Origin of the sequence: Asaia bogorensis NBRC 16594 (assembly GCF_001547995.1) — a bacterium.
In the GTDB taxonomy this organism is placed as follows: domain Bacteria; phylum Pseudomonadota; class Alphaproteobacteria; order Acetobacterales; family Acetobacteraceae; genus Asaia; species Asaia bogorensis.
Genome location: NZ_AP014690.1, coordinates 1,852,672 through 1,908,579, shown reverse-complemented (window position 1 = coordinate 1,908,579; position 55,908 = coordinate 1,852,672). Strand labels below are relative to the sequence as shown.

Here is a 55,908-nt window from a genome sequence, read left to right as displayed (position 1 = left end):
GCGACGATGCGCTCCAGATCGTCAGCCAGTTCCGCGCCATGTTCCGGCAAGCCGCGCGAGAAGGCGTTGCGACGCAGATCGAGCGTATGGGGCAGATGGTCCACTCCGGTCAGCAGCGAACCATAGAGCTTGCGATTGCCCGAAATGCCGCCGACCGAAATGCCGCCAAACCCGACGCCATGATAGGCGCGTTCACGTCCGATCAGACGGGTGCGTGTGCCTTCGCCGCGCAGGCGATGATAGGCGATGGCGATCTTGAGCGCCGTATCGCCGGCTTCAGAGCCGGAATTGCAGAAGAAAACGTGGTTGAGCGGGTTCGGGGCCAGGCGCGCGACACGGTCTGCGGCCTCGAAAGCCAGGGGGTGGCCCATCTGGAAAGCGGGGGCAAAATCGAGGGTCGCGACCGTCTTTTGCACGGCTTCCACGATACGTGGTGCCCCGTGGCCTGCATTGACGCACCAGAGACCGGCGCAACCATCCAGGACTTCGCGGCCTTTATCATCCCGGTAATACATACCTTTTGCCGAAACGAGCATGCGCGGGGCATCGCGAAACTGGCGATTGGCCGTGAAGGGCAGCCAGAGGGCGTCGTGATTGCTGTCGGCAAATGGTGTGGTCATTGTCTCGATCCGGCTCCTTGTGGAAACATCAGGAGAAAATCGTGGCACGGGGCGCAGGATCTGGAAAGTAAGAAGAACTTGCGCAAGCTTTAATTCGGCAGGGGGTAAGATGGGTTCGGCTCGAGGGGCGCTGCTCGCGCTGGCAGTGGGGGCTTTTGCCATAGGCACGACCGAGTTCACCCCGATGGGGTTGTTACCGGTCATCGCCCAGGATCTTCACATCAGCGTGCCCAAGGCCGGGTCGCTCGTGAGTGCCTATGCCTTCGGTGTCATGTTGGGGGCGCCCATCATGACGCTGCTGCTGGGGGCCGTATCGCGCAAGGCCGCCCTGGTCGGGCTGATGGGGCTTTACATTATCGGCAACCTTGGTGCCGGGCTCAGTCATAGCTATGCCGTTCTGATGATCTGGCGAGTGATCACCAGCCTGTCACACGGGGCGTTTTTCGGCCTCGGGGCTGTCGAGGCGTCGAGTGTCGTGGCACCCGAGCGTCGTGCCTCGGCGGTGGCGTCGATGTTCATGGGGCTGACCATCGCGAATATCTTCGGGGTGCCTGCGGCAACCTGGCTGGGCGACACCATGGGGTGGCGTAGCGCCTTTCTGGTGACGGCGCTGCTCGGCGCCCTGGCCGTGCTGGCCCTCAGCATGGCCCTGCCACCACGGGGCAGCAATCCACGCCCGGACATCCTTGGCGAATTGCGCGTTCTGGCAGGCGGTGAGGTGTTGCTGGCCCTTGCCGTCACCACGCTCGGTGCGGGGATCATGTTTGTTCTCTACACCTATATCGCCCCCTTCCTGCACAGCATCACCCATGCCAGTGAGGGACTCGTTACCCTCGCGCTCATGACGATCGGCGTCGGTTTCAGCATCGGCGCAGCGCTTGGCGGTCGTCTGGCCGATCGCTCCACGCGTTTTGCCCTGTTGCTGATGCTGCCTGTCCTGGGTGGCATCATGCTGATCTACCCGTTCATTGCGGTCACGCCGATCGGTGCGATACTCGGTATTCTGGTCTGGAGTGCGGCCTCTTTCGCCATCATGCCAGCGTTGCAGATGCGCACGATGCAGGCGGCGCAACGTGCCCCGGCTTTGGCGTCGTCAGTCAATATCGGCGCGTTCAACCTTGGTAACGCGCTTGGTGCCTGGCTGGGCGGCGCGGTTCTGTATCAGGGGCTGGGCTATGGAGCTGTTTCGATGAGCGGCGCCGCACTCGCCGCGCTCGCTATCCTGATCGTTCTGCTCGTTCGTGTCCCCTCAGCGGCCCGAGGATGAACAGCCAATCGGGCCTTCTCCGCAGCGAAGGCCTCAGGCCGTTATGTCCTTCCGGGCGAGAACGAGGGCCAGAATTGTTTCCGCCGCAGCATGGAAATCGCTTTCTTCAAGCGTTTCCTTGCCAAGCAGGGCGGTTACCTGAGGCTGCATATCTGCATACCACTGGGTCATGGCCCACAGACAGAAGAGGAAATGCGTCGGATCGACCTGCGGAATCTCGCCCCGCTCCATCCAGACCCTGAATGTCTCACCGAACGGCGTTATCGCCTCACGCAGGGTTGTCGAGAGATAATCATGCAGATAGCGCGCCCCTCCAATGATTTCGTGCGCGAATAGGCGTGACGCATGGGGATTGGCGCGTGAGAAGGCGAGCTTGGAGCCGATATAGGCGCGTAGGGCTGTAGAGGCTTTATTTTCGGGGCGAAGCCATATTTCACATTCCCGAAGCCATTCCTGCACGGTGCGCCGAAGCACTTCCTGATACAGGGTCTCTTTTGTTGAGAAATAATAATGAATATTGGCTTTGGGAATACCAGCTTCCCGGGCCACGGCAGCAATGCTCGCACCGCTGAATCCATGTTCGGAGAAGATCTTTTCCGCGGCTTCCAGAATGGTCACGACCGCAATTTCCCGAGGCGCGCCCAAAATCATCTCCCGACTGCTTCGTTGTATACGACCGTGTCTAGGCGGATATTAGGGTAATTGCAAGTAGTTGCAACGCTATTCGGGTTATCTGAACCAGAATTTACAAAATAGGCTTTCCGTGCGTTTGTGCACAAGAGGGATAGACGAAGAGGAGATGTTCTGTTTCACTTGGGGAACGAGATATCAATACAGGACGGGGCAGGTATGAAAAACGATTGTTTGAGGCAAGGACATGCTCCGGCGCACCGGTCTTGTGAGCCGTCTCTACAGCTGTGAAGATAACGCAATTGTATCTCGGCTTTACAGGAGCGCCGCCTGCCATGAACTATTCGTCTATCGTCCATGCCGTTTTTCGCTGGCGCGCAAATCATTTCGGGCGCGCATTAGCGCTTGCCGCTTTGTTTGGGGTAACGGCAGCGGGTGCTGCTCACGCGGCACCGGCTAATGTGGGCGATGCAGAGATTGCCGCTACCGCCTACCATGATAGCGGGGCCTATGATCGTGAGTTCGCCGCCGTGATCGAGGAGGCATCGGAGTGGGTTCGTCTGCGTGCTGCGCATGTGAGCAAGCCGGCCATTGTCCTGGATATCGACGAGACATCGCTCTCCAACTGGCCTGAGATACAGGCCAATCATTTTGCCTATTTCCATGATGGTCAGTGCGATGTCCTGCCCAAGGGACCGTGCGGCGTGATGGCCTGGGAAATGAGCGCCAAGGCGCAGGCCTTTCCCTCCACGCTTGCCCTTTATCGTATGGCCCAGCAGCACGATGTGTCGGTGTTTTTCGTGACCGGACGCAGTGAGAACGAGCGAGCCGATACGGCGCATAACCTTGAGACTGCGGGTTATAAGGGCTGGTCGGGCCTCGTGCTCAGGCCTGAGGGCAGCCATACGCCGTCGGCCTCGGATTACAAGGCGGCGGCCCGAAGCGAAATCGAACAGAAGGGCTATCACATCATTGCCAATATCGGTGATCAGCCGTCCGATCTCGCAGGTGGTCACGCCGATCGCGGCTTCCTTCTTCCCAATCCATTTTACCGGGTGCCCTGACATGCAGAACAAAGCGCTCCGTGACCTCGCCGACCGGGTTCATGAGGATCTTCAGAAAATCGCCTATGCGTCGGGTCCCTGGGTCTCGTCCACGCTGACCCATCATGGTGAGCCGGTGCTCGATGTTGCGGTGATCGGTGGCGGGCAGGGAGGTCTCTCGACCTCTTTCGCTCTGCGTCGCATTGGCGTGCATAACGTCCGGGTATTCGAGCGCGCAAAAAAGGGGCAGGCGGGACCCTGGGTTACTTTTGCCCGTATGATCACGCTGCGTACGCCCAAGCATGTGACTGGCCCCGATCTCGGCATCCCCTCACTGACGCCGCGAAGCTGGTTTGAGGCGCGTTATGGCAAGGATGCATGGGAGTCGCTGGGCAAGATCGACCGACGCGACTGGCAGGCCTATCTCGACTGGTATGAGGAGACACTTGCCCTGCCTGTAGAGCATGACCGTGAACTGGTTGATGTTGTCTGGCAGGATGGCCTGCTGCATCTTCAGTTCCGCTCGCAGGAGGGAGATATCTCTTACGTCTGGGCTCGCCGCCTCGTGCTGGCGACCGGCATTGAGGGCAGCGGGTCATGGCATGTGCCGGAATTCATACGCGAGGCGGTGCCCAGCCATCTCTACGCCCACACGCATCAGCCGATCGATTTCGAGGCGTTGCGTGGCAAGCGTGTCGGTGTGCTCGGCGGTGGCGCCTCGGCCTTCGATAATGCGGCGACCGCGCTGGAAGCTGGTGCCAGTTCGGTTGCCGTCTGCATACGCCGCAAGACCCTGCCGCGCATCAACCCGTATCGCTGGATGGAAAATGCGGGGTTCCTGGCCCATTTCCCGGCGCTGCCCGATCTGACACGCTGGCGCTTCATGCGTCGCATCTTCGACCTCAATCAGCCGCCGCCGCAGGATACGTTCTGGCGTTGCAGCCGTCATGACGGGTTCAGCTTCCATGGCGATACCCCTTGGCTGGGCGCGCGCTGTGAGGGTGAGACCATCACCGTCGATACGCCTCACGGGACGATGGAATTTGACTTCCTGATTATCGGCACCGGCTTCGTGATCGATTTCAGCAAGCGGCCGGAAACAGCCTCGTTTGCCGGAAACGTTGCGCTGTGGCGCGATCGGTTCGAGGCCCCAGAGGGCGAGGAAAGCGCTGTTCTGGACTCCTATCCCTATCTTGGCCCGCAGAGCCAGTTCCTGCCGCGCGACCCGGCTCATCCGGATGCCGCCATGCTGGGGGCGATCTATAACTTCACCTTTGCAGCGACGCCGAGCATGGGGCTTTCGGGTGCCTCGATCAGCGGCATGCGCTATGGCGTGGACCGTCTGGCCCGCTCGATCGCCTGCGATCTGTTCGTCCAGGACGGTGAAAAGCACCTTGAGAGCCTGCTCGCCTATGACGCGGAGGAACTCGTCAGTCTCGGTCGGGAGGGTGAGGAGCAGGCATGATTGATGAGGCTACGCTCAATGCGCGTGCGGCTGCGCTCGATCTGACGATTCCGATCGATTGCCAACCCGGCGTGCTGGAGAATCTCGCCCTGCTCGCCCGGTACCAGAATCTCGTCCTGTCGCTCGATCTGCCGGAGCGCTTTGAGCCCGCTTTCGAGTATCATCCATGAACGCCACCGAGATTGCGCGCGCTGTCAGATCGGGCGAACGCAGCGCCTTTGACCTGATCGAGAGCTGCCTCGACCGTGTCACCCAGCGCGATGGCACCATCAATGCTGTCACGCGCCTGCTGTCGGAGCGGGCGCTCAATCAGGCGCGCCGCATCGATGCTCTTGTGGCCGAGGGGATCGACCCCGGACCGCTGGCGGGTGTGCCTTTTGGCATCAAGGACCTGTTTGATGTGCAAGGTCTGGTCACTACGGCGGGGTCGAAGGTGCTGGCCAGCGAAGCGCCGGCCGATTGCGATGCGCTGCTGGTCAGCAGGCTGATCGAGGCTGGTGCCATACCGCTCGCCACGACCAATATGGATGAATTTGCCTACGGTTTTGCGACAGACAATGCCCATTATGGCATGACGAAAAACCCGCATGACAGTGCGCGTCTCGCCGGTGGGTCTTCCGGCGGGTCTGCGGCAGGCGTCGCTGCGGGATATTTCCCGCTCTCCCTGGGCTCCGACACGAACGGCTCGATTCGTGTGCCGGCATCGCTTTGTGGCGTGTGGGGGCTGCGTGCCACACAGGGCCTGCTGCCTGTGTCGGGGTCTTATCCTTTTGTCGCCAGTCTCGATACGGTCGGGCCTTTCACGGCAAGCGCTGCCGATATGCGGGTGATGGTGGAGGTGCTGAGCGCGTCATCTCTGGCGCGGGTGGATGTTGCAGGGCTGAAAATGGCGCGGCTTGGTGGCTGGTTTACCCAGGAGATATCGCCGGAGATGGAAGCCGCTTTCGCAGCTTTCTGCACGGCCCTGTCGATACGCAGAGAGATCGTTCTGCCAGAGGTTGCAACGGCGCGTGCCGCGGCATTTGTCATCAGCGCATCCGAAGGGGCAGGGCTGCATCTCGATCGCCTGCGTCACAGCCCGGAGCAGTATGACCCTGCGGTGCGTGATCGCCTGCTCGCAGGGGCTCTTGTCCCGGCGCCGCATGTTTTCAGGGCGCACAAGATCCGTCACTGGTTTCGTGAGCGCATGCATGAGGCCTTTCTTGAGGCGGATATTCTGGTTGCACCCGCCGTGGTCGGCCCGGCTCCGCGGATCGATACACCCGTCATCGAAATTGGTGGTCAACCGGTTTCCGCGCGTGCCAATCTCGGCCTTTACACCCAGCCCCTGACTCTGGCCGGTTTCCCTGTCCTGACAGTGCCTCTGGCCATTGACGCTAATACCGGTAGCGGGATGCCGCTTGGCGTCCAACTCGTGGCGCAGCCGGGGCGGGAAGATCGTCTTGTCGCGCTCGGTGAGGCGCTGGAACGCGCTGGCGTCGCTCGCGCCCGTATTCTGGAGGATTGATGCTTTTCAGCGCACGCTCCCGCAAGGGAATGGTTACCGCCCCGCATCATCTTGCGGCACAGGCGGGGCGGGATATTCTCAAGGCAGGAGGCAACGCGGTCGAGGCAGCTGTGGCCGTGGCGGCAACCCTGTCGGTGGTTTATCCGCATATGACCGGCCTTGGGGGAGATGGCTTCTGGCTCATTCGCCGCCCTGATGGCGAAACCGTGGCCATTGATGCGTGCGGCAGGCTCGCCCAGAACGCGACTCCCGAACTCTATGCGGAATGTGACAGTGTGCCCTGGCGTGGCGGGCTGGCAGCCAACACAGTTGCGGGTACGGTTGCGGGCTGGTCGCGAGCGCTCGCCTATGCAGGAGGGGCGTTGCCTCTCTCGACATTGCTGGCCGACGCCATCGATCACGCCGAGAGCGGCATGGTGGTTACGGAAAGCATGGCCGGGCTTATGGCGGCCCATCTGGACGTGTTGAGCTACATGCCCAATTTCAGTGGCCTGTTCCTGCCACAAGGCGATATGCCGATTGCGGGCGCCGTGCACAGCAATCCGGCGCTGGCGCGCACATTGCGACGTCTCGCCAATGCCGGTCTTGGCGATTTTTATCATGGCAAGCTGGCCGATCAGATCGCGGCTGATCTTGCGTCTTGCGGTTCGCCGGTTAGCCGCGACGACCTCAACCACCATGAAGCGCTCCTGACGAAACCGCTCGAGACCACACTGCATCATGGTCGTTTCTTCAACATGGTCGCACCCACGCAGGGCGCGGCTTCCCTGCTGATTCTGGCTCTGGCCGAACGGCTGGGCGTGACCGGGGCTGATACGGTTGACGACATTCATCGCTGGGTTGAAGCGACAAAGGCCGCCTTCATCTGGCGTGATCGCGTGATTGCCGATCCTGCTATCATGGAAACCTCTCCACAGGCGCTTTTGTCCGATCAGGCTGCTCTGGATGATATGGCGGCCTCCATTGATCTGACCCGAGCGGCACCCTGGCCCCATCAGACCCAGCAGGGCGATACCACGTGGTTTGGCGTGATGGACTCGCAGGGCTGGGCCGTCAGCATGATCCAGAGCCTTTATTTCGAATTCGGCTCGGGCATCGTGCTGCCGGAGAGCGGCCTGGTATGGCAGAACCGCGGAGCCAGTTTCGACCTCGTGCCCGGGCGTCTGCGCAGCCTCGTGCCTGGGCGCAAGCCTTTCCACACGCTCAACCCCGCCATGGCCGCGCTCAATGATGGGAGCTTGCTCGCCTATGGCACGATGGGCGGCGAGGGGCAGCCGCAGACCCAGGCAGCCATCGCGGCGCGCAACGTCATTGCCGGGCTGAGCCTTCAGGAATCGATCACGGCACCGCGCTGGCTTCTGGGGCGCACCTGGGGTGAAACCACCACAACGCTCAAGATGGAAACGCGCTTTGGTCCGGAAATCCTAGAGGGGCTGAGCGCGCTTGGTCACGACGTCGAGAGTCTGACGCCATTTGCCACGGCAATGGGTCATGCCGGGGCCATTCGGCGCTATGAGGATGGCACAATGGAAGGGGCCACCGACCCGCGCAGCGATGGCGGCGTGGCGGCGCTTTGAATGGGAGAGAACGAACAGGCATGACACAGGCATATCCACGCGACCTGCTGGGCTATGGTGCCAATCCCCCCGAGGCTGCATGGCCGGGCGGCGCCCGCATCGCCGTCCAGTTCGTTCTGAATTACGAGGAAGGCGCCGAAAACAACGTTCTGCATGGCGATGCCGGTTCCGAGGCCTTTCTGTCGGAAATGGTCGGTACCCGTTCGATCACCGGTGCGCGCTGCATGCAGATGGAAAGCCTGTACGAATACGGCTCTCGCGCAGGCTTCTGGCGTCTCCACCGGCTTTTCACCGAGGCAGGTTTACCCCTCACGGTTTTCGGTGTGGCAATGGCTCTTGCCCGCAATCCCGATGCTGTAGCGGCCATGAAGCAGGCAGGCTGGGAGATTGCGTCCCACGGCTACCGATGGATCGATTATCAGGACATCCCTGAAGCAATGGAGCGTGAGCATATCCGGGAAGCCATCAGGCTGCATGAAGAGGTCACGGGAGAGGCCCCGCTGGGCTGGTATCAGGGTCGTACCAGCCCGAACACTGCCCGGATTGTCGCCGAGGAAGGCTACTTCGTTTACGATGCCGATTCCTATGCCGATGATCTGCCCTATTACGACCGTCGTTATGGCCGGGCGCAGCTGATCGTGCCTTACACGCTCGATGTGAACGACATGAAGCTCGTGGCGCTCAATGGTTTTACCGAAGGCGAGCAGTTCTTCCGTTATCTGCGTGATACGTTCGACATGCTGTATCAGGAGGGCGGGCGTATGATGTCTGTCGGCCTGCATTGTCGCCTTGCAGGCAGGCCCGCCCGTGCGCTGGCGCTCAAACGTTTCATCGCCCATGTTCAGGCCCATCAGGATGCATGGGTTGCGACACGGCTCGATATCGCCCGTCACTGGCAGGAGCATCACCCCGCATGATCACCGCGAACACTCGGGAAGAATTCGTATCGGCCTATGGCGATATTTACGAGCACACGCCCTGGATCGTGGCCGAGGCGTGGCCTCAGGCGCCTTTTTCAGGCCCGGAGGACATGATTGCCGCAACATCGCAGATCATACTTGATGCCGATCACGACAGGCAGAAAGCGCTGGTCAAGGCCCATCCGGAGCTCGCACGTAAGTTTGGTGTGGACCCCGATCTGGGCAGACTCTCGGCGGCCGAGCAGGAGGGGGCGGGTCTCGACAGGTTGAGCGAGGCTGAATTCATCGCCTTCCGCGCTTTGAACGAAGCCTATCAGGCACGTTTCGACATGCCTTTCGTCATCTGTGTCCGACAGGCCACCAAGGAGCGTATGCGTCAGGAGATAGAACGTCGGCTGGCGCAGTCACCGCAGGAGGAACTGGCTGAGGCTCTCGGTCAGATCGACCAGATTGCATTGCTCAGACTGAAGGACAGGACAGCATCATGACCAGCCTTTCCACCCATGTTCTCGATACGGCAGGGGGCGTGCCCGCACAGGGTATGACGATCACCCTGCTTCATGATGATCGCGTGCTCTTTTCGGGTGTGACAAATGAGGATGGCCGCTGTCCCGGCCTGAAGGATATTGCGGTCGGGGCAGGTGCTTATGTGCTTCGCTTCAACGTGGCGACCTATTTCAGGGGGCGTGGGCATGATCTGCCCGAGCCGCCTTTTCTGGATGTGGTGCAGATCGATTTCGGCATGACAAAAACCGGGCATTACCATGTGCCGCTACTGGTCTCGCCCTTCGGCTATTCCACCTATCGCGGAAGTTGATACGCGTCATTCTGTATGGCGCGGGATACGCATGAAAAAAGGGAGAAAGGCGCAGGCCCTTCTCCCTTTTTTAGTCGTCTTTCTTCCATGACGCGGAGCAGGGCTCCGCGCCCGGCGCGATCAGAAGTTCAGACCAGCCTGCAGGAAGATGTAACGGCCCAGATAGAAGCCGTTGTAGGTGGTATCAGCCGAGTTCGAGGCTGCGTTGAGAACGAAAGGAGGGTTCTTGCCAGCAATGTTCTGCACGCCACCCTCAAAGTTCCAGCGCTTCCAAGCATAACCGATAGAGATATCCTGCTGGACCATCGCAGGTGTCTTGATACGGGCATTGGCAGCAGGGTTTTCCTCACTGAGGAAAGCTGATCCGTCATTCCAGTTCATGCCGCCGATATACTGGAACATGTAGGAAATCCGGAACGCATCGTGCTGCCATGTAAGAGTGGCGTAGTCGCGCACACGTGGCTGACCGACACCACTCTGATAGAACAGGGCGCCTGTCTGGTTCAGATACGCGCCGCCAGGCTGCTGCTGCTGCTTGTACTTGACCAACTGCTGGAAATTGTTGTCGACGATGAAAGAGTCGTGCCGGGTCACTCTCCAGCGATAATTCAGGTCGAAGTCGATACCGCTGGTGAGCAGGTCGCCAAGGTTCTGGTCGAGCGCCGAAACCGTGTTGATCTGCCCATTCGAAAGGCGATCGATCGAGTTGCAGTACGATTGTACGCCGCCCTCGTAGCACTGATTGAGGATGTACTGTGTTGGCAGCGAGTTGATCAGACCACCGATCGTGTAGTGCCAGTATGTAACCGAGGCTGCGAGACCAGGAATCCAGCGCGGCGTGAGCACGGTACCAAATGTATAGGTACGACCCGTCTCAGGACGCAAGGCCACGTTGCCGCCCTGCAAGGTTGGAACCTGGCCCGAATTGGCTGAATTGAAGTTCTGGGGGTTGGCCACGCCGCCCTTGATGCAGTTGGCAATAAGGCCAGGGCTGGTTGCACCGGCGCAGGGGTCGGAAGCCGAGACATAACTGAGGCCCACACCGCCATAGAGTTCATACACATTTGGCTGACGGAAGGAAGTGCCGATCGTGCCACGGAAACGGATATCACGCGTGGGCGCCCAATCGATGCCTGCCTTCCAGTTCTTGGCTCCACCGAAGGTGTTGTACGACGAGTAACGGCCCTGACCGTCGATCGACAGGTCCTTGGCGAAGGCAACGTCCTTGAGGAGCTGCGCATGTCCCTGGATATAGCCTTCCGTCACGTTAAAGCCACCTGAGGTAGGCTCTACCGTATTGGTCAGGGAGTAGCCGCTTACAACGAGCGGGTCAGGGTTATTGCTCAGCTGTTCGCCACGGTGCTCCATACCCAGCGCAACACCAAAGTCGCCACCGCCCTTCCAGGGCATATGAACGAGATGGTTATTGTGGATGCGCAGGTTCAGGTCACGGAGTTGATACATGGTGTGCTGATACGTCGTATAATTGGCGTATTGCACAGCGCCCGGCGAGAGGCGCGTGAAGGCGTTGGACTGTACGCAGCCCGGTGAACCTGCGCAGGAATTCGGATTATAGACCAGAGCGCCGTTCGGGTCGTTCGGGTCAGCATAGGGCTCCAGTCCCCATTCCTGGAGAAGCTTGGAGTAGTCTCCGACGCCCTGCAGTTCGTTCGTCACCTGGCTGGCACCGTAGGTGTAAGACAGATCGTACTTCCAGTCGTGGACGATATCGCCACGCATGCCGACCATGCCGGTGACAGTATCATTCGCATTATTATTGGTGCGCGGTCCGAACTCGTTCAGACGACGGTACAGTTGAAGATCCTCTCCCGCCGTATTGCCGGGATAACCCGACGGCAGAATGATGCCGTTTGGTAGAGGCGAGGGGGGAACGCTGCCAATTGCCGGTTCAGGGGCGAGCTGGGTTTTCGATGTACGGTGCGCGTAGAGGACGTTGGAATAAACGTCGAAGTGGCGATTGAACTCGTAATGCAGATCTCCTGAAAGGGTGGAGTCCTGCAGAGCATTCACAAGCCACTGGTTTTGAGCATAGTTATAACGCTTGCTTTTGCTATAGGGGCTTAGCGATCCATTATCGAGATTACCAACATAGGTGTTCTCACTGCCGAAATACGTACCGCCGGGTGTGATGATTGAACCGACCTGCAGGTTCGAGTTGGTCGGATAAGCCCCTACCGCCCCAAGAGGTACCCTGGACCAGGAGCGATCGCGCTGTGTCACGCCGCCCTGCGTCATATAGCTTCCACCAAGCGTCAGGTTGCCCTTGTCATGATCGAAGTTCCAGCCCTTCATGGCGGAGATCATGCCGGTGCGGTTGTCACCATGACCGGTGATACCGCCGCGAATTGTGACGGACCCTGTGTTCAGATCATGACGTAACTTGATGTTGAGGACGCCCGATACGGCATCTGCACCGTAGAGCTCTGAGCCACCATCTTTCAGGATTTCGATCGACTGCACCATCTGTACCGGGATGGTGTTGAGGTCGATACAGTTGCTATTGCCGTTCGGCGTCGTGCGCTTGCCGTCGACAAGAACGAGGACGCGGTTTTGGCCCAGGTTGCGCAAATCGACGCAGGACGCCCCGTTGCCGCCATTGGTATTGCTATTGCTCGTTCCGCTGGCGCCGATTGAAGGCAGACGCGACAGGAAGTCGTTAAGGTTCGTCGCACCTGTTTGCTGGATCTGCTTGGACGTGACGATCTGTACCGGATTGGCACTGGTATTATTGGCCGTGGTGAGTGCCGAACCGACGACAATCAACTCCTCAGACTTGCCACCCTGTGAGAACGATACAGCACTTGCCGGCGCAACATTGCGCAGTGCGTTCTGCGAGCGTGTGGGGACCATCGTGGCTGCGGGCGCTGTCTGGGCGCCGAGCTGCGGTCCGTTGACCGGACGAGCGGTGGTCTTGCGAGCCGTGCTGTGCCTGGCCGCCTTGCGATGATGGGTGGTCGCTGCAGCCGTCTGCGCATGGGCTGCGACATTCGTTACGACAGGGGAAAGGATGATGGCCGCGCCCAGCAGCAATCGTCCTCGTCTCTGCAAATTAACGATTTTCATAAAAGTTTGCCCTCGGAATAACTTGGTTTCACAAGGCTGCGGTTTCTATCTTTTTATTGCAAGGTCGTTATCGTTCTGTGACGTTACGTTGCTGCAAACCACTTGGGCGATGTTGCAAAATTGCATCGTTTTGTTGCCACAACGGCGAGCTACCCCCAGTTCCTCGCGCGAAGGGTGAGGTAGCCGATAAGGTTTGGTTGGGTGCTCTGCGCAGGCGGGCTGGTGTACAAGCCCGGGAGAGAGACGGTCGGCAGCACCATCACGCGATTCGGCGACGGCGTTCCTTAACCTTCAGATTTCATTAAGGACCCGCCGGGATAGCGCTGGCCGGCGCATCCCTTTACCGCGCCCGGTGAGGCGTGCATTCGGGAGATGCTGGTCGTGTGGCTCAGTAGGATTTCAGCAGCTTGTCCAGATAGTCGAGCTCGCTCTGGGGGCGTGTCCGATCTGCATCACGTCGGCGAAGCTCGCGCTCGATTTCCCTGGCTTTTTCGCGGCTGTCTGCTTCCGGCACTGTGCCGTCCGTGTCAGCGCCGGAATGGCCCTTACCGGTTTTACGGCCGAGGGGATCGCGGTCGCTCTTGTTCCCGGACTGGCCGTCTCCGTCGTCGTCATCGTCGCTATCAGCCTGGCTCTGGCCTTTTTTGTCCTTGCCACCCTGGGCGTGGCCCGAGCTTCCCATTGTGGGCAGCAAGGCGAGCGGTCCACCGCCATGGTTCTTGCCTTTCTGTGCCTCGCTCATCTGCTGGCCAGTTTCGGCGAGATCCTTCAGCACCTTGCGTATGGCAATTTCAGCGGGTCCGTCCTGTGCTGAGGCCAAGGCTGCACGCGCTGCCTTCATGTCCTGATAGGCCTTGGTCAGGCCCGGCATCGTCTTGCCGGTCAAGCCCTTGATGTCGTCATTGAGCAGACGGGCCACCATTTGCAGGGCACGCTGGACAGCATGATCGTCGCGCCTCTCCTCGTGCTGCAGCGCGATTTCTTCTGGTGAAAGAGAGGGAGGCTGGGCGGGGGGCGCTGCCTCATCCATATCTGGTGGCGGGGCCATCCCGAGGCGCTTGAGTAACTCAGCGGTGGACATGGCACTGACATCCTGCCCCGGGGCATTCTGGTTCAGCATGGCCTCGTGCGCGGCGCGCTGGCCAGGGTTCAGGCGGGACTGGGCATGGTCGAGCAGGGTGGTTTCACGTTTGACGAGATCATGCAGGGTCGCTTTCTGGGCTCGCGCCCGTGCCTGCGCCTGAAGCTGCTGGGCGATCTGCGCCAGGTCCTCTGGGGTAGCCGTGCGCATACGCTCGGCCATTCGCGAAAGGTCGTCCAGCCTTTTGATCGCCTGATCGGCATTGCCATTGGCCGCATCCGATTGGAGGCGGCGCATGAGCCTCGATACCGGGTCCGATCCATCATCGGGTGAGTCACCGATGTCGGGAATAACCGTACCAAGCTGCATGCTGCGTTGCATCAGGGCCTGCATGCGTCGGCTCAGAGCCTCGCGCAGGGTTTTCATGCGCGAGGCGAGTTCCTGCTGCTCGGCCTCGCTATGCCCGGCAGGGCCCAGCGCACGCATATGAGCGATCTGGTCCTGCACGGCCTTCTGCGCCGCGCGAATCTCCAGATTGGCCTGCGCCGTGTCGCGGTCCGAGTTGCGCAGGTCTTCCAGATACAGCGCGACAGCCCAGGTGAGCCCGATCGTGTTCTCTCGGGCTCCGTCTGAATCCTGATCCTCAAGCTGGGCGGCGGCATAGAGGAGCGCGAGGATGCTGCCTTTCTCCTGCATCGGCAATGCGCTCGCAATCGCTCTCAGCTCATCGGCGGTCTGTGCGGGAGTTTCGCGGTCGAGCCCAAAACGATGCCTCAGGCTCACCAAGGCGCGGGCTGCAGGATCATGAAACACCCTGACAGGAAGCGTCACCGTCTCGGATTTGCTGTAGGCTGTCCTTCCACTGCGGCTCGTGGCCTTGAGCCGAAGCGCAACTGCCTCTCCCGCCCATAGCGAAGCGGTGAGGTCGCTCTGGAACGTGCCGTCTGCCTTGTTGGGCACCCCTTTGAGCGGAATGGGTACGTTCAGCGCAGGCTTGTCCGGATTGGCCTCGAGTGTGATTTCTGCCTGTAGCCCCGCCACGCCATGTGCCTGGGCAACCCGCCAGGGCATGGCAAGATCGGTGCCGTCTTTTACGGGCGCTGGTGGTGACGTCCACGCAACCTCGGGGGCGAGGTCGGGGTCGATCTCGAATTGCCATTCGCCAACCGTCCGGCCACGTGAACGGACAGAAATCCTGCCGCTATGAGCGAGTTTGGCCGTGAAGCTCCAGCTTCCGGAATCGAGTTGCTTCGTGGCGACATCGCTCGTTTCGATACCCAGAAGATGGGGGCCGGAGCGTGCGCCGGTGACATGAATGGTGAGTTTCGCGTCCTGCGGAAGGCGTGGCGGCGTGGTGGTGTTCGTCAGGAATACGGGCGCGCCGGGGGCATAATCCGGCATGTCGACCCAGGCCTCGATCTGCGGCAACGGGACATCGATATCATCCACGCCCGGTAGGAAGGCGGCCTCGAGCCGCGAGGGTGCCGCCGGACCCGACAGGGCGAGTGTCGCGATCAGGCAGATCCCGAATCCCGCCCAGCCGAATTTTAGGCCGGTGGTCCAGATCAGTCGTGGCCAGCCCGTGCGCAACCGCCCAACGCTGTCGCGCAGACGGGCCATATGCACGCGCCACAGGGCGGTTTCCTCGCCATCAGCCGGATAGTCATCAAGTGCGGCGAGAGGCTGATGCGATAACCCGGAAGCCCGCTCGATGCGCCTGTCTATGAGGGCGGGTGAGGGCGGGGGCAAACGCGTTAGATTGCGGGCAGCAAGGGCGATGGCCCCTCCTGCAACGCCCGCCAGCAGAAAGGCGTGCAGCGTGTCCGGCAAGGACTGCGGAAGGCGCAGCAACCCCGATATGGCGTAGGCACCTACGAGCGCCAGAGGGCGCTGGACGGCAGACCAGGCGGATTCGAGCCAGAGCACACGTCTTGCTCGATGACGCGCTTTGAGGACGCGTATTTCGAGCGTAAGGCTGGAGCCGGAGGACGGTGCGGGCGGCGCCATGCTCATTCGCTATCCAGCCACTCCGGTATGCTGTCATCACCCCAGAGCGCCTCGACCCGTTGCCGCTTGCGCACCACTTGCCACTGGCCGTTTTCAATCATGACCTGTGCTGCGAGGGGGCGACTATTGTAGGTCGAACTCATGACGGCGCCATAGGCCCCCGTATCGAGAATGGCGATCTGATCGCCCGTGCGTACCGCAGGCAAAAGTCGGTCCTTGGCCAGAACGTCACTCGACTCGCAAACGGGCCCCACGACGGTCTGGGGGGCCGTTTCAGCATAGGCAAGATCGGGCGCAAGCGGGATGATGCCGTGCCAGGCTCCGTAGAGGCTTGGGCGCGCCAGATCGTTCATCGCCGCATCCACGATCACGAAGTCCGAAATACCCTCGCGCTGGGCTTTGAGATCGATCACCGAGGCCAGAAGGACGCCGGCCGGTGCTGCGATCCAGCGACCGGGCTCAATGGCGAGTTTCAGATCGAGATGGCCCAGTGTCTCGGCAATTGCCCCGGCGAGCGCGGCCGGGGGGGGAGCGAGTTCGTCACGATAGCGCACACCCAGACCGCCGCCACAATCCACCACCGAAACACTTAGGCCTTCTTCGCGCAAACCGACCACCATCTCGGCGATACGGGCATAGGCGGCCTTGAACGGGGCAGGCGATAGTATCTGGCTGCCGATATGGGTCGCCAGCCCGCGGATATCGATACCCGGCAGGGTGCTGGCTTCGCGGTAGAGGGCCGGGACATCGGCCCAGTCGATTCCGAACTTGTCGCCTAGTCGCCCCGTGCTGATTTTGTCGTGGGTTTCCGCATCGATATGCGGGTTGACGCGCAGGGCCACCCGGGCCGTGAGGCTGGAGGCGCGGGCAAGGTGCGAAAGGCGCCGTAGCTCCTCCACGCTCTCCACATTGATCTGGCCGATATCTTCCTGCAGGGCGAGCATGAGCTCGGCATCTGTCTTGCCGACACCTGAGAACACGATCTGCGACGGGCTGATTCCGGCGGCAAGAGCGCGGCGCAACTCGCCACCGCTCACGACATCGGCGCCACAACCCTCCTGATGCAGAACGGTCAGGGTCGCGAGATGGTCATTCGCCTTGAGCGCATAATGCAGCGATATGTCGATGCCACGCTCAGTGAAGGCTTTCCTGAGATTGCGGGTACGCCGTCTGAGCGTCCCTGCGCCCGTGACCCAGCATGGTGTGCCAACCGCGCTTGCTATTGTCTGGAGGGGAACCCCCTCAAACAGCAGACCATCCTGCCCATCCATATGCAACGAGGGGCGAGAGGCGAGAAGGTTCATGATATCAGGGTCGTGGCGTGTCATGAATGACAGACTACAAGGGCAATCTGCGGCTTCCAAGCCGCGATTATGCAAGGGAGAAGGATATTTGATGAGCAGGGACCTGATCGAGGCGGCCCTGGCCGCGCGCAAGCGAGCCTATGCACCCTATTCGCGATTCCATGTCGGGGCTGCGCTGCGCTGTGAGGGGGCGATCCATGCCGGGTGTAATGTGGAAAACGCAGCCTATCCCCAAGGAAGTTGTGCGGAGGCGGGGGCGATTGCCGCAATGGTCATGGCCGGTGGGCGCCGGATCGACGAGATCGTGATTGTCGGGTCGGGTGAAGCGCCCTGCACCCCATGCGGAGGCTGTCGCCAGAGATTGCGCGAATTTGGCGCGCCGGATCTGGCCATCAAGATCGTCAACACGGAAGGTAAGCCTCTGCTTGAGACAACGCTTGAAGCCCTGCTTCCGTGGTCTTTCGGGCCCGATCATCTTGCGCAGAGCACGGATGAGGTGTCAGGCGGAGCAGTGTCATGAAGGCCGCAACAGGGTGGGTGGCGCGTCACAGGGTTTGCGGCACGCTGTTCGCGAGTGTCGCTCTTGCTGCACTGGCCTGTATTTCGCCGGGGGCGGCCTTGGCGGCAGGACCGCAGAAATCCCCCTTGGTGGGTGTCGGTTCGGGCATGCGACATGTTGTTGATGTCAACCGGACGCCCTGGCGTATTCTGGGACGTGTGCAGACCGAACTCGGTGTGAAATGCACCGGATTTCTCGTTGCACCCTCTGTCATCATGACAGCGGCTCATTGCCTGTGGCGTGATGAGGCTGCCAATTTCGTGCAGCCTTCCAGTGTGCATTTCATGCTCGGTTATGACACAGGAGCGTGGCGGGCCACGGCGCGAGGGGTAAAGTTCATCATTCCCCCAGCCTATGATCCGTTTCACCCGCTACGCACCAGCCAGGCCGATCATGCGACCGTCATACTGGATCAGCCTCTCATGAAATCGCAGGATCTGCTGCCGATCGTGGCGGCAACCGCTGGTCAGACTGCGATGCTGGCCGGGTATCAGCAAGACCGCATGGAACTTGCCATGGGTGACATGGACTGCCATGTGATTCGAGTGCGAGGCCAGTTGATCGACCACGATTGTGCTGCGACCCATGGAGCAAGTGGCGCGCCGCTGTTGATTCGTGAGGGGACCGGCTGGGCCATTGCCGGTATTGATGTCACGGCACATGAAGGACAGGGGGGCACGGCAGCCGGTTTCGCTAACGAATTGATTGTTAACAAAACTGTTAGGTAGAACACGACTGTCATCCTGAAAACCAAAGCCCTCAATTCTCGTTGATATGGCTCAAGGCTCTCAGGAGACGTAGCAATCATGTTCGCGAGTTCATCCCTGAAATCTGTCAATGCTTTGCAGGGCGGCGCTGCCCCGACCGTTCTGGTTGTTGAGGATCAGGTCTTGCTGCGTCTTTATGTTTCGGAAATGATCGAGCAGGCAGGTTACAACGTGATCTCCGCCGAAGACGCCGACGAAGCGCTTGCAGTGCTGTGCAAGAACCCCCAGATCCGCGCTGTATTTTCCGATTTCGAGATGCCGAGCACGATGACTGGACTCGATCTTGGTCATCATTTGTCGAGGACACGTCCGGATGTGGCGTTTGTCCTGACCTCGGGCCGCAGGGCGCCGGACAGCTTTTCATTGCCGCCGCGCAGCCTCTTCGTTTCCAAGCCTTTTCTTGAGAGCGACGTCTGTGCGGCGTTGGCGCAGTTGGTGCACTGAGGCCAGCGCCGCCGTCACCAACACATTAGGCATGAGCGGACGGAAAAACCGCTCATTTTCATGCCGCTAAGGCAATCCCGAACAATAAAAACAATAACGGGATCTCGTAATGGACTACCTCGAACAGGCAGATCCGGGTGTTCCGGATGCTGCTGAACAGTACTCCCATCAATCTGACGCCGTATCGGGCGCCGTATTCGTGACAGGCGGCTCGCGTGGCATTGGTCTGGCGGTTGTCCGGCGCTTCGCACTGGCCGGGCGTCGCGTGGCCTTCACGTACGCCCATGACCATCTGGCTGCGCAAGGTCTGGTGCAATCTCTTGCCCAGGCGGGGTGCTCGGTCTTGGCGCTGCAACTCGACATACGCTGCGCGGATGCGATTGCTCGTGCTTTTGCCGAGACCATCAAAACGCTGGGGCGTGTAGGTGTCGTGGTCAATAATGCAGGTATTCCGGGACGAACAACCGCGCTGACCGATGCGACACCGCCAGAGATCGAAGAGGTAATCGACACGAATATACTCGGCACGATGCTCGTGAGTGCCGAGGCCGTGCGCCATATGTCCATCAAGGCTGGCGGCATGGGTGGGGTTATCGTCAATATCTCATCCATCGCCGCGCGCCTTGGAGGTTTGCCGGGGCATGTGCCGCTGGCGACGACAGAAGGCGCAATCGAGAGCCTGACGATCGGATTATCGAATGAGGTGGCAGCCGATGGGCTTCGGGTGGTCGCGGTTGCGCCCGGCCTGACCCGTACCGCTCATATCACAGACGAGATGCGCCGGCGGGCAAGTGCGATTGTACCGATGGGAATGATTGCCGAGCCAAGTGATATTGCCGATGCGGTATTTTTTCTGGCATCGGATCAGGCACGTTATATCACTGGCACCGTGTTAACGGTTTCAGGCGGGCGTTGATTTTGATTGGAGTATGGCGCACCCGAAAGGACTCGAACCTCTAACCCCCAGATTCGTAGTCTGGTGCTCTATCCAATTGAGCTACGGGTGCGTAGTGATCATCTGACTGATCACGATATATACTGGCGCACCCGAAAGGACTCGAACCTCTAACCCCCAGATTCGTAGTCTGGTGCTCTATCCAATTGAGCTACGGGTGCGTCGTGGGGCGGGTTCTACTGCGAGTTTCCCGACCCCGCAAGAGGGAAAAAGAATTTTTTTCAATCAATGATTTGGACGGGTCATGACGATGTGGGCGCGGCATGTCGGCGAACCGTAGATGCCCCCGACGGCATTGCCGACAGGATACCCATTGAACACGATGCTGTAGGGTTTGCCCTGCGCATCCTTGAGATCAAGCTGCGCATGATAGTGGTGCGGGTCCGCCCCACGCACACCCTTGAGAACGAGCGCGTTATCACCGGGCGTGAAGCTGATGGCCTTACTGCCAATCTGCAAGGTCGAGTCCGTGTTCGTTGGGCAGCTTCCTTCATCGGTGACAAGTGCTCCCGTCCAGAGACCGACCGGGTCCTTGCTCGGGGATTGGGGGGAGGAGCAGGCCGAAAGCGCCCCGATCACACCTAGGAGCGCCGCGCAGGGCAGGGGGCGGAAGCGGGAATGCGACATATCGGTCTCGTCTGAATGAAGGAATGGTGACATTTAGGCGGGCATAACGCGTCGTTTGGGATGACGATGCACGACGAACATCCTATACGATGCCCACAGAACTTGCCCATGCACGACGTGTTGAAAGAGCGCCATGACCGACACCGCCCCGCAAAACGCCGATAACCTTGACCTGCAGCTTCACGAAGATCGTATCCTGATCCTCGATTTCGGCAGTCAGGTCACGCAGCTCATTGCCCGCCGTGTGCGTGAGAGTGGCGTCTATTGCGAAATCTGGCCTTTCACCGCGACAGAAGAGAAGATCCGCGGTTTCCACCCGCGTGGCATCATCCTCTCTGGCAGCCCGGCCAGCGTTCATGACGACAATGCACCGCAGATCCCCGATGTCGTGTTCGACCTTAACGTTCCCGTGCTGGGCATCTGCTATGGCCAGCAGGCCATGTGCGCGCGCCTTGGCGGTAAGGTCGAAACCCATGAGCACCGTGAATTCGGTCGGGCTCACATCGAGATTGCCGAAGATTGTGCTCTGTTCCGTGGTGCCTGGTCGCGCGGCCATCGTGAGCAGGTCTGGATGAGCCACGGTGATCGCGTCACGGCGCTTCCGCCCGGTTTCCGCGCTGTCGCATGGTCTGAAGGGGCGCCGTTTGCCATCATCGCCGATGAAGGGCGTCGCCTGTATGGTGTGCAGTTCCACCCGGAAGTGGTGCACACCCCGCATGGTGCCGCGCTTATCAAGAACTTCACGCATGAGGTTGCCGGTTGCAAAGGCACCTGGACCATGGCTGGCTTCCGCGACCTCGAAATTGCCCGTATCCGCGAGCAGGTAGGCTCTGGTCGTGTGATCTGTGGTCTGTCAGGGGGCGTTGACTCCTCCGTGGCGGCGAAGCTGATCCATGATGCCATTGGCGATCAGCTCACCTGCATCTTCGTCGATCCGGGCATTTTGCGCGCGGGCGAAGCAGATGAAGTGGTCAAGACTTTCCGTGGCCGTTTCAACATCAGCCTTGTTCATCGCGATGCGTCTGATCTCTTCCTGAACGCCCTGGCTGGCGTGACGGACCCGGAGGTGAAGCGCAAGACCATCGGGCGTCTGTTTATCGAGGTGTTCGAGGAAGAGGCCACCAAGCTGGGCGGCGCGCAGTTCCTTGCGCAAGGCACGCTTTATCCGGATGTGATTGAGTCCGTCAGCTTCACCGGCGGCCCTTCGGTCACGATCAAGTCGCATCATAATGTCGGCGGTCTGCCTGACCGCATGAACATGAAGCTGGTTGAGCCCCTGCGCGAGTTGTTTAAGGACGAAGTGCGCGCCCTGGGTCGCGAGCTTGGTATTCCAGAAGCCATTGTCGGGCGTCATCCCTTCCCTGGGCCGGGCCTTGCGATCCGTATTCCGGGCGCAATCGATCGCGAAAAGCTCGATCTGCTGCGCAAGGTGGACTCGATCTATCTCGAAGAAATCCGCAATGCCGGGCTTTATGACGCCATCTGGCAGGCCTTTGCTGTGCTGCTTCCGGTCCGCACCGTGGGCGTAATGGGTGACGGCCGCACCTACGACCAGGCCTGTGCCCTGCGCGCCGTAACCAGCACGGACGGCATGACGGCCGAGGTCTACCCCTTCGATTTCGGCTTCCTTAACCGTGTTGCGGGCCGCATCGTCAACGAAGTGCGCGGCATCAACCGCGTCACCTACGACATCACCTCGAAGCCACCGGGCACGATTGAGTGGGAGTAATCCTCTACGGTCTCGGTACCACGCTGGTCTGACGAAATTGAAAGGAGCGCCCTGTTCAGATGGGGCGCTCTTTTTGCATTAGGCTAGGCCTTGGCACATGCAGTTCTGTTTGCACGATGCTTGGCTCGAGAACAGGCTTTTCAACTCGACTACTCGATAGCTGATCGCCTTGGGGCATTTATGGCACGCGCTTATCTATCTCTCGACAAAACCGAGCTCGAGGCGGCGTCCGACGAGGCATTGCTTGGTCGGCTGGCATCGAAATTGCCGTTCAGCGTTGAGCAGACACAACGGGGAGCTTGGACCTATCAAATTGGACATCTCCGGAGATTGCTTCAGGCGTTTCCGGAGGCCCACGCCTTTATGGAATTTCTCATCCCTCGGATGGGGCGGCGGGCCGATTTGGTTTTGTTGCTCCACGGCATCGTATTCGTGATCGAATATAAGATCGGCGCGAAATATCTAAGCCGCGGGGATCTTGATCAAGTTTACGGCTACGCGCTGGATCTTAAAAACTTCCACGAAACGAGCCATACTCTCCCCGTCATTCCCATTGCGGTAGCAACATCGTGGCAAGCACCCTCGACACCTGAGTATCGGTTCGATGATGACGGCCTGATGAAACCCATCGCGTTAGGCGAGAATGATCTCGAACGGGCTATCCAAGAAATCTCCCACCGAGACACGACCGCTGCTATCGACCCATTGAGATGGGAGGCCGGTCGCTATCAGCCGACACCGACGATTATTGAAGCCGCGCAGGCGCTATATCATGGTCATTCGGTCCACAGCATATCGCGTTCGGAAGCCGGTGCGGAAAACCTGACGCAGACTGCTCAATACGTTGCGCGCGTGATCGAAAACGCGAAGCGCGAGCATCGCAAAATGATCTGTTTCATCACGGGGGTACCAGGATCAGGTAAGACATTGGCCGGTCTTAACCTGGCCACCGATCGTCAACGCGCTCATGCTGAGGAACATGCCGTGTTCTTGTCGGGCAACGGCCCATTGGTCGAGGTGTTGCGGGAAGCCCTGACGGTTGATGCTGTTAAAACGGCGAAAGAAAAAAACAAGGACAGCAGCAAAGTCCGGGAGCGCCGCCGCGCTGAAGCTTTTGTTCAGAATATTCATCATTTTTGCGACGAGTCCTTGAATTGCGTTTCACCGCCTGCCGAAAAGGTTGTCGTGTTTGATGAGGCGCAGCGCGCCTGGGACCTTGAGCAAACATCAAAATTCATGCAGCAGAAACGAGGGCAGCCGGGGTTCTCAATGTCAGAGCCTGCGTTCCTCCTTTCGGTCATGGATCGGCATCCAGATTGGTGCGTAGTGGTTTGCCTGGTTGGTAGCGGGCAAGAGATCAACACGGGCGAAGCAGGCATCGATGAGTGGCTGCGCGCGCTTGAGGGGATTTTCCCCCATTGGCGGGTCCATCTCTCCCCAGAACTCACCTATGAAAGCGTATTGCATAATCAGGAGCTGGCTGCTCCTTTGCATTTATCGACGTCTATCCGATCGTTCCGCGCTGAACGGCTATCAGAATTCATATCGTATGTCGTCGCCGGGGACGCGGCGCGTGCACGGCAGGTGAGACAAGGGCTTACTCGTTTTCCGCTTTTGGTGACCCGTGATTTAGAGGCTGCGCGGCGTTGGCTCCGCGCTAAGCGACGAGGGCAGGAGCGAAGCGGTTTGCTGGCGTCGTCAAACGCTGTGAGACTTCGGCCCTGTGGGCTATTTGTGAAAGCGAAGATTGAGCCGCAACATTGGTTTCTTGGGCCGCACGACGATGTCCGATCTTCAGATGCGCTCGAGGACGTGGGCACGGAATTCGAGACTCAAGGGCTAGAGCTGGATTGGACCTGCGTTTGCTGGGACCTCAATTATCGCCGGGAAGGCCACGCATGGACGAGCTTCCAATTCAAAGGGACTCGTTGGCAGCGGGTTAATGATTCTGCGAGACAGCGCTACGTGGCGAATGCCTATCGGGTTCTCCTCACCAGAGCACGTCAAGGCATGATCATCTTTGTTCCTGAAGGCTCCCCAGAGGATGTCACCAGGCCGGAGCACGCCTATGACGAAATCTACGGATTTTTGCTTGGCTGTGGGTTTGATCCGTACTCATGAGGGGCGAAAATGAGGCGATCATCGGCTTTGCGATCATGTCGAACATTACCGGTAAGCGCCGCCATTCATGGTATGAGACTGACCAGTGTAGGGTTTAGACATTCACGAGGAGGGGTAATTGGAGCAAGGGGTGACCATCTACGGAATCACGACCTGTGACACTGTGCGCAAGGCGCGGCGCTGGCTGGATGCCGAGGGTGTCGCCTATCGCTACCATGATCTGCGCAAGGATGGGCTGAGCGCTGAGGAACTGGCGGACTGGGTTAAAGCTGTTGGGTGGGAGAAACTGCTTAACAAATCGGGGATGACATTCCGCAAGCTGCCTGAGGCGGACAAGCAGATCAGCACGGAAGCTCAGGCTGTGGCGCTGATGCTCGCGCACCCGACCGTTATCAAGCGCCCTGTTCTGATGCGTGACGGAGCGGTGACGCTTGGGTTCAAGCCTGAGCTCTATGCGGCAGTCTTTGCGCCCACGCCCTGAGGGGGAAGCGGGTAGGGAGGGCGAAACTCAGCCCTCCAGCTCGCTGTCCCAGTACAGATAATCACGCCAGCTTTCATGCAGGTAGTTTGGCGGAAAGCTACGGCCATTCTCCTGCAGGCGCCGTGTCGAGGGCTGCACAGGCCTGATGCGCGGGTGCATGCCGATCTCGGCGGGAAGTTTCGATCCTTTGATCAGATTGCAGGGGCTGCACGCCGTTACAACGTTTTCCCACGTGGTGCGGCCGCCTTTGGCACGAGGGATAACGTGATCAAAGGTCAGCTCATGCGTGGGTAATCGGTCGTGGCAGTACTGGCAGGAGAAGTTGTCACGCAGGAAAACGTTGAACCGCGTGAAAGCCGGTCGTCGCGCTGTGGGGATATATTCCTTCAGCGCAATCACGCTGGGCACGCGCATGACGCAGCTTGGTGAATGGACCTCGATATCGTCGTATTCACTCAGGACTGAAACCCGGTCGAGAAACACCGCCTTGACGCTTTCCTGCCAGGACCATAGCGATAGCGGGAAATATGAAAGCGGACGAAAATCCGCATTCAGAACAAGGGCGGGGAAATGCTGGGCGCTGGCAAGCATCGATCGCATCCTCTTTTACAGGGCGGCACGATCGGATTATCTCAAGCGCGACGGGAAACCAGCGCCTATAGATACGCGCCGTCTGTCTTATGGATCTGACTATTTCAGTTTTCCGTGAGCAGGGCAAGCGAAGGTTTGATGACAGGATTTCGCACACGTTTTGCACCGAGCCCGACGGGTTTTCTGCATCTGGGTCACGTTGCCTCGGCTTGTCATGCGCGGGATATGGCGGGGCATGACGGAACATTCCTGATCCGCATTGAGGATATCGACCCGCAGCGCTGCCTGCCTGCCTTCACGCAGGCACTTCTGGACGATCTTGAGTGGCTGGGGTTCGAAAGCGCGGAGCCTGTCATATGCCAGTCAGCCCATCTGCCTTACTACCGGTCCATGCTGGATACATTGCGCGAACAGGGGCTGGTTTATGCCTGCACCTGCTCAAGGGCCGAAATGCAGGCGGGTGCGGTAGGCATCGCGCCGGATGGGAGTGCCGTCTATGGCGGGCATTGCCGTGGTCGTCATGGCCAGATTGTGCCGGATCAGCCGCATGTCTGGCGTCTCGATATGGACGCAGCATTGAAGCGGCTCGGGTTTATCCCCTCCTGGCAGGAAGGCGCGCAATGCATCGAAGGGCGGGCGCAGGACTTTGGGGATGTCGTGTTGGGACGGCGCGATAATGGCGTCTCATACCATCTGTGCGTGACATGCGACGATGCCCGTCAGGGCATTACCTGCGTCACACGAGGCGCGGATCTTTACGAGGCGACCTCGGTGCACCGTGTATTGCAGGAACTGCTTGGTTTTGCGGCCCCGCTTTATGTCCATCACGGGCTGATCTGCGATGAAGCCGGGCGCAAGCTTTCAAAGCGGGATGGTGCCGAGAGCCTGCGTGCCCTGCGGGAAAAGGGGATGAGCGCGGCTGCCATCATCGCTCTGGCGCGCTCATCCATTGCCCGGACGCCCTTTAACGGTGGGGCGGATTACTCCGGCGGGTAGTTATGCGGGTAGGTGATCTTGCTGGCCGGGCCGGGGGCGTGGGGCGCACCCTTTTTGCCGCAGCCAGTGAGCATGAGCGCGCCTGCCAGGGCCAGGCCGAGAATTCGGGTCGTACGGGTCATGCTGCGTTCTCCTCAAGGCGTGACAGCCAGAGCCCTGCTGCGCGGGCAACGTTCTCCGGCGCTGTGCCGCCCTCACTGGTGCGCGAGGCGAGTGAGGATTCGACGGTCAGTACATCGAAAATGCTGGCATCGATCTGCGGCTCGACACCCTGCATTTCCTCCAGCGTGAGATCAGCCAGATCACAGCCTTTGGCTTCGGCCATGCCAACAAGCCGGCCCGTGACATGATGCGCCGTGCGGAAGGGCAGACGCGGCACGCGCACCAGCCAGTCCGCAAGGTCGGTTGCGGTCGCGAAACCGGCACCGGCGAGGGCGCGCATCTTGTCTGTGTTGGCAGTCATGTCGCGTATCATGCCATCCATGGCAGCAAGAGACAGGGTTGCGGCCTCGGTAGCATCGAATACCGGCTCCTTGTCCTCCTGCGTGTCCTTGGCATAGGCCAGAGGCAGGCCCTTCATCACCATCAGCAGGCCCATGAAATCACCCGTGATGCGCCCTACCTTGGCGCGCACCAGCTCGGCGGCATCAGGGTTTTTCTTTTGCGGCATGATGGAGGAGCCGGTGGTGAAGCCGTCTGAAAGCCGTACGAAGCTGAACGGTGCCGAGCACCACAGCACCAACTCTTCCGACAGGCGCGACAGATGCATACCGAGCAGCGACAGAGCCGAAAGATATTCGAGCGCGAAATCGCGGTCGGACACCGAATCGAGCGAGTTGGCTGTGGGGCGGTCAAAGCCGAGCTGAGCAGCCGTGAAGCGCCGGTCGATCGGGAAGGAGGTGCCCGCAAGCGCCGCAGAGCCGAGCGGACATTCGTTCAGACGTGCGCGGGCGTCGCGCAGCCGGTCGCGGTCACGCGAGAGCATCTCGACATAGGCCAGCAGATGGTGCCCGAACGTGACAGGCTGGGCGACCTGCAGATGGGTAAAGCCCGGCATGGCGTCAGCAGCATGTTCCAGTGCCCGTGTCGCCAGAGAGCGCATGAGCGCGGTGACCTGCCCGCTTATTCCGTCAATGGCATCGCGCACCCATAGGCGGAAATCGGTGGCAACCTGGTCATTGCGCGAGCGCGCAGTATGCAGGCGCTTGCCAGCCTCGCCGATACGATCGGACAAGCGTGCCTCGATATTCATGTGAATATCTTCAAGATCCTGCGAGAAAGGAAAATTCCCGGCTTCGATATCACGGGCAATGCCGTGAAGCCCGTCGCGGATCTCTTGTTCCTCGGCCGCCGTCAGCAGACCCACGCGGGCGAGCATGGCTGCATGAGCCAGCGAGCCGCGAATATCCTGACGCCACAACTTGCGATCGAAATCGATGGACGCATTGATATCGGCCATGATGGCAGCCGGACCGGCCGCAAAGCGCCCGCCCCATTGCGGGTTGGCCAGACGCGCTTCGGTCTGGGTGGGAGTATCGCTCGATGGCTGGGGCTTGGTCTCGGTCACGGGGTTGTCCATGGCATGGGGATTGTGGTCAAGGTGGGCTAACCTAGTCAGTCAGCAAGGTGCGCGCAATTCATGAGCGAGCTTCCCCCTCTTCTCGGCCCTGAAGATCCGCTGCCCTACCGGGTAACGAAAGCCACGGGTGCATCGCCGTTCATTCTCGTGAGCGACCACGCAGGGCGTGAGGTACCCAGAGCGCTGGGGCGTCTTGGGGTGGAGGAGACCGATTGGGGGCGACATATCGCCTGGGATATCGGTATCCGCGGGGTTGGTGTGCAGTTGCAGGCGCTGCTCGGCGCTGATCTGGTCGAGCAGGTCTATTCCCGTCTCGTGATCGACAGTAATCGCGCACCCGGTCATCCGACATCCATTCCGGCAGTGTCGGACCACACAACCATAGGCGCGAACGTGGCGCTTAGTGCTGCATGTCGGGCGCGTCGTGAGCGCGAGATACTTCATCCTTATCACGACCAGATCGCAGCACTGCTGCGCCAACGACAAACGCCCGTGGCCCTGATCGCTCTGCATAGCTTCACGCCGCGCATGAACGGCAAGGATCGTCCCTGGCATGTGGGGATCCTGCATCATCGGGATACGCGCTCGGCACGAATCATGCTCGATCTGCTGCGGCAGGAGGGGGATCTGTGCGTGGGGGACAATGAACCCTATGTCCTGACCGCGACATCGGATTATACCGTGCCGTATCATGCAGAGCAGGGCGGTCTGCCCTATCTGGAGATAGAGATCCGTCAGGATCTGATTGAAAACGAGGCAGGACAGATATCTTGGGCACAGAGACTGGCGCGGCTGTTGCCGCTCTACTGGAACGCCATCTCGACGGCGCACTGAACCTGGCAGATGCAAAGGCTGAACTTGCGGCGCTTTTTCCGCAGGGCCAGCCCATCCTGGCGGCTGTAACGGGATGGCCGCTCGCCTATACGCGCTCGCCCATCCTGCATAATTACTGGTGCGCCGCTTACGGAATCGACGGTCTTTACCTGCGTCTGCCGCTAGCGCTGGAACGCTTCGAGGCTGGCGTACGCGCATTGCAGGCGCTTGGCTTTGCAGGTCTGAATGTCACAATCCCGCATAAGGAAGCCGCTTACAGTCTGGCTGGCAGGCACACGCATCAGGCCAGACGGGCAGGGGCCGTGAACACGCTGGTCTTTTCACCCGATGGCACCATCCTCGGCGATTGCACCGATGGCACGGGCTATCTGGACTCGCTCGATCAGGCAGGAATTACCCTGCCGCGCGAGACACTGGTGCTTGGTGCCGGAGGGGCCTCGCGGGCCGTTTGTGCGGCACTGCTCGATGCGGGATGCGACCTGGCTATTGCCAATCGTACCCGCAGCCGTGCCCAGTCGCTGGTCGAGGCATTGGGGGGTGGTACCGTTCTGGACTGGCAGGAATGGCCCGAAGCTCTCGCCTCTTTCGGGCTTCTCACCAACACCACGTCGCTAGGTATGGCCGGGCAGGAAACTCACGACTGGGCCGCAACGCTTGCCTTGGCATCGTCCGATCTGGTCGTGTCCGATATCGTCTATATGCCGCTCGAAACGCCTCTTCTGGCTGCGGCGCGTGCTCGCGGACTCAAGGGGGTCGATGGGCTTGGCATGCTGATCAATCAGGCAAGGCCGGGTTTTGCTGCGTGGTTCGGTCACGAGCCGCAGGTGGATGACGCGCTGCGGGCACGTCTGATCGAGACGATCGATTGAGCAGGACTGCGTCAGAGGTGCCGGATTGAGTTCGAAAGCGCGCATCGGGGTTGTTTGCCCTCGCAAGGACTGGCGGCCACAGCGTAAAGGCACCGTCGTGATCGGCCTGACGGGCGGCATGGGAGCAGGCAAGAGCACGGTCGCGCATTTTCTTTGCAGGGCTGGATGGCCGGTTTTCGATGCAGATCGCGCTGTCCATGCCCTTCAGGCGAAAAATGGTGCGGCTGTTCCGGCACTCGCCCGGCTCTGGCCTGAAACGGTGAAAGAAGGGGCGGTCGATCGCGCAGCTCTGCGCCAGACCGTCATCGGGCATCCGGAGCGCATTGCAGCCCTTGAGGCGATTATCCATCCGCTCGTTCGCAAGGCGAGGCAGGATTTCCTGCGCCAGATGCGCCGGCGCAGAATGCGGTTTTGTGTGCTGGATATACCGCTTCTTTTCGAGACCGGAGCCGATCGTGACTGCGATCTGGTCGTTGTGGTGACGGCGCCGTTGCCCGTGCGTCTGCGCCGGATCATGCGCCGACGCTCAATGAGCGAGGCCCAGGCGCGTGCATTGCTGTCACGTCAGATGAGCGATAACGAACGCAATCGGCGCGCTGATCTGCTGTTGCGTAATGGCCTCTCGCGCGGCCATACCGCGCAGCAGATGAAACGCATGATGAGAACCCTGGAGAACGCAGCATGAAAAGGTCCATCCTTTTCGATACGGAAACCACAGGGCTCGACCCGGCGACCGGCGATCGCGTGATCGAAATCGCAGCGCTCGAACTGATTGACGATCTCCCGACCGGGGAGGCGTTCCACGTGCTGATCAACCCCGAGCGTGACGTGCCGCCCGAGGCCAGCCGTGTGCACGGCTTCACGCTCGATGACCTGCTCGATAAACCGAAATTTGCCGAGATTGTGGACGGTTTTCTGGCCTTCATCGGCAATGATGAGATGATTGCCCATAACGCGCCGTTCGATTTTGGCTTCATCAATGCCGAACTCAAGGCATGCGGCAAGGCGCCCCTCGATCGCGCGCGTATGATCGATACACTCGAGATGGCCAAGAAACGCTATCCCGGTCTGCCCAACTCGCTCGATGCGCTGTGTCGTCGTCATGACATCGATCTGTCAGCACGTACCACCCATAATGCACTGCTCGACTGCAAGCTGCTTTCCGAGGTCTATCTGGAGTTGATGGGCGGTCGCCAGCGCGGTCTGGGTCTGGCGGTGTCTGGGAGCGGCGGTGGTGTTGCCACCTATCGCGGCAACCCCGATCGCAGACCGCGCCCCATGTCCCCGCCGGATGAGGCGACGAAAGCGGCTCACGAGGCCTTCGTAACGGGACTGAAAGAGCCGATCTGGCTGCAATGAAGCGCATCCTGTTCATCACGGCCAACCGTCTGGGTGATGCCGTCATCTCCTCCGGTGTGCTGGCCGAACTGCGCCGCCTTCATCCGGATGCCCGAATCACCGTGGCTTGCGGGCCTGTCGCAGCGAGCTATTTCGAGCCATGCCCCTCGGTCGATCGGGTAATCGTGGTCAGCAAGAAGCGCTACGACCTGCATTGGCTTGGCCTGTGGTGGGGCTGTGTGGGCACGTTCTGGACCCGGATTGTCGATCTGCGCGGTTCGGGCGTCTCGCTTTTTCTGCCGACATTGCATCGCCGTATCCTGCGCGGTGGCCGTCGGCCGGGCGCGCGTATCGGCCATCTGGCAGCGTTGTTTCGGGGCAGGAAGACGCTCATGCCCGAAATCTGGTGTCGTCCGGAGCAGGAGGTTCTTGCTGCCGAGATTCTGCCGGCGACGAGGCGTTATTGCGCCCTCGCGCCGACCGCCAACTGGGAAGGCAAGATCTGGCCCGCCCCGCACTTCATCGATGTCGGTCGGGCCATGCAGGCACGAGGGCTGACCCCTGTCATTTTCTATGGCCCCGGCGAGGCAGAGAAGGCACTCGCACGGCCCGTCATCGAGGCGCTTGCGGCATCCGGCCTAGAGGAGGGGAGAGGCGCCATCGATCTTGGCGGAGAAGGGAGCCTTGGCCTCGTAGGTGCCTTGCTGCGCCGCTGTGCCCTGTTTGTCGGCAATGATTCGGGGCTGATGCATCTATCGGCGGCGGCCGGTACGCCAACACTTGGTCTCTTCGGCCCCAGTCGCGCCTCGGAATATGCGCCGACGGGCAGGAAGGCACATTTCGTTGCGGCACCCGGCCCGGAGGGCAAGGCCCCGATTGCTGGGCTCACTGTTGCGACCGTTCTGGCCGAAATCGAGACCCTGCTGGCGGGAGAGGGAGAGGCGCATCATGGCGGTTGAGACGATCGATGCGGGTGCAGAATCGGCATCTGCCATTCAGGCGATGCGTGAGCGGGAGGGCAATCGGAGCCTGCCGGAGCGACATTTCACCCCTCTGCGCATCGCTCACGTCATGGCGGGCGCACGTAGTGGGGGCGCCGAACTTTTCTATGAACGCCTGTGCATGGCCCAGCATGAGGCCGGTCATGATGTCAGGGCGATCCTTCGTCGTGATCCTGCGCGCGAAGCGCGGCTGGGTGCTCGGCACGTCACCACTGAGGCCATGCGTTTCGGTGGGCGGCTCGATCTGCTGACGCCTTGGCGTCTGCGTCGCTCCCTCAAACGGTTTCAGCCTGACGTGACCATCGCCTGGATGAGCCGCGCCGCCCGTATGATGCCGGCAGGGCCGTGGCCCGTCGCGGGAAGGCTGGGCGGCTATTACGACCTTGCCAATTACCGGAAATGCTCCGACCTCGTGGGCAATACCCGCGGGCTGACACGATGGATGGTGGCCCAGGGCTGGGATGCAGGGCGGGTGCATTATCTGCCCAATTTCGCCAATGATCTGGCCCATGTGAAGCCGCAGCGCCCCGATTGCGTACCGGAGGGGCGGCCGTTCATTCTGGCTCTGGGCAGGCTGCATCGCAACAAGGCCTTTGATGTTCTGATACGCGCCATGAAGCAGTTACCCGGCGTTCATCTCGTCATTGCGGGTGAGGGGCCGGAGCGCGAAGCCCTTACCGTTCTTGCGCGTGGTGAGGGCGTATCTGATCGCGTCCATATGCCCGGCTGGGTGCAGGATAGTGGCCCGTGGCTGAAGGCGTGCGACCTGCTGGTTTGTCCGTCGCGTATCGAACCTCTGGGCAATGTGGTGATCGAGGCGCTATCGGCGGCGCGTCCTGTCGTGGCGAGCGCGATACAGGGGCCGGAGGAGGTTCTGGCCGGAACGCAGGACGGGCTGCTCGCGCCCACCGAAGATCCCGAGGCCTTTGCGCGGGAAATTGCGACGGTACTCGAAACGCCTGCGCTGGCGGCATCGCTATGCGTCAATGGCAGGGCACGTTTTGAACGCGAGTTTGCCGCCCCGGTCGTGCTGGCGCGTTGGGATGATTTCCTGCATGCGCTGGCCTCGGGCCATAGCGGGGAGCGTTAGGCCATGTGTGGTATCGCGGGCATGGCATGTCGTCACGGGTATGCGCCTGACCCGGCAATCCTTCAGATCATGGCTCAGGCGCTGCGTCACCGCGGTCCTGATGGCGAGGGATTCCATGAGACAGGATCAGCGGCGCTTGTTCATCGCCGTCTCTCGATTGTCGACCTGGGAGGGGGCGCGCAACCTCTAATTCAGGGGCCGATTGCGCTTGTTGCCAATGGCGAGATCTATAACGATCCGGCCCTGCGCGCGACGCTTGCCGATGCGCCATTCAAGACGGGCAGCGACTGTGAATCGCCCCTGTTTCTCTGGCCCGATTGCGATACCGCCTATACGTTCGAGCTGCGCGGCATGTACGCCATAGCGCTTCTGGATGAGACTGGGCCTGATACGGTCATGGCCCTCAGTCGTGATCCGTTCGGTATCAAGCCGCTCTATTACGCCGAGATCGAGCAGGGGGTGATCTTTGCCTCTGAGGCGCAGGCATTACTCGCGACGGGTCTTGTCACGCGCAGCGTGCGCGAGGCCGCCCGAGACCAGTTGCTTCAGGTGCAGTTCGTTGCGGGGCGTGAGACGATCTATCCCGGCATCAAGCGCGTCCTGCCCGGCGAAACCCTGCGTTTCGTTAATGGCGTGCTGGATCGCGCCAGCAAACTGCCCGCCCGTCATGGCACGATCAACCGGGATCTGAGCGAGGAGATGGCGCTCTCACGCCTCGATCATGCCCTTATGGATAGTGTGCAGGCGCATGAGCGGGCCGATGTGCCTTTCGGCATGTTTCTCTCTGGCGGCATAGATAGCACGGCGGTTCTTGCGGCCATGACGCGCCTTGGCCGCGGGGCGCCTCTGGCCTGGACCGCACGTTTTGACACCGGCTCGGTCGATGAGAGCGCGCAGGCGGCGGAGACCGCCCGTGTGCTGGGCGCGAAGCACCATGTGCTGACCATTACCGAAAGCATGGTCTGGCGCCATCTGCCTGAAATCGTGGCCTGCCTGGATGATCCGGTGGCGGATTATGCCGTGATCCCCAGCTGGTTTCTGGCGCGTGAGGCGCGTAAGGATGTGACCGTGATACTGAGCGGTGAGGGGGGTGATGAGCTCTTTGGCGGCTATGGCCGCTATCGCCGCGCCATGCGCCCCTGGTGGCGGGGCGGCCGTCTGCCCTGGCGGCGCGGCATGATGGACGGGCTTTGCCGTCTGCCTACGGGGGGGCAGTGGAAGAAGGATTTCACGCCACCCTTTGAGCAGACGCGTCTGCGATCCGTGCAGGGCCTCGATCTGAATGAATGGCTGCCGAATGACCTGCTGATCAAGCTCGATCGCTGCCTCATGGCCCATGCCATCGAGGGCAGGACCCCCTTGCTCGATCCGGTCATGAGCGCACTGGCCTGGTCCTTGCCCGATCATCTCAAGGTGAAGGGCAGCCACGGCAAATATCTGTTACGACGCTGGCTAGAGAAGAATGTGCCGGGGTCGTCGCCTTTTGCGCCCAAGCAGGGATTCACTGTGCCGGTCGGGCAGTGGATTGGCGCCCGTTCCGCCCGTCTCGGGCCATTGGTGGCTGAGGCGCAAGCGTTCAAGGGCGTGCTGGAGGCGCAGGACATTCGTCGGATTTTCGATCGCGCAGAGGGGCGGCGCGAGCGTCATGCTGCCTGGGCGTTGCTCTTCTATGCCCTGTGGTACCGGATCCATATCGAGCGAATCCCATGCGATGGCGATGTGTTCGACACGCTCGCCGCCTGATCTTTCCCTGATTTCCATCACCCGCAATAGGAGAAACCCATGCATTACGATCTGATCATCAGAGGCGGGATCTGCGTCTTTCCCTGGGGTGAGGCCAAGGCCGATCTGGGCGTGAAAGACGGGCGCATTGCGAGCCTGGCCGTGACGGCGCAGGACGAGGCTGCGGAGGAGATCGATGCGACCGGTCTGCATGTGCTGCCTGGCCTGATTGATGCGCATGTGCATCTGCGCGACCCCGGCAATGCCGCGATCGAATCAATCGCAACAGGCACCCGCGCTGCGGCGCTTGGCGGCGTGACGATGGTGTTCGATATGCCTAATACATCGCCTTCCATCACCTCCGCCGCCACGATTGCCGACAAGCGCCTGACCGTGGCGGAGAACGCGCTGATCGATATGGGGCTTTACGTAGGGGCAACCCGCGCTAATACGCCGGAACTGGCCGCGTTGGAGCAGGAAGACGGCGTGTGCGCCATCAAGGTTTTTGCAGGGTCATCCACGGGCGATCTGATGATTGAGGATGATGAGGGCATCGAGGCTGTGTTGCGTAGCGGGCACCGTCGCGTGGCATTTCACTCCGAGGATGAATATCGCCTGCAAGCGCGCAAGCCCCTGTTCGAGACAGGAATGCCTCATGTAAACCACATGATCTGGCGCGATGAGGAATGTGCCTTTCTCGGCACACGACGGATCACGGCACTTGCCCGCAAGACGGGCCGACCGGTCCATATCCTGCATACCTCGACCGCCGAGGAACTGGACTGGCTTGCTGCCCATCGTTCCCATGTGAGTGTGGAGGTTCTGGTCAATCACCTGACACAGGTAGGGCCGGAATGTTATGAGACGCTCGGTGCCTATGCCGTCATGAACCCGCCAATTCGCGACCAGCGCCATTATGACGCCTGCTGGACCGCCCTGCGTGACGGGCGGGTGGATGTCGTGTCGTCAGATCATGCGCCGCATCCGCGCGAGGCCAAGGAAAAGCCCTGGCCGCAATGCCCTGCCGGTCTGACGGGTGTTCAGACGATTGTGCCCGTCATGCTCGATCACGCGAATGCAGGTCGCCTGTCTCTGCCGCGCCTAGTCGATCTGATGGCGGCGGGGCCGGCCCGTATCTATGGCTTGCAGACCAAGGGACGCATGGCCGTCGGGTTCGACGCTGATTTCACGCTTGTGGACATGAAGGCCCGACGCGAAATCCGTAACGACTGGATTGCGAGCCCCGTTGGCTGGACGCCTTTCGATGGCAAGCAGGTCACGGGCTGGCCTGTCGGGACGATCGTGCGTGGGCATATCGTCATGCGTGATGATGAAATTACCTCGGCACCCATCGGTCGTCTGGCCCGATTTGCGCCGTAATTCCTGCGCAATAGCGTCTTTCACTTCACATCAGCAGATCGCACGATCATGAAACCTATCGCTTTACCTTCGCTTCTCGCCTCGATCGCTCTGGCCTCGGTGGCTGTAACCGGGTCGCTCCCTTCTGTCGCAAAGGCCGATCCGCGCGCCAAATGCGGTCAGGAGCCGAGTGCCCCCTCCATCACAGCGACCGATACCGCGCATTACAATGCGAGCGTGGACAAGTTCCAGGCTTATGAGAAAGAGGCGCGCGCCTATAACAGTTGTGTTGCCAGTGCGTCACAGAAAGAAGAGCAGGCCATCAGCGAGGATGCGCGCGAACGTATTGCGAAGGTGCATGCCGTCAGCACAGGCGTTCAGCAGCGTATCGCCGCCAATTTCAGCCATATCTCGGCTGAGCTGACGGCCGCTGGCAAGAAGCTCGCGAAGAAGTAAGACCCGCGCTGTTCGGGCTTATGGAAGAAGGGGATGGGTATGAGCCCGTCCCCTTCTTCGTTCCGGCCTCTCGGTAAGGCGCAGGTTTCAGCCCAGCAATGCCGGGGCGAGGGCGCCGATGTCATGAAAGACGCGGCGAAACTGTGTCTCGTCCGGAGTGCCGCCCGCGGTGTAGGTGGCGATGATAACCGACTTACCAGCGTTCTTGTCGGCCGATGCGAAGGCGATGTCGGCGGCAATATCCTTGCCGTTATTTCCCGTCTTGTCGCCAACCACCCAATGCGCAGGCAGCCCGGCGCGCAGTCTCTGAGTACCGGTGGTGCAGTTGATCATCCAGCTGCGCAGCAGTGCTGCAGAATTGGGATGAAGCAATGTCCCGTGGATCAGACGATGCAGTGTCCGTGCCATCGCGACGGGGCTGGTCGTGTTGTCATCAGGGTTGGCTGAGGGGCGGTTCAGTTCCGGCTCATAGGCGTCGAGACGCGTGATTTCATCGCCGCTATCTCGCCAGAAGCGCGTCAGGGCTGCGGGGCCGCCGATATGGCGCAACAGCATATTGGCACAGATATTATCGCTCATCGTCACCGCCCCGGCGCAGAGCGCCGCGAGGCTGAGACTGCCGGCATCGCGGTTCCGGGCGGCCACCGGGGCCCAGAACGGCTCCTTGAAATCGCTCTCGCGAAAAGCGATGCGTCGGGTCAAATCGTCTTCGTCCCGGTCGCAGCATGCGAGCACACAGGCGGCGAGCGATGCCTTGAAGCTGCTGCACATACGAAACCGCTCTTCGCCTCGCCACGAGAGCGCTGTACCGCTTTCGGGACAGAAGATGTGGACGCCAAGGCGCCCGCCCGAAAGCTTCTCGTAGCGCGTAGCAATATCGGACAGGGCCTGATGGGTTGCCGGAGAGAGGACGGGGGCCGATTGGGTGAGAGCCCCTTGAGCCATGGCCTTGTGGGAGAGTGCCGATCGGGCGGCGATCCCGAGAAGGGGAAGGCCGACAAGCAGGCGTCGTCTCGCCAGTGGGGCAACGGGATCTGGGCGCATGGAGGACTTTCTGAATCAGTGTAAAACGCTGTTCTGACGCGCGGTTGTGGCTGAAGTTTGTCCGATGCGTGTCTGCAATGACAAAGCAATTTGCCGCAGGGTGCAGGCGTCTGTATGGTTGCGGTAATAGTGTCGCAAGAGGATCACGGTGGCAGACGAGTTTTTCAGTCAGGCCCAGGCGGAGATGCGTGCAGCTGAGATGCGCGCAACTGCCCGGCGTTTTGGAGGTGTTGCGGTCGGTGTGGCGCTTGTCGCACTGATCGGTGTGGGCGGATGGCAATGGCAGATTCATCGCCACCATCAGGCGCAGGCAGAGGCCTCGGGCCGCTATTATACGGCTATGGAGGCGCTTCAGGCGCCCCAGCCCGATGCGGCCGCACGCAGCCAGTCCGAAAAGGCCAATCAGGCCGTCCTTGCTGACCTCGCCAGCAAGGCCCCCGGCGCCACACGTGGCTTCGCCGCCATCAGGCTGGCCCAGCTCAAGGCTCAGGCTGGCGATGTCGATGGCGCGCGTAAGGCCTGGCAGGGCGTGATTGACGACACGGACGAGAATGCCTCGCTCCGTGATCTGGCCCGTCTGCTTCTGCTCAACAGCCATATCGATGACGCGAACCCGGGCGAGACCCGAAAGGGGTTCGAGGTGCTGGCTGCCAGCGCCGGTCCCTGGCGCGCCTTCGCCCAGGAAGGCCTTGCGGCGCTCGATTTGCGGGCAGATGCCACAGCCAAGCAGCATGACGAGGCGCGTAGCCTCCTCATGGGGCTCGCGCAGTCACCCGACGCGCCGGACGGTGTTCGCCAGCGTGCTTCCATCCTTCTTCAAACCTTCGGCGGAGCCGGTTGATGCCCATGACGAACAAGACATCCCCGCGCCAGCCGGGACGACGCTTCTTTCTGGGTTCGACCCTCGCCACGACGGCCATGCTGAGCGGCTGCGGAATCTTCAAGGACGACCCCAAGCAGATTCTTGCGGGCAAGCGCTATGATGTGCTGTCGACCGGTGCTGGTCTGGTCGTGGATGAAGAGGATCATACACCGATCGTTCTGCCCCCGGCCCAGCCCATCACAGCGTGGCCGCTGGTCGGGCGCGTGCCGGACCATCTCTCGCTGAACACCAACTGGGCCGGTCCGCAGCTCGCTTGGTCGCGTTCGATCGGTCACGGCATTTCCGAGCCTGCTTTCCTGCATTTCGTCGCCCTTGGCCCCAATGGCCGCGGTGCCATCCAGTCGCCACCCGTCATTGACGCAGGTCGCATCTACACCCGCGATGGTGTCGGGACGGTGAAAGCCTGGACCTGGCCAGCCATGAGCCCGCTTTGGACATTCATCCCCAAGGGCAACAAGGCACGTTCGAGCGATATCGGCGGCGGTATGGGCCTTGCCGGTGACACGCTCTATATCGTCGATGGTGTCGGGCAGGTCATCGCGGTGGCTGCCGAGACCGGCAAGGTCAAATGGCGCGCTGAAACCGTTGTGCCGGGGCGTTCAGCACCGACCATCGTCGATGGACGCGTGTTCTTCGGCACGATCGATGAGCGGCTCTTTGCGCTGAATGCCGAGACGGGCGAGCAGATCTGGACGTATCAGGCCACCGAGGCCGATACGGTCATGTTCGGGCAATCCGCCCCGGCGGTATATAATGGCGTCGTCGTGGCCGGTTTTGGCAGTGGCGACCTTGTGGCGCTTCGTGCGGAATCCGGTGAGCTTGTGTGGAGCGACAGCCTTGGCGGCTCGAACGGTCGCGGCGCCATGCTCGATCTGGCCTGTGTGCGTGGCGCACCCGTGGTCAAGGACGGCACAGCCTATGCGGTTTCGCTCTCCAAGGTTCTGGTCGCTATCGATATGCGCTCGGGTCGCCGCCTTTGGGAGCGTGAAGCCAGCGGGCAGAATACGCCGCTCGTTGTGGGCGACTGGCTGTATCTGATCTCCTCGGATCAGCAGCTTGCCTGTCTTGATCGCCTGTCCGGCCATGTGCGCTGGATTCACGATCTGCGTCGTTTCAAGAACGAGACCAAGCAGAAATATGCCGTGACGTGGTTTGGCCCCGTCATGGCCGATGGAAAGCTTGTGTGTGTTTCCTCACTCGAGGAAAACGGCTTTCAGGTGATCGACGCGGTCACGGGCAAGGCTGACGCACCCCTGAAAACAAAAAAGCCTACCCTGGTTGAACCCATCATCTGCGACGGCAAGGTTCTTGTGCTGTCGACCGATGGTAACCTGAATGCATATGGTTGATCCGTGACTGACTCTTCTTTTCTTCCGCTCGTTGTCATCGCCGGGCGTCCCAATGTCGGTAAATCGACTCTCTTCAACCGGCTGGTAGGGCGGCGTCAGGCCATTGTGTCTGACATGCCGGGCGTGACACGCGATCGCAAGGAAGGAGAGGCGTTGCTACGTGGGCGCAAGGTGCGCCTGATCGATACGGCAGGTCTTGAAGAGGCTGCGCCGGACACGCTGTTCGGTCGTATGCGCGCGTCCTCGGAATCGGCCGTGGCGCAGGCAGATCTCGTGCTGTTCTGCATCGATGCCCGCGCCGGTGTGACGCCGGCCGACAAGCATTTCGCTGCCTGGCTGCGCAAGCAGAACAAGAAAGTGCTGCTCCTCGCCAACAAGGCAGAGGGTGCGGCGGCGGGTAACGAGGTGCTCGAGGCCTATTCCCTGGGTCTCGGGACGCCACTGGCGCTCTCTGCCGAACACGGCGAGGGTATTGCGCATCTGATGGGTGAAATCGCCGATCGCCTGCCCGAAGGTGAGCGTGTGCGTGAAAAGCCGCGTTCGCGCGCCAAGGTGCTCGACGAGGATGGCGAGGAAATCGAGGAGCGGCCAGCGGGCCCGCTGCGCCTCGCCATTGTGGGCCGCCCCAATGCCGGTAAATCCACGCTCCTGAACTGCCTGCTGGGTGAAGAGCGCATGATCACCGGGCCGGAGCCGGGTCTGACGCGCGATTCGATTTCGGTGTCGCTGCATGACGAGGTTGGGCCGATCCAGCTTGTCGATACGGCCGGGCTGCGTCGCAAGGCGCGTATCGAGCAGGATCTGGAGCGCATGTCGGTTTCGGCGTCCATTGAGGCGCTGAAAATGGCCGAGGTGGTTGTGCTGACGCTCGATGCCACGCTGGGTGTGCATGAGCAGGATCTGCAGATTGCCCGTCTTATCGAGCGGGAAGGGCGCGCCTGTGTTCTGGCCCTGAACAAGTGGGATGCAGTCGAGGACCGTGCGGCCACCCGTCAGGCGATTGCCGATCGTATTGAGACCTCGCTGGCCCAGATGCGCGGTATCCCGGTCGTTACCTTCTCGGCCCTGACGGGTGCTGGGGTAAACAAGCTTCTGCCCGCCGTTCGTCGGGCGCATGAGGTTTGGAACAGCCGCGTGACGACCGGAGAGCTCAATCGTTGGTTCGAGGCCGCGCTTGAGCGGCATCAGCCGCCACTGGTTGACGGGCGTCGTCTCAAGCTGCGCTACATGACGCAGGCCAAGTCGCGCCCGCCGACCTTCATTCTTTTCGGTACGCGCGCGGAGCTGCTTCCCGATGCCTATAAGCGCTATCTGGTGAACGGGCTGCGCGAAACCTTCCATTTGCCGGGTACGCCGATCCGTTTGCAATTGAGGGGCACAAAGAACCCCTACGCGGAGAACAAGTCATGAGCCAGACCGCCCTTGTACTGATCGAATTCCAGAATGATTTCGTCTCCGAGGGCGGAGCGCTGCATGACGGCGTGAAGGCCGAGATCGGCCGCACGGGCATGATCGATCGCACAATCGCTCTCGTCGAAGCGGCGCGTGCCAAGGGCGTGAAGATTGTCTGGGTGCCCATCGAGTTCGCAAAGGGCTATCCGGAGCTTGCCAGCGCGCCCTACGGAATTCTGGCGGGCGTCAAGGCGACGCAGGCTTTCCAGGAAGGGGAATGGGGCGCTCGGATTATCGATGCGCTGTCGCCTGAGAGTGATGATATCGTCATTTCAGGCAAACGTGGCTTGTGCAGTTTTGCCAGCACCAATCTTGATTTTGTGCTGCGCCATAACGGGATCACGCGTGTCGCGCTCGGTGGTTTCCTGACCGATTGCTGTGTGGAGTCCACCATGCGCACAGCCTACGAACTGGGCTATGATGTGGTGACCCTGACCGATTGCACCGCCACGCTTTCACAAGCGCAGCATGAGGCAGCCATTCAGTACACCTACCCGATGTTCTCCCGCCCTATGACGTCAGAGGCCTTTCTGGCTACGCTCTGACGCTCTCACAAGATGCGCCTGTCGGCGCAGAGGCAAGAAGCGCGGGATCATTGTCCCGCGCTTTTTTTATATGAACAGCGACGCCAGCAGGCAGAAACCAAGGCCGAGGAACGCAATCAGCGTTTCGATGACGCACCAGGTCTTGATGGTCTGTGGCACGGTCAGGCCAAGATATTCCTTGATCTGCCAGAACCCGGCATCGTTCATGGGGCCGAAAGCCACCGAGCCTGCGCCCGTGACCAGAACCATGAGTTCGGGTGAGACGCCGTGGCTCTTGAGCAGGATTGGGCCAGCGATGCTGGAGGCGGTGCTCATGGCAACCGTTGCCGAACCGCAGGCCACGCGCACGATAACCGCCAGCAGCCAGCCCAGAACGAGAATTGGCACATTGAAGTCAAGCGCTGTGTCGGTGATGACCTTCGAGACACCGCTATCGACCAGTTCGCGGCCAAAGCCGCCACCTGCGCCAACGAGCAGCATGATGAGTGCGGTCGGGCCAAGACATTCATTGGTAAAACGCAGAATGGTCTCGCGGGAGAAACCGCGGGCGAGACCCAGCACATAGAAGGAAAGAATGACGGCCAGCACGAGGGCGATATCGGTATTGCCGATGAAATGCAGGGCCGTGTTCAGCGTCGTTCCCGGTGCCGAGACGCGATCGGCAATCGAAGCCACCAGCATGAGCACCACCGGGGAGAGGATGGTGAAAACGGTAATGGTAAAGCCGGGCATGTTCTTGGGCGGCTCGCGGTTGACGAACTGCTCTGCCAGTGGGTTGGCCTCGGTCAGAGGAACGCGCGGGGCAATGAAGCGGGCAAAGAGAGGGCCCGCGATGATGGCGATGGGCGTACCGATCAGGATACCGAGGAAAATCGTATGGCCCGTATTGGCATGATAGGCCGAGAGCGCCAGTAGCGTGGCCGGATGCGGCGGGATCATGGCATGGGTGACTGACAGCGCGGCCCCCATGGGAAGCGCGACACGCAACAACGGTGTATCGGTGCGGGCGGCCAGCACGAAGGCTAGGGGGATAAGCAGGACGAAACCGACCTCGAAGAATACCGGCAGGCCGATCAGCAGACCGATGATCATCATGGCCCAGTCCACGCGCGAGCGTCCGGCCCGGTTGGAGATGGTCAGGGCAATGCGGTCCGCGCCGCCCGATTCAGCCAGCATCTTGCCCAGCATCGTGCCAAGCGCGATCACCGTGCCGACATGGCCAAGCACGTGGCCTGCGCCCTCCTCGAAGGATTTTACCACCTTGTCGGCTGGCATCCCCGCCGCGAGCGCAAGCGCCAGCGACGTCGTGAACAGCACGATGAACGGATTGAGCCTGAAAAAGGCGATGAGGACGACGATCGCAAGGATCGCGGCGGAGGCAAGGGAGATGGCAAAAAGCGCAGACATGACGTGATCACGCGGGGCTAACGGGGTTCCTGTCAACGTGTCATCAGGTTGCTGCGTGTTCACATATTGGGCAGAAATCTTACAAGCCTGATCCCGCCTGTTCCGGCACGGCGCTGATTCTGGATCGATCCAAAGTTTTCTCGTGGCAGGTCGCTGATCTGCGTGATCAGCACACGAGTCGCACCACCTGTCAGGCTTTGACGCTGCGGGCATGGTCTTGGCGGGCATGAGGTTCTATGCACGAAACAGACTCGCCAGTGGCGCCTACGACTCCATAAGATCCTGAGAGGGGAACACCGTGCTGATCCGAAGCGACGAAACAGCCGATATCCAGACACCCACGGGCGAGATGCGCGTCCATCTCTTCCGTCCGGCACGAGCGGGACGTTTCCCCGCCATTCTGCTGTTCTCGGAAATCTATCAGGTGACCGCGCCTATCGAGCGTCTCGCCGCGATGATTGCAGGGCAGGGCTATCTGGTAGCGGTCCCGGAGGTCTATCACGAATACGAGGCCCCCGGCTGTGTGCTGGCCTATGACAAGCCGGGCACAGATCGCGGGAACGACCTGAAATACACCAAGCCCATCGGACAGTTTGACACTGACAATGTGGCGCTCGTTGCCTGGCTGCGCGGGCATAAGGCGTGCAGCGGACGCTTTGGTGCGTTTGGCGTCTGTCTCGGCGGTCACCTTGCCTTCCGTGCAGCGCTGCTGCCGGACATTGAAGCGACAGCCTGTTTCTATGCCACCGATCTGCATACCGGCACGCTGGGTGGCGAGCGCCATGATGGTACGCTGGCCCGCGCTGCCGAGATACGGGGCGAGATCATGATGGTATGGGGCCGTCATGATCCGCATGTGCCCTATGAGGGACGTCGCCAGATTCGCGATGCGCTCGAGCAGGCCGGTACGGCGCTGGAGTGGCATGAGGTCGATGGCCAGCATGCCTTCCTGCGCGATGGCGCACCCCGTTTCGATGCAGCGCTGTTCCTTCAGGGCATGAGCTGGACCAACGGGCTCTATCAGCGCGTGTTCATGGCTCAGCCCTGAGTCATGAAAGCGGCGCGACAGGGCGGAATTTCGCATCACGACAGCGATGGCACCGGGCAGCCTGACGGGCTGTATGGTGTCGAGCGTGCGAGGGCGATGCTGGCGGTTGCGCTGGCTGTGCTGCTTTCGGTGCTTGATTACGCTGTGGCGAATGTCGCGCTGCCTAGCATCGCGCATGACCTGCATATCGCCTCATCCCAGTCCATCTGGGTTATCAATGCCTATCAGCTTGCTTCGCTGTCGATGCTGCTCCCCCTGGCATCGATCGGCGCGCGTATAGGCTTTGCGCGCATGTGCCGGCTGGGCATCGCGATCTTTCTTGTCGCCTCCATCTTCTGTGCCCTGTCTCACAGCCTGCTTGAGCTTGCTCTTGCGCGGGCCCTGCAGGGTGTTGGCGGGGCGAGTATCATGAGCGTTGCCATTGCGCTCATACGGTTCATCTACCCAAAGGCAGCGCTTGGCAAAGGGCTGGCCCTGAACGGCCTCATCATCGGTACAGGCGTGGCGCTCGGTCCTACCGTTGGTTCTCTGGTCATGTCGGTTGCCAACTGGCCGTGGATTTTCTGGATCAATGTGCCCCTCGGGCTGGCGGCGCTGGCGCTGGCCAGCTTTGCGCTGCCAGTCACGCCACGCTCGGAGAAGGCGGTCGATCTGCCTGCCGTGGTGCTGACCATCTGTGCCTTTACCTTCACCGTGATTGGTGTCGATGACGCGGTGCATGGCGGGCTCTGGGGCGCATTGCTTCTGTCCGGGGCAGGTGTTCTCTGCTGGGCAGCGCTTCTGCGCTATCAGCGCGGCAAGGACGAGCCTGTGGTGCCGGTCGATCTGCTGGGTGTGCCGTCGTTCCTTATTGCGTTCATTGTCGGCATGACGGGGTTTGTCGCGTCGAATTTCTTCATCATTGCCATGCCCTTCACGCTTGAGACCGTGTTCCAGCGCCCGGCGACAGTCACCGGGTTTCTGATCACGCCCTGGGCGGTGGGCGTGGCCACCATGTCGTTCCTCATAGGCCGCTGGACCGATCGGGTCCCTGCGGTCCTGCTCTCCAGCCTTGGCCTTGCCGTAACCGGATGCGGGTTTGCGTTGCTCTGGCTTCTGCCGCCAGATGCCTCGAATCTGGATATCATCTGGCGCACCTGGCTGGCGGGATCCGGGTTCGGCATGTTCCAGCCCCCCAATAACCGCGTCATGATGCTGGCGGCTCCCCGTGGGCGTGAGGGAAGCGCAAGCGGACTCGTGTCGGTCGCAAGGCTGGGCGGACAGACGCTCGGCGCGCTACTGGTTGCAAGCGTGTTTCGCTTCAGCACCCATGCCTCGACGCTGTGCCTGCTCTGCGCCATGCTGATTGCCTGGGTTGGCGCTGCAATGAGCCTGGCGCGTTCGATCAAGGCGAAGGCCTGACCGGGCTGAAGCCAGTCAGGCCGGTAGAGGCAGAATTCGGCACAGGCGTGTTTCACGCGCTGTTCTGCTTTCCAGCTCCATCGTTGTGGGCAGCTCCATCACGCTCAGCGTCTCGATACCGTCTTTTGGCGCATAGGGGCGGCCTGGGTCAGCCATCCAGACCTCCATACGGGTCGCACAGTGACGCAACCACGGGATGATCTGGTCGGCCATCTGCTGGTTGTAGCAGACATCTCCGCAAAGAAGCAGATCTGCCTTGGGCAATGTGCCGATGATGGAGCCTTCCAGCCGGGTGAGGCCAACGCCATTCAGCGCAGCATTGATCTGCGCGGCCTGAAGGGCAAGAGGGTCGATATCATTGGCAAGCACCCCTGCGGCGCCGGACCGTGCTGCCGCGATGCCTGCCAGACCACCCCCACAGGCAAAATCGAGCACGATGCGACCCTGCACCAGAGCCGGGTTGTCGAGGATGAAACGGGCGAGAAGCTGGCTGCCCGGCCACGCAAAGGCCCAGAAAGGCGGCTCTATGTTCATCTCGGCCAGGTGGGCTTCTGTCGCCTGCCAGATCGGCGTGATTTCAGTGGCCAGATGTAGCCTGAGCTCCGGGACGAGGGGCGCGGTTTCGATAACCGTCTGACTGGCAATGAAGTTTTCGGCATCTCTCACGACAACACCCGCCCGCAGATCAGTGCCGCGGCCAGAACCATGCCAAACGGGACATTCTGACGAAACAGCATCAGGCACAGCGCCGGGTTGCGGATATCCAGACGAACGATCTGGCTGACCAGCATGAGGCTGGACAGGAGCGCGAGAGGCCAGACACTCCAGTGCAGCCCAGCCAGTGCGATGGCTGCCGACAGGAGGAGGGCCGCCCCTGTGTAGCAGGCAGCGATGAAAGGCCGCGCCTGCGTTGCCCAGAGACGCGAGGTTGAACGCACCCCGATACGGGCATCGTCATCCATGTCCTGAAAGCCATAGATGGTGTCAAAGCCAAGCTGCCACAGGATCGTGCCGGCATAGAGAAGGGCACAGACCCAATCGACCCGCCCTGCGGCGGCGGCGTACCCCATGGGGGCGCCGAACCCGAAGGTGAACCCCATGACGAGCTGCGGCCACCACGTTACGCGTTTGGCTGCCGGGTAAAGACCGACCAGAAGCAGGGCAAGCGGCGCGAGCGCCCAGCAGATTGCTGGAAGCTGGAATAGCACCAGCGCGCCAATGACGAGCAGGGCTGCCAGCAGCCAGAGGGCCTGAAGCACCGAGACGGCGCCGCTGGCAAGAGGGCGGCCTGCGGTACGGGCAACCTGGGCGTCGATCTTGCGGTCCCAGATGTCATTGACGACACAACCCGCTGACCGCATGGCGAGGGAGCCAATGGCGAAAAGGGCGATCAGCACGGCGCGACGGGAAAATGTCGCGCCCTCGGCGAGCGCGATTCCCCAGATGCCGGGCAAGAGGAGGAGCCACGTGCCGACAGGGCGGTCGAGGCGGGCCAGCAGCAGATAGGGCCGCCATGCGCGCGGCATACGGGCGATCCAGCCATGAGCGCGAATGTCGGTATGGGGCACGGTCTCGCGCGTCATTGAGGTCTCCATGTCGTCATGAGGGTTCATTGCGTCTATGAACAGGGAACGTCAATCACGCATCACGAGGCAGACATGCAGGACGCCCCCCGGCTCTATCTGGATCAGCTCCTTCCCGGCATGGGGGCGGGCACAGCCATAGCGCTCGATCCGGGTCAGATGCGTTATCTCATCGCCGTGCTGCGCCTGAACGAAGGAGACGCCCTTTGCGTATTCGGTGAAGGGGCGGGCGAATGGACAGCGCGCCTCGAGATCCAGCGCAAGGACCGGGGGCAGGCTGTCCTGACCACGCTCAGCCGTCCTGCGGTGGAGGTGCCGGGGCCGGTTCTGGTGTTTGCCCCGCTCAAGCGCGACGCCACCGATCTTGTGCTGCGCATGGGGACCGAGATGGGTGTCAAACGTTTCGCCCCTGTAATCACGGAACGCACCAATACGCACCGCATCAACGCCGAGAGATTCCGCGCCATTGCGATAGAGGCTGCGGAACAGTGCGAACGGCTTGATATTCCAGCCATCGAACCGCTGCGGCCACTGGCGCAGCTGCTTGATGAATGGCCCCAGTCCTACCCGCTCTACGCAGCACTGGAACGACAGCAAAGTCCGGGCGTTGAGCCGGTGCCGTCCCATTACGGCCTGCTGATCGGGCCGGAGGGTGGATTCTCGGAGAGCGAGCGCCGCCTGCTGAATACGCATAGCGCGATCAGGCCGGTTTCGCTGGGAAATCTGATCCTTAGGGCGGATACGGCAGTGATTGCCGGGCTTGCCCAGTTGGCGTTTCGCGCATCACGGTCCATATAGGACGAAACTCGACAGTTTCTTTTTCCAGAAATCTCCCTTTGAGGCTCCAGTACCGCCCATGTCCAATCCCGGTGACCTGAATGACGCGCCCATCGAGAGCAAGGCGCAGCTCGTTGCACTTCTGGCGGATGGGGCCAAGCCACAGGAGTCATGGCGCATCGGTACCGAGCACGAGAAATTCGGCTTTGTTCTGCCGGGCGATCATTCGGGCCGCGAAGCCTATTCGGCACCTGCCTACACGCCGAAGGGTATCGAATCGCTCCTTGAGGCAGTCATGGCTGACGGGCGTGACTGGCAGGCCATTACCGATCATGACAAGCTCATAGGGCTCAAGGGGCAGGGCGATCATAAGGGCGAATCTCTCTCGCTTGAGCCTGCAGGGCAGTTCGAACTGTCAGGACGTCCCGTCGCGACGCTGCACGAGACACGCGACGAGATGCAGGCGCATTTCGACGCGATCAGAGAACCGGCCAAGGCGCTTGGTCTGGGCTTCGCGCCCCTGGGTTTTCAGCCGCTCTGGACCCGTGACGCCATGCCGATCATGCCCAAGAGTCGCTACGCAATCATGCGACGCTACATGCCGAAAGTCGGTACACTCGGGCTGGATATGATGACTCGCACCTGCACGGTTCAGGTCAATCTCGATTTCGGCTCCGAGGAGGACATGGCCCGGAAGATGCGCGTTTCCCTTGCGCTGCAGCCGCTCGCAACAGCGCTCTTTGCGAATTCTCCCTTCTATGAGGGAAAGCTGAACGGTTTGTTGTCGAACCGTGCGCATGTCTGGACCGACACAGACAACGCGCGTTCGGGGATGCCAGCCTGTTGTTTCGATGACCATTTCGGCTTCGAGCAGTATGTGGACTGGGTTCTTGATGTCCCGATGTATTTCATTATGCGCGATGGCGAGATACGCGATGTTGCAGGGGCGTCGTTCCGCGCCTGGCTGGAGGGTAAGGCGCAGCCAGCGCTTGCCGGGTTCAACCCGACGATGGGTGATTTCGAGGATCACCTGACAACGGTTTTCCCTGATGTGCGCCTCAAGCAGTTCCTTGAAATGCGCGGTGCCGATGCAGGAAGTCCGGCAATGATGCTGGCGCAGTCGGCGCTCTGGGTCGGGCTACTCTATGATCCGGCCACCCTGGTCGCTGCCGAGGCACTGGTTCGTGAACAGGATTGGTCGGTCTATCGTGCCTTGCGTGCCGAAGTGCCGCACAAGGCGATGGGCGCGGATTTCCCCGGCGGACTACGCGGGCTCGCCAAGCGCGTCATTGCGTTGGCTGAGCAGGGGCTGCGTGCGCGTGGTCTGGGTGAAGAAGTCTGTCTTGCCCCGCTCCATACCATCGCTGATGGCGGGCCAACGCAGGCCGAGCATTGGGTGGAGCGTTTCAATGGAGCCTGGCAGGGCGATGTCCGTCACGTTTTTGAAGAAGCAGCGATCTGAAATGAGCGCGAACAAGTCACGACCCTTTATCCGAACCGTGATTCTGACCGGCCTCCTGGGTGGCATCTCGTCCATTACCCCCGGCCCGGTTTTGGCCCAAGGCACTGCTGCAACCCCTCAGGCGGCGGTTCTCAAGCCCACCGATGCTGGCTGGATTGCCCGGGTGCAGGATGCGCTGAACGCCATCCATGCGATCAACGCGCGGTTCCAGCAGATCGCGCCCGATGGCAGTCGCTCCGCGGGACAGGCCTGGCTGGACCGGCCTGGGAAGATGCGTTTCGATTACGATAAACCGAGCCCGCTGCTGCTCATCGCCAATGATGGCAAGGTTGTCTATCAGGATCGAGAGCTCGGGCAGGTCACGACGCTCCCGCTCGATCGGACACCGCTTGGTCTGTTACTACGGCCCGATCTGCGATTGTCTGGCGATGTGACGGTGACCGCCTTCCAGCACGATCATGGGCTGGTGCAGGTCACCCTGGTCCGCACGGCGACGCCGTCAGAGGGTAGCCTGACACTTATCTTCAATGACTCCCCCCTGACGCTGAAATCATGGGTAGTCAAGGATGCGCAAGGACGCGAGACACAGATCGACCTGTTCAACGTCGTTTCTAATCCCGGCAACCCGGCGACACTTTTCGCACTGCCGAAGGAACAGGACTGACCTGATCACCCTGAAGCGCGGGGCTAGATCGTCCTCCGCGCTTCGATGGGCAACCTTGAGCCGGTATGATGTCCGCGCCGACGCAAGGTGGCCGCGACCTACGGCCCCCTCGCGTTTGGTCTACCGATCAGCTTTTGCCAATCTCCAGCGCGCGGGCATAGACAACGCGCTTGGGCAGATTGACCGCCCCGGCGACCAGAGCCGCCGCGTCTTTCACGGAATGAGTCTTGAGAGCCTCGACAAGACGGGCGTCCAGATCCTGCTCGGTATCAACTGCCTCATCGCCGGGAGGGCCGACCAGCACGGTTATCTCTCCACGCGGCGCTGTGCCGATGAAGTGCTCACGGATCTCTGTGAGCGATCCGCGACGAATCTCCTCGAATTTCTTGGTCAGCTCACGCGCCACGGCGGCTTCACGCTCGGGGCCGAAAACAGCGATCAGGTCATCCAGCATGTCCAGCAAGCGGTGGGGCGCTTCGTACCAGATGAGCGTTGCGGTGAAACCCGCCTGCTCGGCGGCGCGCAATACCGCGAACTGGCTGCGGCGGGCCGACGAACGCGGGCTGGCAAACCCGCTGAACAGATAAGGATGGGGCGGCAGACCCGAGAGCGTGAGGGCGAGCGTCGCCGCATTGGCCCCGGGTATAGCCCCGACAGACAACCCTGCCCCGATGGCAGCACGTGTCAGACGATAACCGGGGTCCGAAACAAGCGGGGTTCCGGCATCGGAAACAAGGGCCAGTCGCCCGCCCTGAGCCATGCGGTTGAGCAGAGCTGGCAGACGATCCTGCTCATTATGATCGTGAAGAATTTGTGTCGGAGTGGAAACGTTATAGGCCTTGAGCAGTTTGGTTGTCACCCTCGTGTCTTCGCACAGGATCACATCGGCGGCTTTCAAGGTTTCGATCGCCCGGGTGCTGATATCGCCCAGATTGCCGATCGGTGTGGCAACCAGAGTGAGGCTGCCGGGGGGAAGAGTCGCAGAATTGCCAGAATTGTCATAAGGATGCGACGAGCCCTCAGGGGGCGAGTCATTATCAGGAGTGTGGGTATAAGATGGTAGGTCGGACATTCGGTCCCCGTCAGCGCGTGGTTTCCTTCACATCGCTCAGGTCGGCCTCTGCATGCAAGGTTTCCGCTCTCGCCGGTGTCGCAGCCCTTGCCCTTGTTGCCTGTGGTGGCCCCGAGACACCGCCGCCCGTCGCCAAGATCGGGGGGGGGGCAGCTCAGGACGCTTCTGGACCCAAAAAGATTGGTATGCTGTTGCCGCTGAGCGGTCGTTTCGGCAAGCTCGGTCAGCAGATGGCGAATGCGGCCCATATCGCCGTGCCTGAAGGGCATGGGGTTACGCTCGATATACGCGATACCGACGCGCCCGGTCAGACCGCCGAGACAGCAGCACGCGCTGCCATTGATCAGGGCGATCGCGTAATCCTTGGGCCGCTGACGGCCCCGCAGACAAGTGCGGTTGCAACCCTCGTTCAGCCAGCCGGTATCCCCGAATTTGCCTATACGAGCGATCAGGTCCAGGCCAAGCCGGGCGTATGGGTCATGGGTATAACGGTCGAGCAGCAGGTCAACCGTCTGGTTGAGGCCGCCAGCGCTGAAGGGCGCAAGAATTTCGCCGCTTATCTTCCTGACTCGGCGCTTGGTCACGCCCTTGCTGATGCACTGGGCAAGGCCTGTGCCGCGCGCGGACTGGCGCAACCGAATATCGCTTTCCATACCGGCACTGCTGAGTCGATATCGGCAGGTCTCAAGACCCTGTCTGACTGGCAAGCGCGACAGGACGAGGCATCAAAGCAGGCCGCTGCGGCTGCCCCGGCCGAGCCGGATGCCGTCAATCCTCTCGGTAGCGAGGCATCACCCGCGCCCGCTTCTGGCGGCAATGCTGCCGATCCTTCCAAGGGGGCGGTGCCTGGTGCGACGGGTTCGCCCGCTTCTGGCACGGCGACATCGGCTCCTGCAAAACCCGTTCTCGCTCCGCCGCCGTTCGACGCTCTGCTGCTAGGGGATACGGGGCTTCAGCTTGCCAATGTGATTGATGGCCTGAAGCAGGCTGCGATTGATACGGGACAGACCCGTATCATGGGGCCGGCACTCTGGAATGCGTTTGCCGCAAAGCTCGGTGCCCTGCGTGGCGGCTGGTTTGCCGCGCCCGATCCGTCCTTCCGCAATGACTTCGTGCAGCGTTATCGCGCACGCTACGGCTACGCCCCGTCAGTTCTGGCCAATGTTGCCTATGACACCGCAACGATGGCGGCAGTGCTGAGCCAGCGCCCCGACGGTTTCTCGGAAAGCTCGCTGCTGCGTCCGGACGGATTCGCCGGCGCCGATGGGACATTCGTGCTGAGAGGCGATGGCACTGTGGCACGCGGCCTTGCCTTGTTTGAAATTCTGCCGGGCGGTGGGGTCAAAATGGCATCGGCTGCACCGAGGCGCCTGACCCGCTGAGCCTATGCCAAGTCGCCCCCACGTTGGAGGCGATTGCGAGGGTCTGGTTCGCCCTCATAAATACCGGCGGGCTGTTTTTCAGCGCCTGGGTTTGACCTAAGCGCTGTGATAGGTCTGGCTCCGTTCTGCCGGCCTGGGTCGATAAGCCTCAGGCGGCGGCGATGGATTTGAGCGGCAGTACTGGACGAACTGTGTTCAGGGCGAGCTCGAGGCTCGGGTAAACCCCGAGTTCGTGGTCGCGGATATGGTCAATCAGAACCCAGCGCAGTCCGCGTGGCTTGATCATATAGGCGGGGTCAGCGTTTTCGCGAACCCAGATCAGGATATGAGCGACAGCTTCACTGCGTCCATCCAGACATTCCGTCTCGATATCCGCGTCGCAGAGCCCCATCGCGAGGCCAGCCTGCAGCCACTGCGAAAGATATTCGCGATGACGAGGCAGCACATTGAAGCGCAGCGGAATCACATTGCTGAGAGGTGCTGGAGTTTCGTTCTTGGGAAACGGCAGCGTCTGGGCCATACGTTGCGTCCTCATTTCTGGTGCAACACTGAGGCTAGACGGCAAAAGCGGGCGGTCTCAACGTAAAATTGCGTTTGTATGACGTTTTCCGTCATCGCGACGGCGGGGTGTTGCAGAAAAGCAATGCTTCGTTTCACCTATGTTCAGATAGGAAAAAAGAAACTTTCGGACTGTCTAGACCGTTAATTACGCCATTTTCTTGTATACAATTCTTTCGGCCAGCGACGATGAAGCCAGAGCCAGCTCCCGGGCTTCTCTGTAATCCAGCGTTCCAGCTGGTCATTGAGCCTTTGCGTCAAGCTGCCAATTTCATCGGTACGGCGCGCCCCGAGATTGGGGTAGAGGACAGGACCGACTTCCAGATGTAATCTGGCGGGGCCAAGCCGGACGATACGACCTGTGACGATTGGGCAGTCATATTTTACGGCAAAGGCCGCAGCTGCGGAGGCTGTCATGGCGGGCAGATTGAAAAAGCGGCATTCGATGCCGTCATTCATTTTCTGATCACCGAGAATACCGAGATGATGCCCCTGGGCGAGATGACGCAGCGCAAGACGGGCGCCCTTTGCGCCTTTGGCAAACATTGGTGTCTCGACCCCCATCGCGCGTGAACGCAGGGCGATGATGAGCCGGTTGATGAGCGGATTCCCTGCAGCGCGATAGAACGAGGCGAAAGGGAGGCCGTGCCGCGCGACGACTGGCGGCAACATTTCCCAGTTGCCGATATGGCCTGAGAAGAAGATGACAGGCTTGCCTGTGGCCCGCACGATCTCCAGCGCCTCGGCATTGCTGATGCTCCATCCGGGGCCAGATTCCGTGTTCTGCTGCAAGCGGTGCAAATGGGGAAACTCCCCCAATGTGCGGCCAAGATTGTCCCATACATCTACGATGACAGTGGCGCGTTCCTCAGCCGTGAGGCGGGGAAGAGCCAGTGACAGGTTATTGTCGGCCACGCGGGAGACAGGCAGGCGCGGCCCGATGGTTCGCGCCACCCATCCCGCGAAATTGGACGCCATTGCGGCAGGCAGCGAGGACAGCGCTGCGAGGGCGAGGCGGGCCGCCATGTATTCGGCGCGGTGCAGGAGTGTGATCGCGGGAGTGTCGCTCATAAGGCGGCTCTACACAGTTGCGAATAGCTGGTCCAGCAGGCGTTCAGGGGCTGCGGGGTCGGCCCAGAGAAGCTCGACATCGATCACGCTGACATCTTCCTGCAGCCAGACGGGCAACTTGACCCAGTCCTTTCGTGTCGTCACCAGGGCGGTTCGCGGCTGACGGGCGAGTACTGACAGACGGCGGCAGTCGCGCTCGGTATAGGCGTGATGGTCGTCAAAGGCGATGCTGCGCATGGGGGGCGCTCCCGCCTCGCGCAGCATGTCGAAGAACTTCGAGGGACGACCGATTCCGGCGAAGGCGATGATCTGCTTGCCCTGGAGCCGCCTTATCGTGGCAGATGGGATGAGCCGAGCTGCCAGAACGGTGATCGAGGAAGGTAGATGAGTGGCGAGATGGGCGTCATCGCGACCGATGATGATGACCCCATCGGCGCGCATGAGTCCACGGCTGACCGGCTCGCGAAGAGGGCCGGCGGGGAGGGTCTGACCGTTGCCGAGGCCGACGGCGCCATCGACAGTGACAAGCCGCATGGTCTGGCGCAGGGTGGTGTTCTGCAGACCGTCATCCATAATGAGGCAGGTTGCGCCATCCTCGGTGGCGAGGTGAGCGGTTTCCGCGCGGTTTCCGCCAATCCAGACCGGGAAGTCTTGCGCCAGCATGAAAGGTTCGTCCCCCACATCCTGCGCGGTGTGGTGATGGACGTCCACGCGCAGTGGCCCGCTCAGCCTTCCACCATAGCCGCGGCTCAGTATATGCGGGCGCTCACCCCGGGCAGCCAGCCGCGCCGCCAGATCCCGGACGAGAATTGTCTTGCCCGTACCGCCCACGCTGAGATTGCCGCAGCACAGGACCGGGATGCTCGCTGTCGCAGGTCGTGCGCGCACCGCCCGGACAAGGCCGACCGTATCGAACAGGAATGACACCGGCCTGAGGGCGCGTGCCTGCCAGCCAGGTGCTGCTTTTTGCCAGAAAGCCGGTGGGGAGAGTTTCAGGCGCACAGCGTCTCGATCTTCTCGGCGAGCCTGAGTGCTACATCATGTCCCGACCCGATGGTCTCTTTTGCGCGGCAGGCGCGGTCTTTCCAGGGGGAAGGGTTGGTCAACACCTCTACAATCCAGTCAGCCAGTTGCGTCTCGTCATGTATAGTCTCAACCAGCCCCTTCAGTTGCGTGAAGGCGGGACGAAAATTGTCATGAAAGGGCCCGGTCGCAAGGGCGACATCGAGCCTTGCCGCTTCGAACGGGTTGTGTCCCCCGCCGGGTAGTATCAGCGAATTGCCGATGAACGCGCAATCGGCCAGACGGTAGAACAAGCCCAGCTCGCCAAGTGTATCGGCAATCCAGAAGGCATCATGCGCAGCAGGGTC

54 protein-coding genes and 2 tRNA genes (2 of these 56 cut by a window edge) are annotated in these 55,908 nt (G+C 61.0%); 36 read left to right on the top strand and 20 right to left on the bottom strand.

What is annotated here, in order from left to right; translation table 11 throughout:
- Window positions 1-620: the 5' portion of an aspartate aminotransferase family protein gene (locus Asbog_RS08560; RefSeq protein ID WP_062164809.1), read on the bottom strand. Its footprint begins 700 nt before the window's first position; only the first 620 of its 1,320 coding nucleotides appear in the window; its start codon is at window positions 618-620; the stop codon falls past the left edge of the window.
- A 109-nt stretch (window positions 621-729) separates the two neighbouring features.
- Here Asbog_RS08560 and Asbog_RS08555 point away from each other — a divergent pair, with 109 nt between their 5' ends.
- Complete coding sequence (locus Asbog_RS08555; RefSeq protein WP_062164808.1) at window positions 730-1,887, top strand: MFS transporter; 1,158 nt, start codon at window positions 730-732, stop codon at window positions 1,885-1,887.
- 33 nt (window positions 1,888-1,920) lie between these two features.
- Here Asbog_RS08555 and Asbog_RS08550 read toward each other — a convergent pair whose 3' ends face one another.
- Complete coding sequence (locus Asbog_RS08550) at window positions 1,921-2,538, bottom strand: TetR/AcrR family transcriptional regulator (protein ID WP_062164807.1); 618 nt, start codon at window positions 2,536-2,538, stop codon at window positions 1,921-1,923.
- 314 nt (window positions 2,539-2,852) lie between these two features.
- Between Asbog_RS08550 and Asbog_RS08545 the strand changes: the two genes are divergently transcribed.
- From Asbog_RS08545 to uraH, 8 genes are read left to right on the top strand one after another with little or no spacing between them, the layout of a single operon-like run.
- On the top strand, window positions 2,853-3,581 hold the full coding sequence (locus Asbog_RS08545) for an HAD family acid phosphatase (protein ID WP_062164806.1): 729 nt from the start codon (window positions 2,853-2,855) through the stop codon (window positions 3,579-3,581).
- Between the two features lies 1 nt (window position 3,582).
- The gene (locus Asbog_RS08540) at window positions 3,583-5,025 is read left to right on the top strand and encodes an NAD(P)-binding domain-containing protein (RefSeq protein WP_062164805.1); all 1,443 of its coding nucleotides are present in this window, start codon (window positions 3,583-3,585) and stop codon (window positions 5,023-5,025) included.
- On the top strand, window positions 5,022-5,195 hold the full coding sequence (locus tag Asbog_RS14255) for a DUF4089 domain-containing protein (protein WP_083510796.1): 174 nt from the start codon (window positions 5,022-5,024) through the stop codon (window positions 5,193-5,195). The genes Asbog_RS08540 and Asbog_RS14255 overlap by 4 nt, the downstream gene beginning before the upstream one ends.
- A complete protein-coding gene (locus tag Asbog_RS08535; protein ID WP_062164804.1) occupies window positions 5,192-6,532 on the top strand; it encodes an AtzE family amidohydrolase in 1,341 nt (446 codons plus the stop codon). Before Asbog_RS14255 ends, Asbog_RS08535 begins: the two co-directional genes overlap by 4 nt.
- Window positions 6,532-8,109, top strand: coding sequence for a gamma-glutamyltransferase family protein (locus tag Asbog_RS08530; RefSeq protein WP_062164803.1), 1,578 nt, complete (start codon window positions 6,532-6,534; stop codon window positions 8,107-8,109). Before Asbog_RS08535 ends, Asbog_RS08530 begins: the two co-directional genes overlap by 1 nt.
- 20 nt (window positions 8,110-8,129) lie before the next feature.
- Window positions 8,130-9,026, top strand: a complete 897-nt coding sequence (puuE, locus tag Asbog_RS08525) for an allantoinase PuuE (protein ID WP_062164802.1) — start codon at window positions 8,130-8,132, stop codon at window positions 9,024-9,026.
- Window positions 9,023-9,517 (top strand): 2-oxo-4-hydroxy-4-carboxy-5-ureidoimidazoline decarboxylase, encoded by a 495-nt coding sequence (gene uraD, locus Asbog_RS14545; RefSeq protein ID WP_062164801.1) that lies wholly within the window; start codon window positions 9,023-9,025, stop codon window positions 9,515-9,517. Before puuE ends, uraD begins: the two co-directional genes overlap by 4 nt.
- Window positions 9,514-9,846, top strand: coding sequence for a hydroxyisourate hydrolase (gene uraH / locus Asbog_RS14540; RefSeq protein ID WP_062164800.1), 333 nt, complete (start codon window positions 9,514-9,516; stop codon window positions 9,844-9,846). The genes uraD and uraH overlap by 4 nt, the downstream gene beginning before the upstream one ends.
- 120 nt (window positions 9,847-9,966) lie before the next feature.
- Here the strand turns inward: uraH and Asbog_RS08510 are convergent, their stop codons facing one another.
- The 3 genes from Asbog_RS08510 to lysA all read right to left on the bottom strand — a co-directional run bounded on the left by Asbog_RS08510 (window position 9,967) and on the right by lysA (window position 17,322).
- Entirely contained in the window at window positions 9,967-12,930 is a 2,964-nt protein-coding gene (locus Asbog_RS08510; RefSeq protein WP_062164799.1) for a TonB-dependent receptor plug domain-containing protein, read from the bottom strand.
- A 388-nt stretch (window positions 12,931-13,318) separates the two neighbouring features.
- Complete coding sequence (locus tag Asbog_RS08505) at window positions 13,319-16,018, bottom strand: DUF4175 domain-containing protein (RefSeq protein WP_062164798.1); 2,700 nt, start codon at window positions 16,016-16,018, stop codon at window positions 13,319-13,321.
- 2 nt (window positions 16,019-16,020) lie between these two features.
- Complete coding sequence (lysA, locus tag Asbog_RS08500) at window positions 16,021-17,322, bottom strand: diaminopimelate decarboxylase (protein WP_231944547.1); 1,302 nt, start codon at window positions 17,320-17,322, stop codon at window positions 16,021-16,023.
- On the opposite strand from lysA, the gene Asbog_RS08495 reads away from it, so the two are divergent.
- From Asbog_RS08495 to Asbog_RS08480, 4 genes are all read left to right on the top strand, one after another.
- Window positions 17,321-17,842, top strand: a complete 522-nt coding sequence (locus Asbog_RS08495) for a cytidine deaminase (protein WP_343206277.1) — start codon at window positions 17,321-17,323, stop codon at window positions 17,840-17,842. The two genes, lysA and Asbog_RS08495, sit on opposite strands and share 2 nt — an antisense overlap.
- Window positions 17,839-18,609 carry a trypsin-like serine peptidase gene (locus tag Asbog_RS08490; protein ID WP_062164796.1) on the top strand — a complete coding sequence of 257 codons (771 nt, stop codon included), beginning with the start codon at window positions 17,839-17,841 and terminating at the stop codon, window positions 18,607-18,609. The genes Asbog_RS08495 and Asbog_RS08490 overlap by 4 nt, the downstream gene beginning before the upstream one ends.
- 78 nt (window positions 18,610-18,687) lie before the next feature.
- Complete coding sequence (locus Asbog_RS08485; RefSeq protein WP_023978372.1) at window positions 18,688-19,092, top strand: response regulator; 405 nt, start codon at window positions 18,688-18,690, stop codon at window positions 19,090-19,092.
- Window positions 19,093-19,201: 109 nt separating this feature from the next.
- Window positions 19,202-20,008 carry an SDR family NAD(P)-dependent oxidoreductase gene (locus tag Asbog_RS08480; protein ID WP_062164795.1) on the top strand — a complete coding sequence of 269 codons (807 nt, stop codon included), beginning with the start codon at window positions 19,202-19,204 and terminating at the stop codon, window positions 20,006-20,008.
- 14 nt (window positions 20,009-20,022) lie between these two features.
- Here Asbog_RS08480 and Asbog_RS08475 read toward each other — a convergent pair.
- The 3 genes from Asbog_RS08475 to Asbog_RS08465 form a co-directional block, all read right to left on the bottom strand.
- A tRNA-Arg gene (locus tag Asbog_RS08475) sits at window positions 20,023-20,099 on the bottom strand.
- A gap of 32 nt (window positions 20,100-20,131) precedes the next feature.
- Window positions 20,132-20,208 (bottom strand) — tRNA-Arg (locus Asbog_RS08470).
- A gap of 64 nt (window positions 20,209-20,272) precedes the next feature.
- On the bottom strand, window positions 20,273-20,674 hold the full coding sequence (locus tag Asbog_RS08465) for a hypothetical protein (protein ID WP_062165806.1): 402 nt from the start codon (window positions 20,672-20,674) through the stop codon (window positions 20,273-20,275).
- Window positions 20,675-20,807: 133 nt separating this feature from the next.
- Here Asbog_RS08465 and guaA point away from each other — a divergent pair, with 133 nt between their 5' ends.
- The 3 genes from guaA (at window position 20,808) to Asbog_RS08450 (ending at window position 25,005) form a co-directional block, all read left to right on the top strand.
- Window positions 20,808-22,403, top strand: coding sequence for a glutamine-hydrolyzing GMP synthase (guaA, locus tag Asbog_RS08460; RefSeq protein ID WP_023978369.1), 1,596 nt, complete (start codon window positions 20,808-20,810; stop codon window positions 22,401-22,403).
- Between the two features lie 180 nt (window positions 22,404-22,583).
- Window positions 22,584-24,524 carry a DUF2075 domain-containing protein gene (locus Asbog_RS08455; RefSeq protein WP_083510972.1) on the top strand — a complete coding sequence of 647 codons (1,941 nt, stop codon included), beginning with the start codon at window positions 22,584-22,586 and terminating at the stop codon, window positions 24,522-24,524.
- 130 nt (window positions 24,525-24,654) lie between these two features.
- Window positions 24,655-25,005: an ArsC family reductase gene (locus Asbog_RS08450; RefSeq protein ID WP_371861642.1), complete on the top strand. Its 351-nt coding sequence runs from the start codon at window positions 24,655-24,657 to the stop codon at window positions 25,003-25,005.
- A gap of 27 nt (window positions 25,006-25,032) precedes the next feature.
- Here the strand turns inward: Asbog_RS08450 and Asbog_RS08445 are convergent, their stop codons facing one another.
- Window positions 25,033-25,596, bottom strand: coding sequence for an HNH endonuclease (locus tag Asbog_RS08445; protein WP_023978366.1), 564 nt, complete (start codon window positions 25,594-25,596; stop codon window positions 25,033-25,035).
- A gap of 138 nt (window positions 25,597-25,734) precedes the next feature.
- Between Asbog_RS08445 and gluQRS the strand changes: the two genes are divergently transcribed.
- The gene (gene gluQRS, locus Asbog_RS08440) at window positions 25,735-26,592 is read left to right on the top strand and encodes a tRNA glutamyl-Q(34) synthetase GluQRS (RefSeq protein ID WP_062164793.1); all 858 of its coding nucleotides are present in this window, start codon (window positions 25,735-25,737) and stop codon (window positions 26,590-26,592) included.
- Here gluQRS and Asbog_RS14535 read toward each other — a convergent pair.
- Together Asbog_RS14535 and argH are read right to left on the bottom strand one after the other, a co-directional pair.
- Window positions 26,577-26,714: a hypothetical protein gene (locus Asbog_RS14535; protein ID WP_023978364.1), complete on the bottom strand. Its 138-nt coding sequence runs from the start codon at window positions 26,712-26,714 to the stop codon at window positions 26,577-26,579. The two genes, gluQRS and Asbog_RS14535, sit on opposite strands and share 16 nt — an antisense overlap.
- Window positions 26,711-28,171 carry an argininosuccinate lyase gene (argH, locus tag Asbog_RS08435; RefSeq protein ID WP_083510793.1) on the bottom strand — a complete coding sequence of 487 codons (1,461 nt, stop codon included), beginning with the start codon at window positions 28,169-28,171 and terminating at the stop codon, window positions 26,711-26,713. Before argH ends, Asbog_RS14535 begins: the two co-directional genes overlap by 4 nt.
- 60 nt (window positions 28,172-28,231) lie before the next feature.
- Between argH and Asbog_RS08430 the strand changes: the two genes are divergently transcribed.
- The 9 genes from Asbog_RS08430 (at window position 28,232) to Asbog_RS08390 (ending at window position 36,840) form a co-directional block, all read left to right on the top strand.
- Window positions 28,232-29,005: an N-formylglutamate amidohydrolase gene (locus Asbog_RS08430; protein WP_062164792.1), complete on the top strand. Its 774-nt coding sequence runs from the start codon at window positions 28,232-28,234 to the stop codon at window positions 29,003-29,005.
- A gap of 2 nt (window positions 29,006-29,007) precedes the next feature.
- Window positions 29,008-29,874 carry a shikimate dehydrogenase gene (locus tag Asbog_RS08425; protein WP_062165799.1) on the top strand — a complete coding sequence of 289 codons (867 nt, stop codon included), beginning with the start codon at window positions 29,008-29,010 and terminating at the stop codon, window positions 29,872-29,874.
- Window positions 29,875-29,971: 97 nt separating this feature from the next.
- Window positions 29,972-30,559, top strand: coding sequence for a dephospho-CoA kinase (coaE, locus tag Asbog_RS08420; protein ID WP_083510971.1), 588 nt, complete (start codon window positions 29,972-29,974; stop codon window positions 30,557-30,559).
- Entirely contained in the window at window positions 30,556-31,233 is a 678-nt protein-coding gene (gene dnaQ, locus Asbog_RS08415; protein WP_062164791.1) for a DNA polymerase III subunit epsilon, read from the top strand. Before coaE ends, dnaQ begins: the two co-directional genes overlap by 4 nt.
- Entirely contained in the window at window positions 31,230-32,171 is a 942-nt protein-coding gene (locus Asbog_RS08410) for a glycosyltransferase family 9 protein (protein ID WP_062164790.1), read from the top strand. Before dnaQ ends, Asbog_RS08410 begins: the two co-directional genes overlap by 4 nt.
- A 43-nt stretch (window positions 32,172-32,214) precedes the next feature.
- Window positions 32,215-33,303: a glycosyltransferase gene (locus tag Asbog_RS08405; RefSeq protein ID WP_062165795.1), complete on the top strand. Its 1,089-nt coding sequence runs from the start codon at window positions 32,215-32,217 to the stop codon at window positions 33,301-33,303.
- A gap of 3 nt (window positions 33,304-33,306) precedes the next feature.
- Window positions 33,307-35,046 carry an asparagine synthase (glutamine-hydrolyzing) gene (gene asnB, locus Asbog_RS08400; RefSeq protein ID WP_062164789.1) on the top strand — a complete coding sequence of 580 codons (1,740 nt, stop codon included), beginning with the start codon at window positions 33,307-33,309 and terminating at the stop codon, window positions 35,044-35,046.
- A 39-nt stretch (window positions 35,047-35,085) separates the two neighbouring features.
- Entirely contained in the window at window positions 35,086-36,405 is a 1,320-nt protein-coding gene (locus Asbog_RS08395) for a dihydroorotase (protein ID WP_062164788.1), read from the top strand.
- 48 nt (window positions 36,406-36,453) lie between these two features.
- Window positions 36,454-36,840, top strand: a complete 387-nt coding sequence (locus tag Asbog_RS08390) for a hypothetical protein (RefSeq protein WP_062164787.1) — start codon at window positions 36,454-36,456, stop codon at window positions 36,838-36,840.
- Window positions 36,841-36,927: 87 nt separating this feature from the next.
- On the opposite strand, the gene bla is transcribed toward Asbog_RS08390, so the two are convergent.
- A complete protein-coding gene (gene bla / locus Asbog_RS08385) occupies window positions 36,928-37,884 on the bottom strand; it encodes a class A beta-lactamase (RefSeq protein WP_231944545.1) in 957 nt (318 codons plus the stop codon).
- Between the two features lie 148 nt (window positions 37,885-38,032).
- Between bla and Asbog_RS08380 the strand changes: the two genes are divergently transcribed.
- From Asbog_RS08380 to Asbog_RS08365, 4 genes are read left to right on the top strand one after another with little or no spacing between them, the layout of a single operon-like run.
- Window positions 38,033-38,725, top strand: coding sequence for a tetratricopeptide repeat protein (locus Asbog_RS08380; protein WP_062164786.1), 693 nt, complete (start codon window positions 38,033-38,035; stop codon window positions 38,723-38,725).
- 5 nt (window positions 38,726-38,730) lie between these two features.
- On the top strand, window positions 38,731-40,116 hold the full coding sequence (locus tag Asbog_RS08375) for a PQQ-binding-like beta-propeller repeat protein (RefSeq protein WP_231944544.1): 1,386 nt from the start codon (window positions 38,731-38,733) through the stop codon (window positions 40,114-40,116).
- 3 nt (window positions 40,117-40,119) lie between these two features.
- Window positions 40,120-41,526: a ribosome biogenesis GTPase Der gene (gene der, locus Asbog_RS08370; protein ID WP_062164785.1), complete on the top strand. Its 1,407-nt coding sequence runs from the start codon at window positions 40,120-40,122 to the stop codon at window positions 41,524-41,526.
- Window positions 41,523-42,113: an isochorismatase family cysteine hydrolase gene (locus tag Asbog_RS08365; protein WP_062164784.1), complete on the top strand. Its 591-nt coding sequence runs from the start codon at window positions 41,523-41,525 to the stop codon at window positions 42,111-42,113. The genes der and Asbog_RS08365 overlap by 4 nt, the downstream gene beginning before the upstream one ends.
- Window positions 42,114-42,179: 66 nt before the next feature.
- Here the strand turns inward: Asbog_RS08365 and Asbog_RS08360 are convergent, their stop codons facing one another.
- Window positions 42,180-43,520 carry a GntT/GntP/DsdX family permease gene (locus tag Asbog_RS08360; RefSeq protein ID WP_062164783.1) on the bottom strand — a complete coding sequence of 447 codons (1,341 nt, stop codon included), beginning with the start codon at window positions 43,518-43,520 and terminating at the stop codon, window positions 42,180-42,182.
- Window positions 43,521-43,818: 298 nt separating this feature from the next.
- Between Asbog_RS08360 and Asbog_RS08355 the strand changes: the two genes are divergently transcribed.
- Both Asbog_RS08355 and Asbog_RS08350 read left to right on the top strand, forming a co-directional pair.
- Entirely contained in the window at window positions 43,819-44,568 is a 750-nt protein-coding gene (locus tag Asbog_RS08355; RefSeq protein ID WP_062164782.1) for a dienelactone hydrolase family protein, read from the top strand.
- Window positions 44,569-44,571: 3 nt separating this feature from the next.
- Complete coding sequence (locus Asbog_RS08350; RefSeq protein WP_062164781.1) at window positions 44,572-45,969, top strand: MFS transporter; 1,398 nt, start codon at window positions 44,572-44,574, stop codon at window positions 45,967-45,969.
- 15 nt (window positions 45,970-45,984) lie between these two features.
- Here Asbog_RS08350 and Asbog_RS08345 read toward each other — a convergent pair whose 3' ends face one another.
- Window positions 45,985-46,635: a class I SAM-dependent methyltransferase gene (locus Asbog_RS08345; protein WP_062164780.1), complete on the bottom strand. Its 651-nt coding sequence runs from the start codon at window positions 46,633-46,635 to the stop codon at window positions 45,985-45,987.
- Window positions 46,632-47,552 carry a 4-hydroxybenzoate octaprenyltransferase gene (gene ubiA, locus Asbog_RS08340; RefSeq protein WP_062165792.1) on the bottom strand — a complete coding sequence of 307 codons (921 nt, stop codon included), beginning with the start codon at window positions 47,550-47,552 and terminating at the stop codon, window positions 46,632-46,634. The genes Asbog_RS08345 and ubiA overlap by 4 nt, the downstream gene beginning before the upstream one ends.
- Window positions 47,553-47,627: 75 nt before the next feature.
- On the opposite strand from ubiA, the gene Asbog_RS08335 reads away from it, so the two are divergent.
- The 3 genes from Asbog_RS08335 to Asbog_RS08325 are packed head-to-tail and all read left to right on the top strand — an operon-like array spanning window position 47,628 to window position 50,455.
- Window positions 47,628-48,350 (top strand): 16S rRNA (uracil(1498)-N(3))-methyltransferase, encoded by a 723-nt coding sequence (locus tag Asbog_RS08335; RefSeq protein ID WP_062164779.1) that lies wholly within the window; start codon window positions 47,628-47,630, stop codon window positions 48,348-48,350.
- A 58-nt stretch (window positions 48,351-48,408) separates the two neighbouring features.
- A complete protein-coding gene (locus tag Asbog_RS08330; protein WP_062164778.1) occupies window positions 48,409-49,791 on the top strand; it encodes a glutamate--cysteine ligase in 1,383 nt (460 codons plus the stop codon).
- Between the two features lies 1 nt (window position 49,792).
- The gene (locus tag Asbog_RS08325) at window positions 49,793-50,455 is read left to right on the top strand and encodes a LolA family protein (protein WP_062164777.1); all 663 of its coding nucleotides are present in this window, start codon (window positions 49,793-49,795) and stop codon (window positions 50,453-50,455) included.
- A gap of 127 nt (window positions 50,456-50,582) precedes the next feature.
- Here Asbog_RS08325 and rsmI read toward each other — a convergent pair whose 3' ends face one another.
- Window positions 50,583-51,527 (bottom strand): 16S rRNA (cytidine(1402)-2'-O)-methyltransferase, encoded by a 945-nt coding sequence (gene rsmI / locus Asbog_RS08320; protein WP_171840680.1) that lies wholly within the window; start codon window positions 51,525-51,527, stop codon window positions 50,583-50,585.
- On the opposite strand from rsmI, the gene Asbog_RS08315 reads away from it, so the two are divergent.
- Window positions 51,512-52,909 (top strand): penicillin-binding protein activator, encoded by a 1,398-nt coding sequence (locus tag Asbog_RS08315; RefSeq protein WP_231944543.1) that lies wholly within the window; start codon window positions 51,512-51,514, stop codon window positions 52,907-52,909. The two genes, rsmI and Asbog_RS08315, sit on opposite strands and share 16 nt — an antisense overlap.
- Window positions 52,910-53,057: 148 nt before the next feature.
- On the opposite strand, the gene Asbog_RS08310 is transcribed toward Asbog_RS08315, so the two are convergent.
- The 4 genes from Asbog_RS08310 to Asbog_RS08295 form a co-directional block, all read right to left on the bottom strand.
- Window positions 53,058-53,429: a hypothetical protein gene (locus Asbog_RS08310; RefSeq protein WP_023978340.1), complete on the bottom strand. Its 372-nt coding sequence runs from the start codon at window positions 53,427-53,429 to the stop codon at window positions 53,058-53,060.
- A 182-nt stretch (window positions 53,430-53,611) separates the two neighbouring features.
- Window positions 53,612-54,538 (bottom strand): LpxL/LpxP family acyltransferase, encoded by a 927-nt coding sequence (locus Asbog_RS08305; RefSeq protein WP_062164776.1) that lies wholly within the window; start codon window positions 54,536-54,538, stop codon window positions 53,612-53,614.
- Window positions 54,539-54,547: 9 nt separating this feature from the next.
- Entirely contained in the window at window positions 54,548-55,534 is a 987-nt protein-coding gene (gene lpxK / locus Asbog_RS08300; protein WP_062165789.1) for a tetraacyldisaccharide 4'-kinase, read from the bottom strand.
- A protein-coding gene (locus Asbog_RS08295) for a glycosyltransferase N-terminal domain-containing protein (RefSeq protein ID WP_062164775.1) crosses the window boundary here: on the bottom strand, window positions 55,531-55,908 show its 3' portion. The gene runs 1,617 nt beyond the window's last position; the window shows 378 of its 1,995 coding nt (coding positions 1,618-1,995); the start codon falls outside the window, past its right edge; it ends in the stop codon at window positions 55,531-55,533. The genes lpxK and Asbog_RS08295 overlap by 4 nt, the downstream gene beginning before the upstream one ends.

What these genes read in the sequence shown, in the direction of transcription:
- Asbog_RS08490 (WP_062164796.1), top strand. Translation starts at nt 17,839, where the DNA reads ATGAAGGCCGCAACAGGGTGGGTGGCGCGTCACAGGGTTTGCGGCACG.
- Asbog_RS08555 (WP_062164808.1), top strand. Translation starts at nt 730, where the DNA reads ATGGGTTCGGCTCGAGGGGCGCTGCTCGCGCTGGCAGTGGGGGCTTTT.
- ubiA (WP_062165792.1), bottom strand. Translation starts at nt 47,552, where the DNA reads ATGACGCGCGAGACCGTGCCCCATACCGACATTCGCGCTCATGGCTGG.
- puuE (WP_062164802.1), top strand. Translation starts at nt 8,130, where the DNA reads ATGACACAGGCATATCCACGCGACCTGCTGGGCTATGGTGCCAATCCC.
- asnB (WP_062164789.1), top strand. Translation starts at nt 33,307, where the DNA reads ATGTGTGGTATCGCGGGCATGGCATGTCGTCACGGGTATGCGCCTGAC.
- Asbog_RS08445 (WP_023978366.1), bottom strand. Translation starts at nt 25,596, where the DNA reads ATGCTTGCCAGCGCCCAGCATTTCCCCGCCCTTGTTCTGAATGCGGAT.
- uraD (WP_062164801.1), top strand. Translation starts at nt 9,023, where the DNA reads ATGATCACCGCGAACACTCGGGAAGAATTCGTATCGGCCTATGGCGAT.
- Asbog_RS14255 (WP_083510796.1), top strand. Translation starts at nt 5,022, where the DNA reads ATGATTGATGAGGCTACGCTCAATGCGCGTGCGGCTGCGCTCGATCTG.
- Asbog_RS08485 (WP_023978372.1), top strand. Translation starts at nt 18,688, where the DNA reads ATGTTCGCGAGTTCATCCCTGAAATCTGTCAATGCTTTGCAGGGCGGC.
- Asbog_RS08495 (WP_343206277.1), top strand. Translation starts at nt 17,321, where the DNA reads ATGATATCAGGGTCGTGGCGTGTCATGAATGACAGACTACAAGGGCAA.
- lysA (WP_231944547.1), bottom strand. Translation starts at nt 17,322, where the DNA reads ATGAACCTTCTCGCCTCTCGCCCCTCGTTGCATATGGATGGGCAGGAT.
- Asbog_RS08540 (WP_062164805.1), top strand. Translation starts at nt 3,583, where the DNA reads ATGCAGAACAAAGCGCTCCGTGACCTCGCCGACCGGGTTCATGAGGAT.
- bla (WP_231944545.1), bottom strand. Translation starts at nt 37,884, where the DNA reads ATGCGCCCAGATCCCGTTGCCCCACTGGCGAGACGACGCCTGCTTGTC.
- Asbog_RS08480 (WP_062164795.1), top strand. Translation starts at nt 19,202, where the DNA reads ATGGACTACCTCGAACAGGCAGATCCGGGTGTTCCGGATGCTGCTGAA.
- gluQRS (WP_062164793.1), top strand. Translation starts at nt 25,735, where the DNA reads ATGACAGGATTTCGCACACGTTTTGCACCGAGCCCGACGGGTTTTCTG.
- Asbog_RS08405 (WP_062165795.1), top strand. Translation starts at nt 32,215, where the DNA reads ATGCGTGAGCGGGAGGGCAATCGGAGCCTGCCGGAGCGACATTTCACC.
- Asbog_RS08305 (WP_062164776.1), bottom strand. Translation starts at nt 54,538, where the DNA reads ATGAGCGACACTCCCGCGATCACACTCCTGCACCGCGCCGAATACATG.
- Asbog_RS08325 (WP_062164777.1), top strand. Translation starts at nt 49,793, where the DNA reads ATGAGCGCGAACAAGTCACGACCCTTTATCCGAACCGTGATTCTGACC.
- Asbog_RS08365 (WP_062164784.1), top strand. Translation starts at nt 41,523, where the DNA reads ATGAGCCAGACCGCCCTTGTACTGATCGAATTCCAGAATGATTTCGTC.
- guaA (WP_023978369.1), top strand. Translation starts at nt 20,808, where the DNA reads ATGACCGACACCGCCCCGCAAAACGCCGATAACCTTGACCTGCAGCTT.
- rsmI (WP_171840680.1), bottom strand. Translation starts at nt 51,527, where the DNA reads ATGTCCGACCTACCATCTTATACCCACACTCCTGATAATGACTCGCCC.
- Asbog_RS08505 (WP_062164798.1), bottom strand. Translation starts at nt 16,018, where the DNA reads ATGGCGCCGCCCGCACCGTCCTCCGGCTCCAGCCTTACGCTCGAAATA.
- Asbog_RS08360 (WP_062164783.1), bottom strand. Translation starts at nt 43,520, where the DNA reads ATGTCTGCGCTTTTTGCCATCTCCCTTGCCTCCGCCGCGATCCTTGCG.
- uraH (WP_062164800.1), top strand. Translation starts at nt 9,514, where the DNA reads ATGACCAGCCTTTCCACCCATGTTCTCGATACGGCAGGGGGCGTGCCC.
- Asbog_RS08315 (WP_231944543.1), top strand. Translation starts at nt 51,512, where the DNA reads ATGGTAGGTCGGACATTCGGTCCCCGTCAGCGCGTGGTTTCCTTCACA.
- Asbog_RS08510 (WP_062164799.1), bottom strand. Translation starts at nt 12,930, where the DNA reads ATGAAAATCGTTAATTTGCAGAGACGAGGACGATTGCTGCTGGGCGCG.
- Asbog_RS08535 (WP_062164804.1), top strand. Translation starts at nt 5,192, where the DNA reads ATGAACGCCACCGAGATTGCGCGCGCTGTCAGATCGGGCGAACGCAGC.
- dnaQ (WP_062164791.1), top strand. Translation starts at nt 30,556, where the DNA reads ATGAAAAGGTCCATCCTTTTCGATACGGAAACCACAGGGCTCGACCCG.
- Asbog_RS08550 (WP_062164807.1), bottom strand. Translation starts at nt 2,538, where the DNA reads ATGATTTTGGGCGCGCCTCGGGAAATTGCGGTCGTGACCATTCTGGAA.
- Asbog_RS08455 (WP_083510972.1), top strand. Translation starts at nt 22,584, where the DNA reads ATGGCACGCGCTTATCTATCTCTCGACAAAACCGAGCTCGAGGCGGCG.
- Asbog_RS08530 (WP_062164803.1), top strand. Translation starts at nt 6,532, where the DNA reads ATGCTTTTCAGCGCACGCTCCCGCAAGGGAATGGTTACCGCCCCGCAT.
- Asbog_RS08430 (WP_062164792.1), top strand. Translation starts at nt 28,232, where the DNA reads ATGAGCGAGCTTCCCCCTCTTCTCGGCCCTGAAGATCCGCTGCCCTAC.
- Asbog_RS08465 (WP_062165806.1), bottom strand. Translation starts at nt 20,674, where the DNA reads ATGTCGCATTCCCGCTTCCGCCCCCTGCCCTGCGCGGCGCTCCTAGGT.
- Asbog_RS14535 (WP_023978364.1), bottom strand. Translation starts at nt 26,714, where the DNA reads ATGACCCGTACGACCCGAATTCTCGGCCTGGCCCTGGCAGGCGCGCTC.
- Asbog_RS08310 (WP_023978340.1), bottom strand. Translation starts at nt 53,429, where the DNA reads ATGGCCCAGACGCTGCCGTTTCCCAAGAACGAAACTCCAGCACCTCTC.
- Asbog_RS08335 (WP_062164779.1), top strand. Translation starts at nt 47,628, where the DNA reads ATGCAGGACGCCCCCCGGCTCTATCTGGATCAGCTCCTTCCCGGCATG.
- Asbog_RS08410 (WP_062164790.1), top strand. Translation starts at nt 31,230, where the DNA reads ATGAAGCGCATCCTGTTCATCACGGCCAACCGTCTGGGTGATGCCGTC.
- Asbog_RS08350 (WP_062164781.1), top strand. Translation starts at nt 44,572, where the DNA reads ATGAAAGCGGCGCGACAGGGCGGAATTTCGCATCACGACAGCGATGGC.
- argH (WP_083510793.1), bottom strand. Translation starts at nt 28,171, where the DNA reads ATGGACAACCCCGTGACCGAGACCAAGCCCCAGCCATCGAGCGATACT.
- Asbog_RS08545 (WP_062164806.1), top strand. Translation starts at nt 2,853, where the DNA reads ATGAACTATTCGTCTATCGTCCATGCCGTTTTTCGCTGGCGCGCAAAT.
- Asbog_RS08330 (WP_062164778.1), top strand. Translation starts at nt 48,409, where the DNA reads ATGTCCAATCCCGGTGACCTGAATGACGCGCCCATCGAGAGCAAGGCG.
- Asbog_RS08390 (WP_062164787.1), top strand. Translation starts at nt 36,454, where the DNA reads ATGAAACCTATCGCTTTACCTTCGCTTCTCGCCTCGATCGCTCTGGCC.
- Asbog_RS08395 (WP_062164788.1), top strand. Translation starts at nt 35,086, where the DNA reads ATGCATTACGATCTGATCATCAGAGGCGGGATCTGCGTCTTTCCCTGG.
- Asbog_RS08375 (WP_231944544.1), top strand. Translation starts at nt 38,731, where the DNA reads ATGACGAACAAGACATCCCCGCGCCAGCCGGGACGACGCTTCTTTCTG.